The sequence below is a fragment of the Lentzea sp. NPDC058436 genome (assembly GCF_042721515.1).
In the GTDB taxonomy this organism is placed as follows: domain Bacteria; phylum Actinomycetota; class Actinomycetes; order Mycobacteriales; family Pseudonocardiaceae; genus Lentzea.
Window position 1 is genome coordinate 1 of record NZ_JBHXLF010000013.1, and the last position, 55229, is coordinate 55229.

At 70.2% G+C, this 55229-nt stretch carries 60 protein-coding genes (1 of these 60 running past the window's edge); 33 read left to right on the plus strand and 27 right to left on the minus strand.

The annotated features are described in order from the left end of the window. Positions 1-325 precede the first annotated feature (325 nt). Positions 326-763 (minus strand): MaoC family dehydratase, encoded by a 438-nt coding sequence (locus ACFWN2_RS32700; protein ID WP_382434075.1) that lies wholly within the window; start codon positions 761-763, stop codon positions 326-328. A 96-nt stretch (positions 764-859) separates the two neighbouring features. Here ACFWN2_RS32700 and ACFWN2_RS32705 point away from each other — a divergent pair, with 96 nt between their 5' ends. Genes ACFWN2_RS32705 through ACFWN2_RS32720 form a run of 4 tightly spaced genes read left to right on the plus strand, consistent with a single transcriptional unit; the run spans position 860 to position 4419 of the window. Then, positions 860-1348, plus strand: a complete 489-nt coding sequence (locus ACFWN2_RS32705) for a YbaB/EbfC family nucleoid-associated protein (protein WP_382434077.1) — start codon at positions 860-862, stop codon at positions 1346-1348. After that, on the plus strand, positions 1345-1659 hold the full coding sequence (locus ACFWN2_RS32710) for a WXG100 family type VII secretion target (RefSeq protein ID WP_382434079.1): 315 nt from the start codon (positions 1345-1347) through the stop codon (positions 1657-1659). Before ACFWN2_RS32705 ends, ACFWN2_RS32710 begins: the two co-directional genes overlap by 4 nt. Position 1660: 1 nt before the next feature. After that, the gene (locus tag ACFWN2_RS32715; RefSeq protein WP_382434081.1) at positions 1661-4168 is read left to right on the plus strand and encodes a TNT domain-containing protein; all 2508 of its coding nucleotides are present in this window, start codon (positions 1661-1663) and stop codon (positions 4166-4168) included. Continuing rightward, the gene (locus ACFWN2_RS32720) at positions 4165-4419 is read left to right on the plus strand and encodes a hypothetical protein (protein WP_382434083.1); all 255 of its coding nucleotides are present in this window, start codon (positions 4165-4167) and stop codon (positions 4417-4419) included. The genes ACFWN2_RS32715 and ACFWN2_RS32720 overlap by 4 nt, the downstream gene beginning before the upstream one ends. Here ACFWN2_RS32720 and hisN read toward each other — a convergent pair. Further along, the gene (gene hisN / locus ACFWN2_RS32725) at positions 4400-5179 is read right to left on the minus strand and encodes a histidinol-phosphatase (protein WP_382434085.1); all 780 of its coding nucleotides are present in this window, start codon (positions 5177-5179) and stop codon (positions 4400-4402) included. The two genes, ACFWN2_RS32720 and hisN, sit on opposite strands and share 20 nt — an antisense overlap. 32 nt (positions 5180-5211) lie before the next feature. Here hisN and ACFWN2_RS32730 point away from each other — a divergent pair, with 32 nt between their 5' ends. Next, positions 5212-5886: a response regulator transcription factor gene (locus ACFWN2_RS32730; RefSeq protein WP_382434087.1), complete on the plus strand. Its 675-nt coding sequence runs from the start codon at positions 5212-5214 to the stop codon at positions 5884-5886. Next, positions 5886-7160: an ATP-binding protein gene (locus ACFWN2_RS32735; RefSeq protein WP_382434089.1), complete on the plus strand. Its 1275-nt coding sequence runs from the start codon at positions 5886-5888 to the stop codon at positions 7158-7160. Before ACFWN2_RS32730 ends, ACFWN2_RS32735 begins: the two co-directional genes overlap by 1 nt. Here the strand turns inward: ACFWN2_RS32735 and ACFWN2_RS32740 are convergent. From ACFWN2_RS32740 to ACFWN2_RS32750, 3 genes are all read right to left on the minus strand, one after another. Next, positions 7157-7690 (minus strand): GtrA family protein, encoded by a 534-nt coding sequence (locus tag ACFWN2_RS32740; protein ID WP_382434091.1) that lies wholly within the window; start codon positions 7688-7690, stop codon positions 7157-7159. The two genes, ACFWN2_RS32735 and ACFWN2_RS32740, sit on opposite strands and share 4 nt — an antisense overlap. Beyond that, positions 7620-8219: a GtrA family protein gene (locus ACFWN2_RS32745; RefSeq protein ID WP_382434314.1), complete on the minus strand. Its 600-nt coding sequence runs from the start codon at positions 8217-8219 to the stop codon at positions 7620-7622. The genes ACFWN2_RS32740 and ACFWN2_RS32745 overlap by 71 nt, the downstream gene beginning before the upstream one ends. 112 nt (positions 8220-8331) lie before the next feature. Beyond that, entirely contained in the window at positions 8332-10581 is a 2250-nt protein-coding gene (locus ACFWN2_RS32750; protein ID WP_382434093.1) for a sigma-70 family RNA polymerase sigma factor, read from the minus strand. 142 nt (positions 10582-10723) lie between these two features. Here ACFWN2_RS32750 and ACFWN2_RS32755 point away from each other — a divergent pair, with 142 nt between their 5' ends. From ACFWN2_RS32755 to ACFWN2_RS32770, 4 genes are all read left to right on the plus strand, one after another. After that, positions 10724-11491, plus strand: a complete 768-nt coding sequence (locus ACFWN2_RS32755) for a GGDEF domain-containing protein (protein ID WP_382434095.1) — start codon at positions 10724-10726, stop codon at positions 11489-11491. A gap of 110 nt (positions 11492-11601) precedes the next feature. After that, entirely contained in the window at positions 11602-11982 is a 381-nt protein-coding gene (locus ACFWN2_RS32760; protein ID WP_382434097.1) for a GntR family transcriptional regulator, read from the plus strand. Continuing rightward, the gene (locus tag ACFWN2_RS32765) at positions 11979-12773 is read left to right on the plus strand and encodes an ATP-binding cassette domain-containing protein (RefSeq protein WP_382434099.1); all 795 of its coding nucleotides are present in this window, start codon (positions 11979-11981) and stop codon (positions 12771-12773) included. The genes ACFWN2_RS32760 and ACFWN2_RS32765 overlap by 4 nt, the downstream gene beginning before the upstream one ends. After that, entirely contained in the window at positions 12770-13954 is a 1185-nt protein-coding gene (locus ACFWN2_RS32770; RefSeq protein WP_382434101.1) for a hypothetical protein, read from the plus strand. Before ACFWN2_RS32765 ends, ACFWN2_RS32770 begins: the two co-directional genes overlap by 4 nt. Here ACFWN2_RS32770 and ACFWN2_RS32775 read toward each other — a convergent pair. Continuing rightward, positions 13912-14670: an NAD-dependent epimerase/dehydratase family protein gene (locus ACFWN2_RS32775; RefSeq protein ID WP_382434103.1), complete on the minus strand. Its 759-nt coding sequence runs from the start codon at positions 14668-14670 to the stop codon at positions 13912-13914. The two genes, ACFWN2_RS32770 and ACFWN2_RS32775, sit on opposite strands and share 43 nt — an antisense overlap. Positions 14671-14737: 67 nt before the next feature. Here ACFWN2_RS32775 and ACFWN2_RS32780 point away from each other — a divergent pair, with 67 nt between their 5' ends. From ACFWN2_RS32780 to ACFWN2_RS32795, 4 genes are all read left to right on the plus strand, one after another. After that, entirely contained in the window at positions 14738-15562 is an 825-nt protein-coding gene (locus tag ACFWN2_RS32780) for a helix-turn-helix transcriptional regulator (RefSeq protein ID WP_382434105.1), read from the plus strand. Continuing rightward, positions 15526-16722, plus strand: coding sequence for a 5-(carboxyamino)imidazole ribonucleotide synthase (locus tag ACFWN2_RS32785; protein ID WP_382434107.1), 1197 nt, complete (start codon positions 15526-15528; stop codon positions 16720-16722). The genes ACFWN2_RS32780 and ACFWN2_RS32785 overlap by 37 nt, the downstream gene beginning before the upstream one ends. Then, positions 16719-17207: a 5-(carboxyamino)imidazole ribonucleotide mutase gene (gene purE / locus ACFWN2_RS32790; RefSeq protein WP_382434109.1), complete on the plus strand. Its 489-nt coding sequence runs from the start codon at positions 16719-16721 to the stop codon at positions 17205-17207. Before ACFWN2_RS32785 ends, purE begins: the two co-directional genes overlap by 4 nt. Positions 17208-17285: 78 nt before the next feature. Continuing rightward, positions 17286-18449: an acyl-CoA dehydrogenase gene (locus ACFWN2_RS32795; protein ID WP_382434111.1), complete on the plus strand. Its 1164-nt coding sequence runs from the start codon at positions 17286-17288 to the stop codon at positions 18447-18449. A 43-nt stretch (positions 18450-18492) separates the two neighbouring features. On the opposite strand, the gene ACFWN2_RS32800 is transcribed toward ACFWN2_RS32795, so the two are convergent. From ACFWN2_RS32800 to ACFWN2_RS32820, 5 genes are all read right to left on the minus strand, one after another. Continuing rightward, positions 18493-18897: a DUF2625 family protein gene (locus ACFWN2_RS32800; RefSeq protein WP_382434113.1), complete on the minus strand. Its 405-nt coding sequence runs from the start codon at positions 18895-18897 to the stop codon at positions 18493-18495. Continuing rightward, positions 18894-19340 (minus strand): macro domain-containing protein, encoded by a 447-nt coding sequence (locus ACFWN2_RS32805; protein ID WP_382434115.1) that lies wholly within the window; start codon positions 19338-19340, stop codon positions 18894-18896. Before ACFWN2_RS32805 ends, ACFWN2_RS32800 begins: the two co-directional genes overlap by 4 nt. Positions 19341-19364: 24 nt before the next feature. After that, the gene (locus tag ACFWN2_RS32810) at positions 19365-19724 is read right to left on the minus strand and encodes a hypothetical protein (protein ID WP_382434117.1); all 360 of its coding nucleotides are present in this window, start codon (positions 19722-19724) and stop codon (positions 19365-19367) included. A 112-nt stretch (positions 19725-19836) separates the two neighbouring features. Beyond that, on the minus strand, positions 19837-20316 hold the full coding sequence (locus ACFWN2_RS32815) for an SRPBCC family protein (protein WP_382434119.1): 480 nt from the start codon (positions 20314-20316) through the stop codon (positions 19837-19839). Then, positions 20316-20639 carry an ArsR/SmtB family transcription factor gene (locus ACFWN2_RS32820; RefSeq protein ID WP_382434316.1) on the minus strand — a complete coding sequence of 108 codons (324 nt, stop codon included), beginning with the start codon at positions 20637-20639 and terminating at the stop codon, positions 20316-20318. The genes ACFWN2_RS32815 and ACFWN2_RS32820 overlap by 1 nt, the downstream gene beginning before the upstream one ends. Positions 20640-20940: 301 nt before the next feature. Here ACFWN2_RS32820 and ACFWN2_RS32825 point away from each other — a divergent pair, with 301 nt between their 5' ends. The 3 genes from ACFWN2_RS32825 (at position 20941) to ACFWN2_RS32835 (ending at position 23279) form a co-directional block, all read left to right on the plus strand. Continuing rightward, complete coding sequence (locus tag ACFWN2_RS32825) at positions 20941-21885, plus strand: hypothetical protein (protein WP_382434121.1); 945 nt, start codon at positions 20941-20943, stop codon at positions 21883-21885. Positions 21886-21971: 86 nt separating this feature from the next. Then, positions 21972-22733 carry an META domain-containing protein gene (locus ACFWN2_RS32830; protein WP_382434122.1) on the plus strand — a complete coding sequence of 254 codons (762 nt, stop codon included), beginning with the start codon at positions 21972-21974 and terminating at the stop codon, positions 22731-22733. A gap of 129 nt (positions 22734-22862) precedes the next feature. Next, a complete protein-coding gene (locus tag ACFWN2_RS32835) occupies positions 22863-23279 on the plus strand; it encodes a DoxX family protein (RefSeq protein ID WP_382434123.1) in 417 nt (138 codons plus the stop codon). On the opposite strand, the gene ACFWN2_RS32840 is transcribed toward ACFWN2_RS32835, so the two are convergent. The 3 genes from ACFWN2_RS32840 to ACFWN2_RS32850 all read right to left on the minus strand — a co-directional run bounded on the left by ACFWN2_RS32840 (position 23260) and on the right by ACFWN2_RS32850 (position 26697). Continuing rightward, positions 23260-23946, minus strand: coding sequence for a TIGR03089 family protein (locus ACFWN2_RS32840; protein WP_382434125.1), 687 nt, complete (start codon positions 23944-23946; stop codon positions 23260-23262). The two genes, ACFWN2_RS32835 and ACFWN2_RS32840, sit on opposite strands and share 20 nt — an antisense overlap. A gap of 10 nt (positions 23947-23956) precedes the next feature. Continuing rightward, positions 23957-25156: an LCP family protein gene (locus ACFWN2_RS32845; RefSeq protein ID WP_382434126.1), complete on the minus strand. Its 1200-nt coding sequence runs from the start codon at positions 25154-25156 to the stop codon at positions 23957-23959. A 68-nt stretch (positions 25157-25224) separates the two neighbouring features. Next, positions 25225-26697 carry an LCP family protein gene (locus tag ACFWN2_RS32850; RefSeq protein WP_382434127.1) on the minus strand — a complete coding sequence of 491 codons (1473 nt, stop codon included), beginning with the start codon at positions 26695-26697 and terminating at the stop codon, positions 25225-25227. 195 nt (positions 26698-26892) lie between these two features. Between ACFWN2_RS32850 and rfbB the strand changes: the two genes are divergently transcribed. Continuing rightward, on the plus strand, positions 26893-27879 hold the full coding sequence (gene rfbB, locus ACFWN2_RS32855) for a dTDP-glucose 4,6-dehydratase (RefSeq protein WP_382434128.1): 987 nt from the start codon (positions 26893-26895) through the stop codon (positions 27877-27879). Then, the gene (gene rfbD / locus ACFWN2_RS32860) at positions 27876-28730 is read left to right on the plus strand and encodes a dTDP-4-dehydrorhamnose reductase (protein WP_382434317.1); all 855 of its coding nucleotides are present in this window, start codon (positions 27876-27878) and stop codon (positions 28728-28730) included. The genes rfbB and rfbD overlap by 4 nt, the downstream gene beginning before the upstream one ends. Before the next feature lie 263 nt (positions 28731-28993). Here the strand turns inward: rfbD and ACFWN2_RS32865 are convergent, their stop codons facing one another. The 7 genes from ACFWN2_RS32865 to ACFWN2_RS32895 all read right to left on the minus strand — a co-directional run bounded on the left by ACFWN2_RS32865 (position 28994) and on the right by ACFWN2_RS32895 (position 35810). Continuing rightward, on the minus strand, positions 28994-29380 hold the full coding sequence (locus ACFWN2_RS32865) for an Imm1 family immunity protein (RefSeq protein ID WP_382434129.1): 387 nt from the start codon (positions 29378-29380) through the stop codon (positions 28994-28996). A gap of 38 nt (positions 29381-29418) precedes the next feature. After that, positions 29419-29997: a DddA-like double-stranded DNA deaminase toxin gene (locus tag ACFWN2_RS32870; protein ID WP_382434130.1), complete on the minus strand. Its 579-nt coding sequence runs from the start codon at positions 29995-29997 to the stop codon at positions 29419-29421. A 253-nt stretch (positions 29998-30250) separates the two neighbouring features. Beyond that, positions 30251-31342, minus strand: a complete 1092-nt coding sequence (locus ACFWN2_RS32875) for a glycosyltransferase family 4 protein (protein ID WP_382434132.1) — start codon at positions 31340-31342, stop codon at positions 30251-30253. Then, positions 31343-33829 carry a glycosyltransferase gene (locus ACFWN2_RS32880; protein ID WP_382434133.1) on the minus strand — a complete coding sequence of 829 codons (2487 nt, stop codon included), beginning with the start codon at positions 33827-33829 and terminating at the stop codon, positions 31343-31345. Between the two features lie 3 nt (positions 33830-33832). Continuing rightward, a complete protein-coding gene (locus ACFWN2_RS32885; protein ID WP_382434134.1) occupies positions 33833-34384 on the minus strand; it encodes a hypothetical protein in 552 nt (183 codons plus the stop codon). Beyond that, positions 34381-34899 carry a hypothetical protein gene (locus ACFWN2_RS32890; protein ID WP_382434135.1) on the minus strand — a complete coding sequence of 173 codons (519 nt, stop codon included), beginning with the start codon at positions 34897-34899 and terminating at the stop codon, positions 34381-34383. Before ACFWN2_RS32890 ends, ACFWN2_RS32885 begins: the two co-directional genes overlap by 4 nt. Then, the gene (locus ACFWN2_RS32895; RefSeq protein ID WP_382434136.1) at positions 34896-35810 is read right to left on the minus strand and encodes a glycosyltransferase family 2 protein; all 915 of its coding nucleotides are present in this window, start codon (positions 35808-35810) and stop codon (positions 34896-34898) included. Before ACFWN2_RS32895 ends, ACFWN2_RS32890 begins: the two co-directional genes overlap by 4 nt. A 20-nt stretch (positions 35811-35830) precedes the next feature. Between ACFWN2_RS32895 and ACFWN2_RS32900 the strand changes: the two genes are divergently transcribed. The 3 genes from ACFWN2_RS32900 (at position 35831) to ACFWN2_RS32910 (ending at position 38888) form a co-directional block, all read left to right on the plus strand. Beyond that, positions 35831-36814: a glycosyltransferase family 4 protein gene (locus tag ACFWN2_RS32900; RefSeq protein ID WP_382434137.1), complete on the plus strand. Its 984-nt coding sequence runs from the start codon at positions 35831-35833 to the stop codon at positions 36812-36814. Positions 36815-36882: 68 nt separating this feature from the next. Then, positions 36883-38010, plus strand: coding sequence for a glycosyltransferase family 4 protein (locus ACFWN2_RS32905; RefSeq protein WP_382434319.1), 1128 nt, complete (start codon positions 36883-36885; stop codon positions 38008-38010). Next, positions 38007-38888 carry a glycosyltransferase family 2 protein gene (locus ACFWN2_RS32910; RefSeq protein WP_382434138.1) on the plus strand — a complete coding sequence of 294 codons (882 nt, stop codon included), beginning with the start codon at positions 38007-38009 and terminating at the stop codon, positions 38886-38888. The genes ACFWN2_RS32905 and ACFWN2_RS32910 overlap by 4 nt, the downstream gene beginning before the upstream one ends. Positions 38889-38921: 33 nt before the next feature. Here the strand turns inward: ACFWN2_RS32910 and ACFWN2_RS32915 are convergent, their stop codons facing one another. Then, entirely contained in the window at positions 38922-39299 is a 378-nt protein-coding gene (locus ACFWN2_RS32915; RefSeq protein WP_382434139.1) for a hypothetical protein, read from the minus strand. 101 nt (positions 39300-39400) lie between these two features. Here ACFWN2_RS32915 and ACFWN2_RS32920 point away from each other — a divergent pair, with 101 nt between their 5' ends. Both ACFWN2_RS32920 and ACFWN2_RS32925 read left to right on the plus strand, forming a co-directional pair. After that, positions 39401-40468: a sugar phosphate nucleotidyltransferase gene (locus ACFWN2_RS32920; RefSeq protein WP_382434140.1), complete on the plus strand. Its 1068-nt coding sequence runs from the start codon at positions 39401-39403 to the stop codon at positions 40466-40468. Beyond that, a complete protein-coding gene (locus tag ACFWN2_RS32925) occupies positions 40461-41342 on the plus strand; it encodes a DNA-3-methyladenine glycosylase family protein (protein ID WP_382434141.1) in 882 nt (293 codons plus the stop codon). The genes ACFWN2_RS32920 and ACFWN2_RS32925 overlap by 8 nt, the downstream gene beginning before the upstream one ends. On the opposite strand, the gene ACFWN2_RS32930 is transcribed toward ACFWN2_RS32925, so the two are convergent. The 4 genes from ACFWN2_RS32930 to ACFWN2_RS32945 are packed head-to-tail and all read right to left on the minus strand — an operon-like array spanning position 41339 to position 44920. Continuing rightward, positions 41339-41866 (minus strand): NUDIX hydrolase, encoded by a 528-nt coding sequence (locus ACFWN2_RS32930; protein ID WP_382434142.1) that lies wholly within the window; start codon positions 41864-41866, stop codon positions 41339-41341. The two genes, ACFWN2_RS32925 and ACFWN2_RS32930, sit on opposite strands and share 4 nt — an antisense overlap. Next, complete coding sequence (locus ACFWN2_RS32935) at positions 41863-43185, minus strand: coenzyme F420-0:L-glutamate ligase (RefSeq protein WP_382434143.1); 1323 nt, start codon at positions 43183-43185, stop codon at positions 41863-41865. Before ACFWN2_RS32935 ends, ACFWN2_RS32930 begins: the two co-directional genes overlap by 4 nt. After that, positions 43178-44131, minus strand: coding sequence for a 2-phospho-L-lactate transferase (cofD, locus tag ACFWN2_RS32940; protein ID WP_382434144.1), 954 nt, complete (start codon positions 44129-44131; stop codon positions 43178-43180). The genes ACFWN2_RS32935 and cofD overlap by 8 nt, the downstream gene beginning before the upstream one ends. A 33-nt stretch (positions 44132-44164) precedes the next feature. Next, positions 44165-44920 carry a site-2 protease family protein gene (locus ACFWN2_RS32945; RefSeq protein WP_382434145.1) on the minus strand — a complete coding sequence of 252 codons (756 nt, stop codon included), beginning with the start codon at positions 44918-44920 and terminating at the stop codon, positions 44165-44167. Between the two features lie 245 nt (positions 44921-45165). Between ACFWN2_RS32945 and ACFWN2_RS32950 the strand changes: the two genes are divergently transcribed. Both ACFWN2_RS32950 and ACFWN2_RS32955 read left to right on the plus strand, forming a co-directional pair. Next, entirely contained in the window at positions 45166-45471 is a 306-nt protein-coding gene (locus ACFWN2_RS32950; protein WP_330854146.1) for a WhiB family transcriptional regulator, read from the plus strand. A gap of 39 nt (positions 45472-45510) precedes the next feature. Next, the gene (locus ACFWN2_RS32955; RefSeq protein WP_382434147.1) at positions 45511-48669 is read left to right on the plus strand and encodes a glycosyltransferase; all 3159 of its coding nucleotides are present in this window, start codon (positions 45511-45513) and stop codon (positions 48667-48669) included. A gap of 48 nt (positions 48670-48717) precedes the next feature. Here ACFWN2_RS32955 and ACFWN2_RS32960 read toward each other — a convergent pair whose 3' ends face one another. Then, positions 48718-49161, minus strand: a complete 444-nt coding sequence (locus tag ACFWN2_RS32960) for a metallopeptidase family protein (protein ID WP_382434148.1) — start codon at positions 49159-49161, stop codon at positions 48718-48720. Between the two features lie 93 nt (positions 49162-49254). On the opposite strand from ACFWN2_RS32960, the gene ACFWN2_RS32965 reads away from it, so the two are divergent. The 7 genes from ACFWN2_RS32965 to ACFWN2_RS32995 all read left to right on the plus strand — a co-directional run. Further along, positions 49255-49614, plus strand: coding sequence for a DUF3499 domain-containing protein (locus ACFWN2_RS32965; RefSeq protein WP_236216914.1), 360 nt, complete (start codon positions 49255-49257; stop codon positions 49612-49614). 85 nt (positions 49615-49699) lie between these two features. Further along, entirely contained in the window at positions 49700-51052 is a 1353-nt protein-coding gene (locus ACFWN2_RS32970; protein WP_382434150.1) for a phosphomannomutase/phosphoglucomutase, read from the plus strand. Positions 51053-51064: 12 nt separating this feature from the next. Then, on the plus strand, positions 51065-51265 hold the full coding sequence (locus ACFWN2_RS32975) for a Trm112 family protein (RefSeq protein WP_382434151.1): 201 nt from the start codon (positions 51065-51067) through the stop codon (positions 51263-51265). A gap of 5 nt (positions 51266-51270) precedes the next feature. Further along, positions 51271-52335: a hypothetical protein gene (locus ACFWN2_RS32980; protein ID WP_382434153.1), complete on the plus strand. Its 1065-nt coding sequence runs from the start codon at positions 51271-51273 to the stop codon at positions 52333-52335. Positions 52336-52354: 19 nt separating this feature from the next. Then, positions 52355-53569, plus strand: coding sequence for a mannose-6-phosphate isomerase, class I (gene manA, locus ACFWN2_RS32985; RefSeq protein ID WP_382434154.1), 1215 nt, complete (start codon positions 52355-52357; stop codon positions 53567-53569). A 41-nt stretch (positions 53570-53610) separates the two neighbouring features. Next, positions 53611-54534, plus strand: a complete 924-nt coding sequence (locus tag ACFWN2_RS32990) for a cation diffusion facilitator family transporter (protein WP_382434155.1) — start codon at positions 53611-53613, stop codon at positions 54532-54534. A 155-nt stretch (positions 54535-54689) separates the two neighbouring features. Then, positions 54690-55229 carry the 5' end (the start) of an amino acid permease gene (locus ACFWN2_RS32995; protein ID WP_382434156.1) on the plus strand. 996 nt of this gene lie beyond the right edge of the window, so 540 of the gene's 1536 nt are visible here — the first part of the coding sequence; its start codon is at positions 54690-54692; its stop codon lies beyond the right edge, outside the window.

The window sequence follows — 55229 nt, forward strand, 5'->3', positions numbered from 1 at the left end:
TCTCTTGTCGTGCCCACAACGCCCCCACCCCTCGCCCCCCCCCCCCCCCCCCTCCTCTGATGCAGCAAGAGCTATGGCGCGACTCGTGATGGGACCCCACCGCCCGGCCAGCTTGCTAAAGACGGCTCGCCTTCGGCATCGCGGCAATCATGCGGCTCGCCTTCGGCATCGCGTTTGATCAGGCGTACCCACATTCGCCCCACCATTCCGCCTGCGCCCGTCCCGGCCACTTCCGACCCGGCTACTCCCGCTCCGCCCCCGCCGCTCCGCCCCCGCCGCTCCGCCCCACCGCGTCTGCGCCCGCCCCGCCCGCCCCCGCCCGCCGTCAGCCTCGCGCCGTGAACATCCCCGTCGCGACGAACCGGAACACCACCACGTCGCCCCGCCGAGCCGTCCCCTCGAACTCCACGAGCCCGAGTTCCGGCCGCTTCTTCGACAGCCGCGCGCTCAGCACCTCCGCCGCGAACGTCAGCGTGTCGCCGGGGTGCACGGGCGCGAGCCACGAGAGTTCGCGGCCTCCCGGCGAGCCCTGCGAGGTTGAGTCGGACAGGACCTCGTCCACCCAACGGCGCATCCAGAGTGAGGCCGTGTACCAACCCGAGGCGGACAAACCGCCGAAAATCGAGTTCTTGCCCGCCTCGTCGTCCAGGTGGAACGGTTGCGGGTCGAACTTCTTCGCGAAGTCCAGCATGTCGTCCCGGTCGACGGTGAGCTCTCCGAGCGGGATGATGCGGCCTGCGGGCAGATCCTCGAAGGCGATCATCTCGTTGATCCTAGTAACTGAATCCGCTGGGAACCGATCTAATGGCAACGGCGTCCTAGAGCCCGAGCCCAGGGCTATGCGTGTGAGGGGGACTCGGTGGACGACCACCGTGCGCAGGTCGCGGAGCTGCTCGCCGACTACCGGCGCAGCCGCGAGCAGTTGGTTTCTGTTCAGCGCGAGCTGGCTGCTGTGTCCGGGCAGGCCTCCAGTCCCGACGGCGTGGTCACCGCGACCGTCGGCTCCGGCGGGAAGCTCACCGGCCTTGAGCTCTCCGAGTTGGCTTATCGGAGGCATCGGCCCGAGCAGTTGGCCGAGTTGATCGTGCGGACTGTTGCCGCTGCCGCCGCTGGTGCGGCCGAAGAGACTTATCAGGCGCTGAGTGCCGTGTTGCCCACTGCCACGGATCCGGAGGCCTTGGTGGCGGGTACCGCCGACCTTCGGCCCGACGAGTACGTGGTGGACGACGACACCGAGACGATCGATCTCGGGCACCAGCCCGTTCGCCGGCGTGCGGACGACGACGAGGACAACGAGCAACGCGAGAGTTGGCTCGACTCCGAGCTCATCAACAGGAGGGTTCGATGACCGGGTACTCGGCCGACCTCGAGCGGCTGGACGCCGGGGCGCGCGAGCTCAAGGGGTTCGCCGGGCAGGCCACCGAGATCGCGGGGGCGCTGGAGCGGGCGCTCTCCGGGTTCGGGGCCTGCTGGGGTGACGACGCCGTCGGGCAGAGTTTCGCCGCCTCGCACGAGAAGCCCGCCGGTGACGCGAGTGGTGCGTTGGCCGGGCTCTCGTCGACGTTGGGGGACGTGGGCGACAGGCTCGCCTCCACGGCGGCGACGTATCGCCACGTCGAGGAGAGCAACGCTTCCGGGATGAGAAGGTTGGACGGCTGACATGGGCATCGAGCTTCCCGCCGAACTCACCGCCATCGCGGCCAAGGCCGGTGTCTCGTGGCCCAAGGCCGACGAGGACGCCATGCGGTCCAGCGCCGTCGCCTGGCGCGAGGCCGGCGACAAGATCAAGAGCCTCGGGACCACGTCCGACGGTGCCGCCGGGCGTGCGCTGGGCGGTGTCACGGGTGCGACCGGTGACGCTGCTCGCGGGCGTTGGGCCAAGGTCGTGGCTCCGGACGGCGACTTCCAGCGCGCCGCACGCGGGTGTCACGCCGCCGCGGACCGGCTCGACCACGCCGCCAAGCAGGTCGGCGCCGCGAAGGTCGAGATCGTCCGCGAGCTCGTGACGCTCGCCAAGAACAACGACGCCGCAACGGCTTCCGCCAACGCCGGCAACCCCAACGCGCTGCTCGGCCTCGACACGCTGACCAAGGGCGCCGCGGCCAACGTCGCGAACCTCCAGAGCACGCTGACGTCCGCGATCAGGCTCGACAGCGGCATCGACATGAGCCACGACTCGCCGCCCGTCAACACCGCGCCCGGTGCCCACGGGCCCGGCGGTGGCAGCGGCGGTGGCCTGCTCGGCCTCGTCGGTGACGTCGTGGCACCGGTGGCGGGCGCTGTCGCTCCCGTCGTCCAGCCCGTCGCCGCCGTGGTCGCCCCGGTGACCGAGGCCGTCGCACCCGTCGTCGGTGCCGTGACCGCTCCGGTCGCTCCCGTCGTCGGCGCCGTGACGGCGCCTCTCGCGCCCGTTGTCGGTGCTGTGACAGAGGTTGCGGCACCCGTCCTCGATGCCGCCGCACCCGTCACCGCGCCCGTCGCGGAAGCCGTGCGGCCGGTCGTCCACGCGGTGCCCGGTGCCCACGAGGTCATCGGCCCGGTGCTCGACGGCCCCGGCCAGAGCGAAGGACAGGGTCGCGGCGAGGGCAAGGGCGGTGCGCTTCCCGGTCTCGTGGCCGACGTCGGCAACGCGGCCGGGCACGTCGTCGCGCCCGTCGCGCAGCCGGTGGCCGACGCGATCCCGAGCGTCCACGGCAGCCTCGGCCCGATCGCCGAGGGCACGACCCAGGCTTCCGCCGCCGTGCTCGACCCGACGCTGGTGCGCGGCGGTGACGTGCACGGCACGACTCCTTCCGCGCCCCAGGCCGCGGCACCCGCCGCCCAGGCCGCTCCCGCCGCCCCGGCGGTGGGTGGTGCTCCGGCCGCCGGTCCGATCGGTGGTGCCGTGGGCGCTGTCGGCGGTGCCGTGGGTAGCGCTATCGGTGGTGTTCCGGCCGCCCAGGTCGGTGCGGTCGCCGGCCAGCAGCCCGCCGCACAGGCCGCGGCCCAGCAGGGACAGCCGGCCCAGGCGCAGCAGGCCCAGCAGGCCGCCAAGACGGACGCGAAGGCCGCGGAGGCGAAGGCCGCGGAACTCAAGGGCGACGCCAAGTCTGGCGAGCTCAAGGGCGACGCCAAGGCTTCCGGCCCGCAGGCCGCGGCCGGCAAGTCCGGCGTTCCCGGCGGTGTGCCGGCCCAGGGGTTGGGTGGCCAGCCCACCCAGTTCGGCGGTCAGGCCACCACCACCCAGCCGGGCCAGGTGCAGAGCCAGACCCACGGCGGCACGCAGGCCGCCTCCCAGGCACAGGGCCCGCAGGTGGCCGCGAAGGACGCCCTGGCCAAGGACCTCGCGAAGGACCTGGCCAAGGACGGCGACGCGCCGCAGGACGGCGACATCGCGACCGTGCAGGACAGCGGTGAGCGCAAGGTCGGCGACACCATCGCGAGCCCGGCCGCTCCGGGTGTCGACCTCGGCACCCCGGTCTCGCACGCCCTGAGCGACCGCCTGGAGAACCGCGAGGCGCAGACCCAGGCCCTGGCGGGCGAGATCCTCGGCCACACCTACACCGCGGCCGCGGCCGGCAGTTGGTTCATGGCGGTCTTCCTGAGCGCGGGACGGGCTCCGCGCCTGGCCCCGAAGCCCGCCCGTCAGCTCCCGCCGCCCCCGCAGGCGGAGGAGCAGGCGGTCCCGAGGTTCGGACCGGACGACCACCCGCAGGCGCTCGACCTGTCGTCCGTCAACGCTTCGCGGCACTCCGAGGGCCTCGGCAAGGACCACCCGGTCGTGCAGGAGCTCCTCGACGGCCACGACCCGCTCGCGGGCATGCACGAACGCGACTGGGAAGGCCTGTTCCAGCACGAGGACGGCACCCCGCGCTGGCCGCTCGAACGCGAGGGCGGCTACGAGGACAGCCAGCCGGAGATGCTGGGCGAGGGCGCCGAGCTCGACAGGTTCGGCACCCCCGAGGGCCGCGTCCTGCACGCGGCGGGCACCCCGTTCGCGCAGCGCTCCCTGCCGCCCCAGTCGGCAGGTGAGGGCTACCGGCGCTACCGGGTCGAGAAGGACCTGCCCGTGCACCGCACGATCAGCGCGCCCTGGTTCGGCCAGCCCGGCGGGGCCAGCCGCTACCGCACCACCTACCCCGTCGCGGACCTCGTCGCGCTCGGCTACCTCACGGAGATCACGGCATGAACGTCGAACAGCTGCCCGAGTGGCTGACCAGGATCGGCGTTCCTGACGACGTCGTCAGTCTCGGCGAGGAGACGGACCAGCGCTGGTGTCTGCTCGCCGACGAGACGGGCTACGAGGTGTTCTGGCAGGAGCAGGGCAACCGCTACGACTGGGCCAGGTTCAACGACGAGAGCGTGGCGTGCCACTACCTCTTCGGCCGTCTCGCCTGGGCCCAGGTCGCGCGCGGAAGTCTCACCGTGCCAACAGCTTGAGGGCTTCCTCGTGCAGGTGGCCGTTCGACGTCAGCACACTGCCGCCGTCGTAGCGCTCCTCGCCGTCCAGTGAGGTGAAACGGCCACCTGCCTCGGTCACCAGGACCTGGAACGGGGCGATGTCCCACGGGTTCGCGACGCACTCGGGAGCCAGGTCGATCGCGCCCTCGGCGACGAGGCAGTGCTGGTAGAAGTCGCCGAACGCGCGGCTCTCCCAGGTCGCGTCGACGAGTCGCAGATATGCCTCGCGAGAGTGGTACGTCACCCACGACTTGATGTCCGTTGTGGACACATAGGCGTCTTCGAGAGAACGCACACCCGACACGGAGATGGCGCGCTCACCGGAGGCGTCCGACGCGAACGCGCCACCGCCGGCAGCAGCCCACCAACGGCGGCCCAGCGCGGGCGACGACACGACGCCCACGACCGGAACGCCGTCCTCGACCAGGGCGATCAACGTCGCCCAGATCGGCACACCGCGCAGGAAGTTCTTCGTGCCGTCGATCGGGTCGAGCACCCAGACGCGTGAGGCGTCCAGCGTGCCGCCGCGCTCCTCGCCCATGATCACGTCGTCGGGGCGTTCGGAGGACAGCACCGAACGGATCGCGTCCTCCACCGCGACGTCGGCATCGGTGACGGGCGTGCGGTCCGGCTTGCGTTCTACGGCGAGGTCGTGGGCGCGGAACCGGGCGGCGGTGATGGCGTCGGCGGCGTCGGCGAGGCGGAGGGCGAGTTCGAGATCAGCATCGTGGCGTGACACGCGGCGATCGTTCCACGAATACCCTGGGGCCCGTGAGCGTGGTGTTGCTGGCCGAGGACGATCCGGCCATCGCCGAACCCCTCTCCCGCGCGTTGACGCGGGAGGGCTATTCGGTGCAGGTCGTCGGGGACGGGCCGAGTGCGTACGAAGCCGCCATCGCCGGGGGCATCGATCTCCTGGTGCTGGACCTCGGCCTGCCGGGCATGGACGGTCTGGAGGTGTGCCGCCGGCTCCGGCAGAGCGGCAGGGGCGTGCCCGTGCTGATGCTCACCGCGCGCGCCGACGAGGTCGACTTCGTCGTCGGGCTCGACGCGGGCGCGGACGACTACGTCGCGAAGCCGTTCCGGCTGGCCGAGCTGATGGCCCGCATCCGGGCACTGCTGCGCCGCCGCGCTCCGGGAACGTTGGAGGTCAACGGCGTGCGCGTCGACCTGGCCGCCCGCCGGGTCACGGTCGACGGCGGCGAGATCCAGCTCGCGAACAAGGAGTTCGAGCTGCTCAAGGTGCTGATCCAGCGCGCGGGGCAGGTCGTGAGCCGTGACGAGATCCTGTCCGAGGTCTGGAACGACCCGGACCTGAAGGGCAGCAAGACGCTCGACATGCACATGTCGTGGCTGCGCAGGAAGCTCAGCGACGGCACCCCGAACTCCGCCGAGAAGCGCATCGCGACCGTGCGCGGCCGCGGCTTCCGCTTCAACGCCGACTGATGCGCCGCCGGATCCTGCGGGCCATCCTGCTCGCCGTCGCGGTCACCGGGTTCGTGCTCGGCCTGCCGCTCGGGTACTCGGCTCTGACGCTGGTCGAGGACACAGCCCGCGGCGACCTGAACGAGAGCGCCCAGCGCATCGCGACGGAGCTCGACGACCAGCTCGCCAAGCAGCAGCCGCTCGACATCGAACAGGTGCGCGTCGCCATACCGACCGACGGCCGCCTCACGATCATCTCGGCGGGCACCAGCAAGGCCACGGGACCGTCACCGGGCGACGACCCGCTGACCGTCGAGCTGCCGATCGCCCAGGAGGGCACGGTCCGGCTGGAGATCCCCTCCGGGCCGATGCACACGCAGCAGTACCAGGTGACCGGTCTCGTGCTGCTCCTGCTCGCGGTCTCCGTCGGCACCGGCACCATCGTCGCCCTCGTGACGGCGCAAACGCTTGCCAAACCGCTGGGCCACGTGGCCGCCCGCGCGTCGCGCCTGGGCGCCGGCGACTTCCGCGCCGACGAGCAGCGCTACAACATCCAGGAGCTCGACGCGGTCTCCGACGCCCTGGACACGTCGGCGACGGCTCTCGCCCGGCTCGTCCAGCGCGAACGCGAACTGGTCGGCGACGTCTCCCACCAGCTCCGCAGCCGCCTCACGGCCCTGCAACTGCGCCTGGAGGCCCTCGCCGAGCACCCCGAACCCGACACGGCCGCCGAGGCCCGCGCGGCACTGGAACAGGCCGAACGCCTCGCCGCCGTCCTCGACGAGCTCCTCGCCGCCGCCCGCGCGGCCAGGGCGGTCGGCGCCGAACCGCTGGAGATGCGGCCCGCGCTGACCGCCATCGCCGACGAGTGGCGCGAACAGGTCAAGAGCCAGGGCAGGGCGTTGCGCGTCCGAGTCCCGGACGGCCTGCTGGCCCGCGCCACCCCCGCACGTCTCCGCGAGGCCATCGGGGTGCTGCTGGACAACGCGCTGCGGCACGGCGAGGGCTCCGTCGTCGTCTCCGCACGCGGTGAGGACGGCACGATCGTCGTCGAGGTCAGCGACGGCGGCGCCGGCGTGCCCGACGACCTCGCGGCGCACATCTTCGAGCGCGGCGTCTCCGGCGGCGGCTCGACGGGTGTGGGGCTGGCGCTCGCGCGGGCGCTGGTCGACGCGGACGGCGGCAGGCTGGAGCTGTCGACGGCCCGGCCGGCGACGTTCGCCGTGTTCCTGCCGGTGCCGAAGGCGCAGGACGTGGTGGGGATCCCCTGGAAGGCGCCGGGCACACCCCGTTAGGAGTGGCCGAGCTCCTTCTCGTCTTCGACCGACCGCTTCGCCCGCGCGTTCTCCTCGGGGAACACCCAGTTCTTGTACCCGTACCAGCGGAACGCCATCGCGATGAGCGTGCCGACGATCTGCGCGCTCAGGAAGTCCGAGATCTCCTCGGTGAGCCTCGACACGTGCGGCTCCTGGAGGTGGAACGCGTACCGCGACACCCACAGCGGCGCCGAGTTCAGCACGATGCCGATGCCGTTGACCAGGAAGAAGAGCAACGCCTCGTGGTGACGCTCACGGCCGCCGCGCGTGCGGAACGACCACTCCCTGTTGAGGATGTACGACACGATCGTGGCGACCAGGGTCGCGATGATCTTCGCCGTCACCGGGTTGTTCGGCAGGACCACGGTCTTGATCCCGAAGAACAGGACCGTGTCGATCACGAAGCAGGTGCCCCCGACCAGGGCGAACTTGACTAGTTCACGATGCTTCAGCGCGATCGACCGGATCGGCTCCGGAAACCGCGAGATCACTGTTTCGCCTAGGGACACGGGGCGAGTCTACGGAGATCGGGTGAACGCGGCGGTCCGGACGCGCGTCGGCGTCCGGGAACACCCAGCGGCGCATCGCCCAGAACTTGAACCCGGTGGCGAGCAGCATGCCGATGATCGAGCCGGACACGAAGTCCGCGACCTCTTCGGTCAGCGCCGAGACGAACGGGGCCTGCAGGCCGAACAGGTGTCGCGACAGCCACAGCGGCAGGATGTTGATGCCCACGCCCAGGCCGCTGACGAGGAAGAACAGAGCCGCCTCGTGGTGGCGTTCACGGCCGCCGCGAGTGTGGAACGACCATTCGCGCGACAGCACGTACGAGGCGATGATCGCCACCAGCACGCCGATGACCTTCGCCGTGACGACCTTGTCGGTCAGCACGGTGAGCTTCAGCGCGTACCAGACACCGTTGTCGATGAGGAACGTCGTGCCTCCGACCAGGGCGAACCTGATCATCTCGCGGTGCTTGTGCAGCAGGAACTGGAGCGGTTCCGGCATCCGGCTCATGGCACGGCGAACGACTGGCAGCACCGCGCCAGCTTACGGATCAAGGTAACGACGCCCGTCTCCGGGTGTTACATTCCGCCACGCAAAGGCACATGACCTGCACGTTCAGTGACGATCAAAGATCAACTTTTGATCAACTCCGCAGCGGTTCGCAGCCGGGCCAGCCGATGATGCCGCCGATCAGGCCCGGAAGCAGGCCGTGCGGAGGTTCGCACGGCTCCGACCGCGTGGGCGGTGTGCTCGACGGCGGCAGCGTCTCGGACGGGGTCGGCAGCGTCGGTACCGAGGGCACCGTCGGCACCGTGTTCGACGGCACGGTCACCGTCGGCTCCGTGGGCCGCGTCGGTTCGGTCGGCACGGTGACGGTCGGCGTGGTCGGCTTCGTCGTCCCGGTCGGTTCCGTCGGTTTCGTGGGCTGCGTCGTCGTGGTCGTCGGCGGGACCGTGGTGGTCGTCGGCGGGTTCGGCGGTTCTTCGCCGGGCGGCTCCGGCCAGGCCTTGATCGGCACGGTCACGGACTTCGTCGCGTTGCCGAGCGTCGCCGTGACGGTGATGTCCCCACCGCGGTGGCCGAACGCGTAGACCGACATCCGGAACCGGCCGGCCTTCTCCAGGTCGGTGACGCAGCGCAGCGTCCTGCCCGTCGGGGTGCACTCGCGGTACGGCGTGTAGAGGACGAGGTTCTCCGACGTCGAGATGTCCAGCTTCAACGTCCCGGCGCGCGGGCCGGTGTTGCGCACCTCGACGTCCGCGCGCGGGTCCCAGAAGACCTGGTCCTGCCACGTCTTCACGAACAGTTCGAGGTCGTCGTACACGGGCGGCACGTTGACCGCGACGCTGACGTTGACCGAGATCGCCGTGCCCGCGCTGATGACACCGGTGATCGTGCCGGGCACGGCGGTGTCGGTCGCTCGCAGCAGGAAGTGGAACGTCGCGCGGCCGCCGGGCGCGATGCCCTGCGGCGTCACGCACGTGATCGTGCCGGTGCCCGCGGGGCAGTTGACGGTCTGCTCGGCCGAGCCGCCGTCGGGCTGCAGCAGGCGCGCGCCGCCGAACGACGCGGGGCCGCCGGTCGACACCACGCCCGGCGGCAGGTTCAGCACCATGCTCGCGGGCGGTGCCGCCGTGCCACCGCTGTTCAGGATGGTGATCGGGAAGTCCTTGGGCTCCTCGCCCGGCGTCAGCGTGTACCCGCTCGGCGTGGTCGGCGTGAGCGACGGCGGTGTGGGCGCGGGCGGTTCCGGAGCAGGGGGTTCCGGGGCGGGCTCGGGAGCGGGCGGAGGCGCGGGAACCGGCGAGGGCGGCGGTTCCTCGGTCGTCGGCGGTTCCGTCGTCGGAGCGGGGGTCGGGGCGGGCGGAACGGGAGCCGGCGGCACCGGGCGTGGCGGCTGGACCTGGGTCTGCGCGGGAGGGGGCTGGACGGCCTGGACCACGGGCGCCTGCTGTTCGCCACCGGCCGCGGCCAGCGCGACCACGACGGCCGCGGCCACCGCGGCGGCGGAACCACCGACCGTGACGAGCTGGCGGGGGATCGCGGCACCGACGGCGCCCGCACCACCCGCGGCCGCTCCCGCGCCGACGACGGCCGTGGTCGTACCGGCCGCCACCAGGTACGTCGTCGCTCCGATGCCCAGCACGAGCGGGGCGACGAAGATCCGCAGCGCGCCGTTGACGTCCGCGAGCTCGGCGGCCAGCGCACGGCACCGGCCGCACTCGTCGAGGTGCGCCTCGACCTGGGTCGCCTCGCGCTTGGACAGGCCCGCGCGGGTCCAGGCGCCGAGCCGGTCGACGGTCGCCTTGCAGCGCTCCGCCTCCGTGTCGGCCAGGTGCATCTGCAGGTACTGCTGCTTGAGGCCCTCGCGGGCGCGGTAGGCGAGCGCGGACACGCCGTTGGCCGTCAGCCCGAGCAGCGGGGCGACCTCGGCGGGCGACTGGCCCTCGATCTCGGTGTGCCAGAGCACCATCTGCCAGCGTTCGGGCAGCGCGGCGAACGCGCGGGCGGCCATGGACTTCTCGAGCCCGGCCACGGCGGTGTCGCTGAACGCGACCGGCGGCGCGACGTCGGTCATGTCCTCGGTGAGGTCGACCTTCTTGTCGCGGCGGGTCTTGTCGTACGCGGTGTGGCGCAGCGCCGTCAGCAGGTAGGCGCGGAACGCCGAGTCGGGGCCGCGGCCCGCACGCAGCGTGTCCAGCACCTTGGCGAACGCCTCGGAGACGAGGTCGTCGGCCTCGGCCTGGGACCGGGCCAGCTGGCGGGCGAGGTTGTAGGCCGCCGAGACGTGGCGTTCGTACAACTTGCCGTAGGCGTCGATGGTCCCGCCGCGTACGGACTCGATGAGTTCCGCGTCGCTGGGTCCCTGGACGTCTGCAGGAACGATAGCCACGATCTTCGTTTCCCTCCCTAGCGGCACTCAGTGTGACTTACGGCCTGTCGGGGAGTCATCTCAATCCCCCGCGCGGGTTGCGTCACGAATCAGCGACGGGTGCGTCTCCCACCTGGAATCGGGTGAACTGGAGGGAGACCGGGTGGGTGTCGCACAAGCGGAACGCCTCCTGAAGTCGAGGTGGCGGACCGCCACCATGGCCGCAGGCTGGGCGTTCCCCGCAGACTGGCCCCTCGTCGAGGTCGACGAGGTGTGCGCGGCGATGCTCGAGAACGCCGACCCCGGCGACGCGCTGGTCCGGCTGGGCCGCGCCCGCGCCGAGGCCGGAGCGGGCCTGAGCGAGACGCTGCTGGACCTCGCCGCGCTGCACGCCGTGCTGACCGACGCGTCGCACATCGTGTCGCCGGACGTCGACGCGCTCCCGTCCCGGATGCTGCGCATGACGGCCCTGGGCTGGGCGGACGTGGTGACGAAGCAGGCGGGCGAGTGCGCGGCCGAGGACCCGCTGACCGGGCTGGCGACCGCCGCCTACCTGAGAACACGATTGGGTGAGGTCTACCGGGAGACCCCGGTCGCGCCTCTTGAGTACGCGCTCGTGATGCTGCGGCTCGACGTGCACCGCGCCTCGGGCTGGTCCCGCGTCGTCGCGATGACCTTGGCGTCCGACGCGCTGCGCGCCGTGTTCGACGGCGGCGAGACGCTGGCGTCGCTCGGGCCGTGCGTGGCCGCGGTGCTGGTGCGCCGGGACGAGCTGCTGGCGCGAAGAGTCTCGAACCTCCGGGTCCTGGCGGCCGACCGGCTCGCCGACGACCCCCACGTCCGGCCGGTCGGACCCGCCGAGGTCTGGGTCGAGCGGCTGCCGGACACGCACGCGCAGGCGCGTGCGCTCCTCACCTCGCTCGGGCGCTGAACCCCCTGTCCCGCGCCCGGCGTTCTCCCCGCGTCCCCACCGGGGTGCTTCCCAACGCCCGCAGAAGTGTTCTATTGTCCTAGATAACTAGAACAATCTGGGGAGCGTGCGTGGTCGAGTTCCACGTTGACCGCGGCAGCGGCTATCCCCCGTACCTGCAGATAGGACAGCAGGTCAGGGAGGCCCTGAGGCTCGGCTGGTTGCAGCCGGGCGATCGGCTGCCGACGGTGCGCGACGTCGTCGCCATGAGCGGCGTGAACGCGAACACCGTGCTGAAGGCCTACCGCGAGCTGGAGCTCGCCGGCCTCGTCGAAGCCCGTCAGGGCTCCGGCACCTTCGTCAAGGCCTCCTTGGGGTCCGCCGCCCCCGAGGACCTGGACCCGTTGCGCGAGGGACTCGCCAAGTGGGTCGCGGAGGCACGCTCCGCCGGGTTGGAGGACGAGGACATCTACGCGCTGCTGCGCGAAGTGCTGAGTGGGGGAGCGCAATGAGCGTCGTTGCGGCCGAAATGTCGAAGTGGGCGGTGCGGAACGTCTCCTTCGAACTGCCGCCGGGCAGCGTCACGGCGATGGTGGGAGCCAACGGCTCCGGCAAGTCGACGCTGCTCAACGTGCTGGCCGGGCACCTGCCGCCGGAGACGGGGCACGCGTCGATCGCGGGCCGCGTGGCGTACGTGCCGCAGCACAAGCCGATGTACAGGTCGTTCAAGGTCGCGGACGTGCTGGAGTTCGGCCGCCGCATGAACGAGGTCTGGGACGGTGAGCGCGCCGACGAGTGGCTCACCAGGTTCAAGATCCCGCGCAGGCTTCAGATCGGCGACCTGTCCGGAGGTCAGCGCACGCACGTGACGCTGGCACTGGCACTGGGTTCGCGGCCGGACGTGCTGCTGCTGGACGAGCCGTTGGCCGAGCTGGATCCGTTGGCACGGCACAGGGTCATGCGGGAGCTGCTCACCGAGGTGAACGACAACGGCATGACGCTGGTGTTCTCCACGCACGTCGTGGCGGAGATCGGCGGAGTCGCTGACCGGTTGCTGCTGCTGTCGAACGGGCGGCTGCTCGTGGACGGCGATACGGACGACCTGCTGGAGCAGCACGTCCTCTACACAGGCCCGCACGCCTCGAAATCACCCGTGGAGGGACCCGTGGTGCTGGCGAAGCACGGCCAGTCGCAGTCGTCGTACCTCGTGCGTTCCGGCGGCGTCCGCGTCGACGAGCCGTGGACCGCCCGGTACGTGACGCTGGAAGAGCTGGTCGTGGCCCACCTGGAGCGTGCGGCGTGAACCTGAACACGACCATCTGGCTGACGTGGCGCCAGCACCGCTGGGCCGTCCTCGGCGTCGCCGCCGTAACGCTGGTCGCGGCGTTCGCCCTCATCACCGCGGAGGTGGACCAGGGGTTCGTCAGGAACTCGATGCCGATCACCGGGTTCTACGGGCTCATCGTGCAACTCGGGTTCGGTGCGCTGATCGGCATGTTCTGGGGAGCCCCGCTGCTCGCCAAGGAACTGGAGGACCGCACCTACTTCGTGGCCTGGGGCCAGGACGTCACGCCCGTGAAGTGGTTGCGCGGCAAGGTGCTCGTCCTCGGCGTCCTGGCCGCCCTGCTGGGGGCGGTGGTCGGCGCGGGCGACGGGTACGTGGGCTCGTCGAGCCAGTGGTCGAGCTTCGAGGCCGACCCGCTCGTGCAGGCCGGCTACGGGGTCCTGGGCCTCGCCGTGGGCGTGCTGGCCGGTCTGCTGACCCGGCACGTCGTCACGGCGATCGCGGCGACCTTGGTGTTCTTCACGCTCCTGCGCGTCCTACTGGCCATGTGGGTGCGCGACTACTACTTCCCGCCACAGCGCGTGATCGCCCGCTGGGCGAGCACCCCGGTCGTGCCGGAACGCAGCCTCGAACTCCCCGGCGGCTTCGTCGGTCAGGACCTCGAACCGGTGCCCTCGCGGGGCGACTGCGTGAGCGCGATCAACGAGAGCAGCTGCATGCGCCGCGCGAACGCCGCGGTCGGCACCTACGTCGACTACCAGCCGATCGAGCGGCTCACGGCGTTCCGGATCATCGAGTTCGTCGTGTGCCTGCTGCTCGCGGCCGCGGTGCTCTGGGTGGCGTTCCGGCTGCTGCGCAACGGTGGTGGGTGGAAGCCTTCGCGGTCCCACCGGCGCATCGGTGTCGCGGTGGCTCCGGCGTCCGGGCTGGCCGTCGGGGGTGCGGCGGCCGCAGACTCCGCTGCCGAGCCTGCTGCCGAGTCCGGGGCTGAGTCCACCGTCGGGGCTGTGGCGGTGCTCGTCGCCGAGGCCGAGTCGGAGCCTGAACCCGAAGCCGAGCCCAAGCCCGAGCCTGAACCCGAAGCTGGGCCCGAGCCCGAGCCCGAGCCCGAGCCCGAGCCCGAATCTGAGCCCGAGCCCGAGGTGCCCGACCCCGATCACAACACCCCGGACACCGCCGCAGACAAGGCGGACGGGTAGCGAGGCCGGAACCCGAGTTCCCGCTGCACCCGCTCGGTGGACACGATCCCGTGCCACGGGTCGAACTCCTGCTGAACGGCCTCACCTGGGGGTAGGCCGTTCAGCAGGTGCAGTTCCACCGCCGTGACCGGGCTGTCGTCGGCGATGTTGAAGACCCCGTCCGCCCCGGCCTCCAGCACCTTCAGCACCCCCTGTGCCACGTCCTCGTGGTGCACCACGTGCAACCGCTGGTGGCCGGGCCAGGTCGAGGCCCACCTCACGGACTCCCCGAGGTGCGGATCACCCTCGCCGTAGACGAACCCCAGCCGCAGGACCGCCGCCGGCCGGGTGTCGAGAACGGCCTGCTCTCCCAGGGCCTTGGTGCGCGGGTAGTCGCCGTACGCCGAGTCGGGCCCTGCGGGATCCGTCTCGACGGCGGGCCTGCCCAACCCCTTGGGGTACACCAGGTTCGTGCTGATGTGGACGAACAACGGCACCTTCACAGCGGCCTCCGCGAGCGACCGGGTGCCGTGGACGTTCACCCCTTCGAAGTCGGTGCTCGTGCGCAACGCGGCCGCGGCGTGGACCACGGCGTCCACGCCGTCGACCAGTTCCTCGACGGCCTGGGCGTCCTCCAGCCGCCCGGCCAGCACGCGCACGTCGTGACCCTGCTCCCGGAGCCTCGGGAGAAGCCTGCTGCCGACCCGTCCGGTCGACCCCGTCATCGCGATCTTCATGCGGTCCAGCGTCTGCTCGCGCTCCCGGGACAGCCAGGGACAGTTGATACGTGGCTACCGTGGTGGCATGCGAGAGATGGCGGACTTCTTGCGCAGCCGTCGTGAACGGATGGCGCCGCTGGGCGACGGCCGGCGCCGAACGCCGGGACGTCGTCGTGAAGAGGTCGCCGCCGCCGCGGGCATGTCCGTCGACTACTACTCGCGCCTCGAACAGGCCCGTGGGCCGCATCCGTCCGTGTCGGTCCTGAACGGCATCGCCGGCGCGTTGGAACTCAACGACGACGAGCGCGCGCACCTGTTCCGGCTGGCAGGCGAGGCCGTGCCGGAGGAGCCCGCCTCCACCGCGGTCCGGCCGGGCGTCCGGCTGCTGCTCGACCGGCTGCGCGACGACCTCGCCGTGGTGATCTCCGACCTCGGCGACGTGCTGGCCGCGACCCCGCGCGCCGAGCTCGTGTTCGGTGACCTCGTCGGCCGCAACCTGCTCAGGCAGTTCTTCCTGGGCGACCGGAGCTGGGTGCCGGCGGAGGACCGCGAGGAGGCCGCCCGTTCGCACGTCGCCGACCTGCGCGCGACCCTGGCCCGCAGGTCCGCCGCGGGCCCGTTGGTCGAGGAGCTGATGGCGAGCCCGTTGTTCGCGCGGCTGTGGGCTGAGCACGACGTGGCGGTGCGCCGTTCGGCCCGCAAACGGCTGCGGCACCCGGTTATCGGGCTGCTGGAGTTCGACTGCGAGGTGCTCGGCGCGCCCGAGCACGACCAGCGGCTGGTGATCCACGTCGCACCCGAGGGCAGCGTCACCGCGCAGAGGCTGGCTCTGCTCGCGACGGCGACAGAAGCCGCAGGTAGGATGCCTGAACCGTGGACTCTCGTACCCGTCTCCCCGTCGTCGGAATGATCGGCGGCGGGCAGCTCGCCCGCATGACGCACCAGGCCGCGATCCCGCTGGGACAGTCGCTGCGCGTGCTCGCAGTCTCCGAGAACGACCCGGCCGCGCTCGTCGCGCGGGACGTGGTGCTCGGCAAGCACACCGACCTCGACGCGCTGAGCGCGTTCGCGAAGGGCTGCGAGGTGGTCACGTTCGACCACGAGCACGTGCCCCAGGAACACCTCCGCGCGCTGGTCGCCGAGGGCGTGAAGGTGCACCCCGGCCCTGACGCGCTGCAGTTCGCGCAGGACAAGCTGAAGATGCGGGTCCGGCTCGCCGAGCTGGGGCTGCCGGTGCCGCCGTTCACCGAGGTGCACGAGGTCCGCGACGTGCTGAAGTTCGGCGCCGACCACGGCTGGCCGTGCGTGCTGAAGTCGATCAGCGGCGGCTACGACGGGCGCGGCGTGTGGATGCTGAACACCCCGCAGAGCGCCGAGCGCGTCGTTCCGGAGTTGCTGGAGTCGGGCACGCCGCTGATGGTCGAGCAGTGCGTGCCGATGCGCCGCGAGCTGGCGGCCGTCGTGGCGCGCTCGCCGTTCGGGCAGGGCGCGGCGTGGCCGGTCGTCGAGACCGTGCAGTCCGACGGCATCTGCGTCGAGGTCCTGGCGCCCGCACCGGGCCTGGACGGCGCGGAGGCCCAGGAGCTGGCCCTGAAGGTCGCCGACGCGCTGGGCGTCGTGGGCGTGCTGGCCGTGGAGCTGTTCGAGACCGCGGACGGCGTGGTCGTCAACGAGCTGGCGATGCGCCCGCACAACTCGGGCCACTGGTCGATCGAGGGCGCGCGCACGTCGCAGTTCGAACAGCACCTGCGCGCCGTCCTCGACTACCCGCTGGGCCGCACCGACCTGATGGCGCCGGCGGTCGTGATGGGCAACGTCCTCGGGGCCGAGGACACGCCCGCGATGGGCCCCGACGAGCGCGTGCACCACCTGTTCGCCCGGTTCCCGGACGCGCACGTGCACCTCTACGGCAAGGAGGAACGACCGGGCCGCAAGATCGGCCACGTGACGTTCCTCGGCAACGACATGACCGAGGTCCGCTCGCGCGCACGGCTCGCGGCGGACTGGCTCTCCACGGGCGTCTGGTCAGACGGATACGACATTCACGGCGAAGAGCGGAGCGCGGAGTGACCCAGGTTGGCGTGATCATGGGCAGTGACTCGGACTGGCCGGTGATGAAGGCGGCCACCGAGGCCCTCGCCGAGTTCGACGTGCCGTTCGAGGTGAGCGTCGTCTCCGCCCACCGCACCCCGCAGCGCATGCTCGACTACGCCGCCTCCGCCGTCTCGCGCGGCCTGCGCGTGATCATCGCGGGAGCCGGCGGCGCCGCCCACCTGCCCGGCATGGTCGCCTCGGCCACCGTGCTGCCGGTGATCGGCGTGCCCGTCCCGTTGAAGTACCTCGACGGCATGGACTCGCTGCTCTCGATCGTGCAGATGCCCGCGGGCGTCCCCGTCGCCACGGTCTCCGTGGGTGGCGCGCGCAACGCGGGCTTGCTGGCCGTGCGGATGCTGGCTTCGGGCGACGCGGCACTGCAGGAGCGCATGGCCCGCTTCCAGGCGGAACTCGAGCAGCTCGTACTAGACAAGGACGCGGCGCTGCAGAAGTCCCTCTGAGTGCTCAACAGCACAGGAGCGCGCGACGTGAACGGGCGCTAACATCGTGCCGAGCACTCGCTACTGGGAGGTAACAAGGTGAACCCGAGCTTCGGCACCTATCAGCTCGCCGAGGAGCACGAGGCGCTGCGAGAGGCCGTCCGCTCGCTCGCCGAGAAGGAGATCAAGCCGTACGCGGCCGAGGTCGACGAGAACGAGCGCTTCCCGGTAGAGGCCCACAACGCCCTGGTCAAGGCGGGCTTCGCGGCCGTCCACGTGCCCGAGTCCTACGACGGCCAGGGCGCGGACTCCGTCGCCACGTGCATCGTCATCGAGGAAGTGGCCCGCGTCTGCGCCTCTTCGTCGCTGATCCCGGCGGTCAACAAGCTCGGCACGATGCCGATTCTCCTGTCGGCCTCCGACGAGCTGAAGCAACTCGTCATGCCGTCCATCGCCTCCGGCGAGGCCATGGCGTCCTACGCGTTGTCGGAGCGCGAGGCAGGCTCCGACACCGCCTCGATGCGGACGCGCGCTCTTTTGGATGGGGACCACTGGGTGCTCAACGGCACCAAGTGCTGGATCACCAACGCCGGCGAGTCCACCTGGTACACCGTCATGGCCGTGACGGACCCGCAGGCGCCGAAGAAGTCGCAGGGCATCTCGGCGTTCGTCGTGCACAAGGACGACCCGGGCTTCTCCGTGGGCCCGAAGGAGCGCAAGCTCGGCATCAAGGGCTCGCCGACCCGCGAGATCTACTTCGAGAACTGCACGATCCCCGAGAACCGGATCATCGGCGAGCCGGGCACCGGTTTGAAGACGGCGTTGCGGACCCTGGACCACACGCGTCCGACCATCGGCGCTCAGGCCGTCGGCATCGCGCAGGGTGCCCTGGAGGCCGCGGTCGCGTACGTCAAGGACCGCAAGCAGTTCGGAAAGTCCATTTCGGACTTCCAGGGCGTCCAGTTCATGCTCGCCGACATGGCAATGAAGATCGAGGCGGCCCGCCACATGGTCTACGTCGCCGCCGCCAAGGCTGAACGTGGGGAGCCGAACATCGGCTTCATCACCGCTGCTGCCAAGTGCTTCGCGTCCGACGTGGCCATGGAGGTCACGACCGACGCCGTGCAGCTCTTCGGCGGCGCCGGCTACACCCGTGACTTCCCGGTCGAGCGCATGATGCGCGACGCCAAGATCACGCAGATCTACGAGGGCACGAACCAGGTTCAGCGCGTCGTGATGTCGCGCGCCGTCCTGAACGGCTAGGAACGATCTTCTGAAGGGCCCGGAGGCACGTACTCCGGGCCCTTCAGCGTTCGTCGAGCGAACCGGCGAGCATCGCACCCAGCCAGTTCGTGTAGCCGAGGCGCAGGTTCTCCCAGCCGAGCCCAGGAGCCAGGTGGTGGATCGCCCGCCGCCCCGCCTCATCAGACACCAAGGCGAAGCAGTCCCCACGAACGGTGTCGGCGACGACGAATCCGCCGTCCTCGACGGGGCCCGCGTGCACCGCAGGCGTTGACCCGAAGCCACTGCCGAACACCCGCAGCCTTCCGTCCACCAGCAGCCCACCCGAATGCGCGACCACCGCGCCGAGCCACGAGTCCGCGGCGATGCCGAGCTCGGCCGCGCGGCGGTGGTCCGGCTCCAGCACGGTCACCGGATACGGCGACTCGGCGACGGACCACATCACCGCCTCCCAAGCGGTTCTCCTCACAAAGGCGAGTAGACCACGACGGTTGCGTCCAGCGTCCCGAGCTTCGCCGCGATCAACGGCTCCACGTCGCCCCAGTCGAGCCCACCCAGCCCGGCCCCGAGCGCCGGCACCGCCACCGACCGCAACCCGAGCTCATCAACCACCCGGGCCAGGTCATCCAGCCCGTCCGCCACGTCGGCCAGCCGCGATCGCGACCGGAAGTGCCCCTTCGTGGGAAAGCTGATGAAGCACCGCTCCAGCGATACGACGTGCACGCGCCCCAACCGGACCTCCCCGGCCGCACAAGCCGCCGCGTAGGCCGCGAAGTACGAGGGGAAGCGCTGCTTGAACTGCAGAGCCAACCCCTTGCCCATCACGCCGACGCAGTTCACCGCGTTCACGAGCGCCTCGACATCGGCGTTCAACAGGTCGCCGGAACCCTGCACGATCACAAGCCGCATCATGCAGGGCACCACCGACAAAAATCGCTAGCCCGAAGCCACGCAGGTGCCGATCGCCTCGCCCACCGCACCCCGAGCACCCAGCACGCAAGAAGAGTCCGGGGTGATCGACTTGTCGGCGAGCTGCTGCGAGTACGCGATCGCGACGTTCAGCAACCGTGTGGGACTGCGGCTGTCCCTGGCCGCCTTCACTGCGGCGGAACGGGCTTCCTCTGTCGTGCAGGACAGGTCGGTGCCGGCACCGACCTCGCGCGGCAGCCACAGGGCCTTGGTGCCGGACGCGCAAGGCACGACCTCCCAACGCGAACCCGGCGAGGCCAGCGCGAGGGGAGCGGACAACACGGCGAAGCCGAGCATCAGAGCCAGAGCCACGAAGAAACGTCCCATGCGTCCGAACGTAACCAACTCCAAAAACTCGCATGGGGGAACCGTCTTCACCAAAGGTGACTACGCAGGGAGAACGGCCACAGTGGACCGTTCTCCCGCGAGGCACCGGCGTTCACAGCGAGTCGAGGACCTCGCCCAGCCGCTCGTACGACCGCCCAGCCCCGTCCGCCATCCCGGTGGCCAGCACGGCATCGCGCACCTCCTGCGACGCCAACGTCATCGTCGAGGTCATGACCGTCCGCCCGTCCTCCTCGACGAACGTCACCGTCGTCAGGGCCGGCGGGTTGTCCTCGAAGATCTCGGTGTTGACGATCCGCGAGTGGGGCGTCACCTCGGTGTACTCGCCGTGCATCTCGAACGCGGACGAGCCGTCCGGCTGCGCCCAGCCGTAGCGCCACTTGCCGCCCACGCGCAGGTCGACCTCGCAGATCGGCATCTCCCAGCCGTCGGGGCCGAGCAGCCAGCGGCGCAGCAGCGCCGGGTCGGTGAAAGCCTTCCACACCAACGAAGCCGGCGCGTCGAACGTGCGCGTCATCGCGATCTCGGTGTCGGACGGGAGGGTTACGGTCGTGCCGAACTTCACCGTGCTCATCAGTCCTGCTCCTTCATCTCGGTCAAGAGTTCGTCCAGGCGTGCGTAGCTCGCATCCCAGAAGCGGCGGTAGTTCTCAGCCCACACGGCGACCTCCTTGAGCGGTGTCGCGTCGAGTTGGCAGGGGCGCCACTGGGCCTCCCTGCCTCGGGTGATCAGGCCTGCCTTCTCCAGCACGCGCAGGTGTTTGGAGATCGCCGGGCCGCTCATGTCGAACGGCTCGGAGAGCTCCTTCACCGTTGCCGGGCCCTCGGTGAGCCGCGCGAGGATCGCCCGGCGGGTCGGGTCCGCCAGTGCGGCGAAGGTGGCGCTCAGCTGGTCCATCTCGTACCTAACCACTTGGTTATCTAACCTTGTGGTTAAGTACAGCGACCGCGACCCGTGCTGTCAACCCCCAAGTTCAAGATCAACAAGCTGGATAGCATCGATAAATTCGGCAATTTCAATCGACTAATGAGTCGAAAGATACGTTTCTGAAACGCGTGGAATTGGGTTAAGGCTGAACAGAGCAACTTCAACATCACCGCTGGACAGCAGGTCAGACGCGTAGCTACGTTCGAAAAGCCGCAAGTGAACCTCGTTTAGTGAGGTATTTCGAATGAGAGCGAAAAGAACGGTTTCATCGTTGTTCGCATTTGTGCTGGCCGCTTCCGTGTTCGTGCCGACCGCGCAGGCGGCACCGAACGGCAGCGCGTCCAGCCTGGCCAGAACCTCCGACGACAAGGTCCAGACGGCCGCCGCGGCCGAGCAGTACTGGACCGCGGAGCGCATGGCGAGCGCGATCCCGGCGCAAGCTCCCGCCACGGTCCAGGCCGCTTCCCCACGCCAGCCCTCGGGTCGTGCGGGCAGCATCGAGGGCGTCGCACCCTCGGTGAAGGCCGGAACCCAACGGGCACAGGGCATCGGGGCGATGCTCAACGAGTCGCAGACGGTCGGGAAGGTGTTCTTCACCAACCCGGTCAACGGCCTGAACTACGTCTGCTCGGGTGCGACCGTGAGCAGCGCCAAGCGGAAGCTGGTCCAGACGGCGGGGCACTGCGTGCACGGCGGTGCCGGTGGCCAGTGGATGTCCAACTGGGTGTTCGTCCCGCGCTACCGCGACGGCGCGCGGCCGTTCGGCACGTGGAGCGCGTACACGCTCACGACTCGCACTGCCTGGATCAACTCCAGCAACAGCGACGAGGACATGGGCATCGTCGTCATGAACACCCTCGGCGGCAGCTCGATCGCGAACGTCGTGGGTGGCAACGGGTTGCGCTGGAACTGGGGCTACTCGGTGTTCGTCACGATCCTCGGCTACCCCGCGGGTCCGCCGTTCACCGGTGAGCTGCAGTACTACTGCCAGGGCACGACGTGGAACGGTCACGGCCAGCAAGTCCGGGCCTGGTGCAACATGACCGGCGGCTCGTCCGGCGGTCCGTGGCTGCAGGAGTACAACGACCAGAACGGCCTCGGCTACATCAACAGCGTGGTCAGCCACCGGCACGCCGACGCGAGCCAGATGGACGGGCCGTACTTCGACAACGACATCAAGAGCCTCTACGACTTCGCGGAGTCGTTGTCGCCGTGACGTCGAATCGAACCGTCGGCCGGGCGCGGCGATCCCGCTCCCGGCCTTCGGGCAACCGCAGACCGCCGGTGTTCCGTCCTACGCACATGAGCATCCGAATCGCCTTCGCCGTCGTGCTGCTGGTCGCCGCAACGGGCTGCGGCGGCTCGTCCGCCGGCCAGAGCGCGAACCTCAGGGGCAAGGTGTACGTCTCCTCGTCCGTCACCGAGCAGGGCAAGCCGCGCGCCATGGTCGAGGGCACGAGGGTGGAGCTCAGGTTCACCGACGACGACAGGCTCATCGCCCACGCCGGCTGCAACCAGATGCAGGGCCCGGTGAGCCTCGACGACGGCAAGGTCACCGTCACCGAGCTCGGCATGACCGCGATGGGCTGCCCGAAACCCGAGCTGCACGAGCAGGACACGTGGCTGTCGAAGGTGCTCGACGCGAAGCCGTCCTGGAAGCTCGACGGCACCGACCTCGTGCTCACCGGGGCGAACTCGGAGATCGTGCTCGCGCCGGAGCAGCCCGCCACGCTGGAGGGCGCCTGGACGGTCAACGGCCTGGTCACGAAGGACGCGGCCTCGTCCGTGCCCGCGGGGGTGAAGGCCACGGTCTCGTTCCAGAACGGCAACCTCAGCATCAACACCGGGTGCAACCTCAACGGCGGCGACCGGCCGTACGAGCTGTCCGGCCAGACGATCAAGGCCGAGCTGGGGCCGATCACCGACATGGCCTGCGATGGGGTGAACGAGGTCGAGACCGCTCTCACGCAGGCGTTCTCCGGTGGCGGGCCGACTTACAAGATCGACCGCAACACGCTGACGCTGACCAACCAGGAGGGTGTCGGCGTGACGCTCATCAAGTAGCGGGACCTGCGAACCTAAGGACTCCCTGTTGGATTCCTGTCGAAATCATGAGGTTGTTCAAACCTGCACTAGTTTTGGTTCGAGGTTGAACGACCTTCAGAGACACGACAGGATCGGGGAGCAAGGAACATGGTCAAGGACATCGCCGCACTCATCGGGCGGATCGCCGTCGGCGTCGTGTTCGTCGCGCACGGCTGGCAGAAGTTCACCGAGTACGGCATGGCGGGCACGGCCGGGTCCTTCGAGAAGATGGGCGTGCCGCTGCCGACGCTGTCCGCGTGGTTCGCCGCGACCATCGAGCTCGCAGGAGGCCTCGCGCTGATCGCCGGCCTCGCGCTGCCGGTCGTCGGCGTCCTGCTCGCCGCCGACATGCTCGGCGCGTGGCTGCTCGTCCACCTGCCGAACGGCCTGATCGGCGAGGGCGGTGCGGAGCTCGTGATCGTGCTCGGTGCTGCCGCGCTCGCGCTCGGCTTCAACGGTGGTGCCTACGCGCTGGACCGCGTGGTGTTCAAGAACAACAAGGTGCTCAACCCAGCTGCTGCGTGACCTTCTCGGTGTCCCGGCGCGCGGCCAACCGGCCCGCGTCGGGATTGCTGACCTGCACGAGCGAGCCACCGGCCGCCAGCACGGCCAGGAATCGTTCCAGCACAGCGGAAGCCGAGTCCCACTCCAGAGTGGACAGCACGCGCGGCTCGTCGCCGAGCTCGGTGCCCAACGAGCGCGCGGCGGCCACCACCTCGTCCACAGTGGACTCGCCGAGCGCGGGCGTCGAGCCGGGAACCGGTTCCCACGGCATGAAGTCGTCGCCGTGCAGACGCACGTCGTCGGCGTAGTCGACCGGGGCGCCGGAGCCCAACCCCAAGGGGTGCAACGAGGCCACGGCCACGACGTCCGCGTCCGCCGTGCCACCGGGCGGCACCACGGCGACCTTCGCGCCGGAGAAGTCCGCGCCGACCACACGGGCGCCGCACCACCAGGCGCCGAGCAGCAGGCCCACGGTCTGCCAGTGCGCGGGCAGCAGCACCGCCACCGGGTCACCCGGTTCGACGTCGTGCTCGTCGCGCAGCCAGTTCGCCGTCTTCGCGGCCCAGTTCTTCACGGTCGCGCGCGACAGTTCGATGCGCGTGCCCGCCGCGTCGTCGTAGTGCGTGATCAGCGGACGACCCGGGTCGGCCTTGAGCAACGGCGTGAAGAGGATCTCGGTGACGCTCACGCGGTGACTCCTAGTCGACGCAGGGCACATCTTGGCGCGCTGCGACGGCATGCGCGCCGTCCAGCGAGAGCAGCTTTTCAGGGCCGAACCGCGACGGCGCGACCGGGGTGCTGGAGGGTGCGGTCGACGAGGGAGCGGGCTGCGCGGTCTCGCCGATCAGCTGCGCCACCCACGCCTTCACCGCCTCGCGGTCGACCGTCACGATGCTCTGCCCGCGCTCGTTGCGCGCGTCGATGCTCGTCACCGGGATCGTGGCGAACTCCACGTTGCCCGACGCGAGACCCTGCGCCTGCGCGGCCAGCGTCGCGATGTCGAGGTTCTGGTCCACCACAACGGACTTCGACACGGCGTCGAGCAGTCCGCTCATCTTCGCCGGATCGGTGAACGTGCCCGCGGACAGCAACTGCTTCATCGCCTGCGACATGAACACCTGCTGCCGTGCGATGCGACCCAGGTCACCACCGGGCATGTTCCGCTGCCGCACGAACGACAGCGCGTCACCGCCCGAGATCGTCTGCGGGCCCGCGCGGAAGTTCGCGCCCGAGTTGGGGTCCGACGTGCCGGCCTTGAGGCACACCTGCACGCCGCCGATCACCTCGGTCAGCAGGTAGAAGCCGTAGAGGTTGATCTCCGCGTAGTGGTCGACGCGCATCCCCGTCAGGTCCTGCACCGCCTGCACCAGCGCCTTGCGCCCCGCCTCGTCCGACTTGCGCTCGCGCTCCTGCTGGTCGCTCACGCCCTCGGCCTGCAGCCGTTCGGCGGTCAGGTACTTCACCGCGCCGTACGCGGCGTTGATCTTGTCCTCGCGGAAGCCCGCGATCGGCAGGTAGGTGTCGCGGGGGATCGAGATGGCGCTGGCCTTGCCTCCGTTGCGGGGCACGCGCATCACGATGATCGTGTCCGTGTTCACCGTGTCGGTGCCCTCGGTGCGCAACTTGCGCAGCACGTCCGCGGGAAGCGGCCTGCCCTGCGCGTCCGTCCTGCTGTCGCTGCCCACCAGCAGGATGTCGATCGCGCCGTCCTCGACGGGCGGCGAGTTCGGGATGTCCTCCAGCACCTGGAGGATCTGCGTGGTGTTGGTGTTCTCCTTCACCAGGCGCAGCGCGGTCCAGAAGTAGCCGGAGAACGCCAACGTTGTCACGGCGACCAGCGCGATCACCACACGGCCTGTGACCCGTGCGGCTTTCTTCGCGCGTGCGGCAGTGCTCAACGTTCACCCTCCGTGTACTGGATCTGCTCTCTCAGAGTAACTATCGCGAGAGCGTTACGCCGGGGGATTCAGTTCACGCAGACCAGCCCGCCCGCCGTGATGGGCGGGGTGCTGCTGGAGCTCACGGGCGCCGACGTGCCGGGAACGCCCTGGGGGTCCAGCGCCTCACCGTCGTCCGGCGAACGGTAGTCGCCACCGACGAAGACCTGGATCTGTCCCTTTCGGACGGACGCGTCCTCCTCGACCGCCACGTTCTGGCCGAGCTCCGCCGCGACCTTGCGCGCCGAGCCCTCCTCGCCGGTCGCGTACCGGACGACCGTGGTGTCGCTGTTCTGCTGCGCCGACCCGACGGAACCGCGCAGGAAGCCCTTGGCCGTCAACGTGTTCATCACGTCGCCGGCGAGCCCCTGCACACCGGCGGCGTTGAACACCTGCACGGTGATCGACGAGTTCGGCGGGGCGGGGAGGGTGGTGGTGACGGTCGGCGACGAGCTCGCCGAGCTCTTGTCCACGGCCAGGTCGGTGAGGAACTTGCGCACCTGCGCGGGGTTCACCGGCAGCACGTTGCCGTCGCTGTAGGTGTCCGTCGGGTCGCCCACCGGGATGGTCTTGAACTCGAAGTTGCCGCCCACGAGGCCCTGCAGCTGCTCGGCGAACGTGGTGATGTCCCAGCCGGAGCTGAGGATCACCGACTTCTGCACGGCCTCGACCAGCCCGTTGAGCTTGCCGGTGTCCGTCAGCGTGCCGGTCGACAGAACCTTCTTCGCGAGGGCACCGATGAACACCTGCTGGCGCACGACCCTGTCCAGGTCGCCGCCCGGCAGGTTCTTGCGCTGCCGCACGAACGACAGCGCGGACGCGCCCTCGATCGTCTGCTGGCCCGCCTGGAAGTTCGCGCCGGAGTCGCGGTCGGAGGTGGCCTCGTTCAGGCAGACTTCGACGCCCCCGATGGCCTTGGTGACCTCGTAGAAGCTCGCCAGGTTGACCTCGGCGTAGCGGTCGATGCGCACTTGGTTGCCGGACAGGCCCTCGATCGTCTTGATAAGCGTCTTGCGGCCGGCGGCCATCGACTCGGTGCGGATGCGCGCCTCGTCCGTCACTCCCTGTGTGCGCAGCTCCTGGTCGACGGTGTTGCGCTGGCGGGCGAACGCCGAGTTGAGCTTGTGCTTGCCGAACCCGTCCGCGATCTCGACGTAGGAGTCGCGGGGGAACGAGATCGCGACCGCGCGGGTGCCGTCGACCGGGATGTGCACGAGGATCATCGTGTCGGTGTTCTGCTCACCGTCGGGGATGCCGCCGTTGAGCATGGCGAGCACCTCCTGCGACAGCGGGTTGCCCTGCGCGTCGGTGCGGCTGTCCATGCCGACCAGCAGGATGTCGACCGCGCCGTCGAGCGGCTTGGGCCCCTGCTTGGTGAGCTCCTCCGAGATGACCTCGGTCTTGACGATGCCCTCGTTCGCCGTGCGCAGCTTGTTCCAGCCGTACGACGTGATGAGGAGCACAGCGGTCGAGACGAGGGCCACGAAGATCTTCCCCGTCACCAGGAAAGCGCGAAGAGCCGCAGACGGCCGGTTTACGACCACTCTGACCGGCAGACTTCTGCCTTCCACGACCGTTTCCTCCCCCACACCCATGAGTTTAGTTCTTTATAAGTCAGACGACGTGACGTTGCTGTGGGTTGCAGCGATTGGTTACGTGACAGACTGCGTTCGGGGTACACCACGGGAGGAATGGGCATGCGCGTACTGGTGACGGGTGGGGCCGGGTTCATCGGCTCGCACTACGTGCGGGAGTTGGTGAGCGGGTCCTACCCTGCGTTCGCCGGTGCCGAAGTGGTGGTGCTCGACAAGCTCACCTACGCGGGCAGCGAGACGAACCTCGCGCCGGTCGCGGGCAAGTTCGAGTTCGTCCGGGGTGACATCTGCGACGCCGCCGTGGTCGCGGAGCAGATGCGCGGCATCGACGTCGTGGTGCACTTCGCGGCCGAATCGCACGTCGACCGTTCCATCACCGGATCCGCGGACTTCGTGCTGACGAACGTCCTCGGCACGCAAACGTTGCTGCAGGGCGCGCTGAACGCGGGCGTGAAGCGGTTCGTGCACGTCTCGACGGACGAGGTCTACGGCTCCATCGAGACCGGTTCCTGGACCGAGACGCACATACTTGAGCCGAACTCACCTTATTCGGCCTCGAAGGCTTCTTCCGACCTCCTGGCGCGCGCGTTCCACCGCACCCACGGACTGCCCGTGAGCATCACACGGTGTTCGAACAATTACGGGCCGTACCAGTTCCCCGAAAAGGTGATTCCGCTCTTCGTCACCAATTTGATCGACGGCGGGAAGGTGCCGCTCTACGGAGACGGCCTGAACGTTCGCGACTGGCTGCACGTCGCCGACCACTGCCGCGGCATCCAGCTCGTCGCCGAGGGCGGCAGGCCGGGGGAGATCTACAACATCGGTGGCGGCACCGAGCTCACCAACCGCGAGCTCACCGAGAAGCTGCTGACGGCCACGGGCCGTGACTGGTCGTCCGTCGAGCCGGTGCAGGACCGCAAGGGTCACGACCGCCGCTACTCCGTCGACATCTCCAAGATCGCCTCCGAGCTCGGCTACGCGCCGCAGGTCGACTTCACCGTGGGCCTGGCCGACACCGTCGACTGGTACCGCGAGAACCGCGCCTGGTGGGAGCCGCTCAAGGAGCGCGCGGCGCTGGAGAAGGGCTGATCGTGATCCTCGTTCCCGGCGGTCGTGGCCAGCTCGGCCGTGACCTCGCAGCCCTGTCCGCCGACGTCCGCGCGCTGTCGTCGTCCGAGCTGGACGTGACGAAGGTGACGGCCGCCGACCTGGCGGGCGCCACCGCGGTGATCAACTGCGCCGCGTACACCGCCGTCGACGCGGCCGAGACCGACGAGGACCGCGCGTTCGCGATCAACGCCGTCGGTCCCGGTCTGCTGGCCGACGCGTGCGCTTCCCTTGGCATTCCGATGATCCACGTCTCCACGGACTACGTGTTCTCCGGCGAGGGCACGGAGCCGTACGAGACCACGGACCCGGTCAGCCCGAAGTCCGCCTACGGCCGCACGAAGCTCGAAGGCGAACGCCGTGTGCTGGAGGCGGGCGGCTACGTCGTGCGCACCGCGTGGGTGTACGGCGCGGGCGGCTCGAACTTCGTGAAGACCATGGCGGCACTGGAGTCCTCGCGCCCGACGCTGTCCGTTGTGGACGATCAGACCGGTTCGCCGACGTGGTCGCGCGACCTCGCCGCCGGACTCCTCGAACTCGCCGAGGTGCTGCCGTCCCAGCGACTGCTGCACGCGACCGGCGGCGGCGAGACGACGTGGTTCCGGTTCGCGCAGGCGGTTTTCGAGGAGATCGGCGCCGATCCCGCCCGCGTTCAGCCGTGCAGCACGGACGAGTTCCCGCGCCCGGCTCCACGACCCGCCTACTCGGTGCTGTCGGGTGCTGCCTGGGCAGCGGCGGGACTACGCCCGTTGCCGCACTGGCGAAGCGCCCTTTCGGAGGCGGTCCGGGCGGGTGTGGTAGCTCCGAGTACCGGTGCTGCGCCATTGGAGTGACCGGTCTGGCACCGCCGTTCCGATTTTGGGAGCCTGGTCGGCATGTTCGATTCCGGGCGCGAACCGCAGCGTCCCGCGACAACGGATTCCGATCGGCAGCGCTTCCTCAGGTGCGTTGCCGTTGTCACGGGCTCGCGGCAGGTGTCGCTGAGCCAGCTCGACAAGCGCTCGCCGAGGCCGCACTCTCGGTGACATCGTTGGGGCGTCAGGGTTTTCCTGACGCCCTTCAGCACACCTGTCAGGCCCACGGCGACAGGTCGTCGCTATTCCGCGGCAGCCTCGGCATTGCTCCAGTCCACGCAGGTCGGCTTGGACCTCGTGCGCAGGACCTCTGTCACAGCGGCGAACACCTGCTCGATCGGCACCTGGAGGCTCTTGGGCAGCGCGGCCAGTTCACCGTGCGGATCGAGGTACGTGACGGTGTCGGCCGTGTGCGCCGAAGTGGGGGCGAAGAATCCGCTGTCGTCGACCCACCGCAGCAGCCCCGTTTCGCCGCCGAACCCGGCGTTGAGCCACACCGAAGGGCCGGCTCCCCACTCCGAGTCCTCGGCTTCCTCCAGGACGAGGGCGAACATGCGAGGGGTGCCCGGCTGATCGTTGAGCGTGCGGAACTCGGCGAGGAGGTCCGCGTCCGCGGGCAATGCGCGCACATCGATGAAGTTGCCTGGCAGCGAGCCGAGTATCGAGGTCACCGGTCCGAACGCCCTTCGTAGTCGTACGTGTAGTGCGATGAGCCGCCGCGGGTGCCGTGGACCCTGAGACGATACCCACGCGGCAAGAAGGCTTGCAGCACCTGATGGCAGCCCTTGCCGAACCGTTCTCCGCAGGGCTCGCGGTTGATCGTCAGCACGACCTCGCGATGTCCCGAGGCGATCATCCACGCCGCGACCTGCAGTTCGATGTGGTAGTCCACGGCCTTCGCCCAGGGCGGTGCGTTCAGGTCCGCCAACCGCTGCTTCGCGGCCAGGGTCCAGCGACCACCCTGGGGGAGGAACTCGAATGGTGGCGCGCCGGGCGCCTGGGCGATCCCCTCGACCGGCACGCCGCTGTTCGGCGCGGAGTACGGCGCGGTGATCAGATGCCCGGACGAACCGGGTGGATAGGTGTCGCGGTGCTGAGTTCGTCGAAGCGAGTCGGAGTTCCCAGGTGCCTCGGGTGTCGTCAAGTTGTCCGCGATGGTGTGGATGTCCTCGCGGAGCGCGATGATCGTGAAAGCCAGGTCGCGGGCGCGGATGGCGGCTTCACTGAAGACGCCGGTGACCTGCACGAGTTCGGTCTGGCCTGTTCCCGCGGCGACCTGAGCCATGATCGTGGCAGCTTGCTCGGTCTGCTCAGCGACATCGCTGAGCAGACCGACCGGGAGAGAGTCCGCGATCTGGCGAAGCTCGGCCGCGACCTCGGCGAGGGAACTCAGAGCTCAGCCAGGAACGCGCGCCCACGTGTGCGGCGCCGGCTCAGTTCCTGAGTTTCCATTCGGGCGCTCCACATCGATGTACCTGCGTACCGAGGTCAGGTCTGACTCAGGCCCTGCTGCGCCGGTAGGCCTCGACCGTCTTCTCCGCGCAACGCCGCCAAGTGAACCCGGACGCGTGCGCCCGCCGTTCGGACTGCGCCTCCGGGGTCGTGGGCGCGGCCACGGCCGAGGCCAGCCCCGCGGCCAGCGCCTCGACGTCCCCGACCGGCACGTGCAGCGCGTGCCCACCGGCGACCTCGCGCAACGCGGGCACGTCCGAGCACACCACGGGCACGTTGCACGCCAGCGCTTCCAGCACCGGCAGCCCGAAACCCTCGTCCCGCGAAGGCAGCACCAGCGCCGTCGCGCCGGCCACCACCGAACGCAGGTGCACGTCCGACAGGTACCCGGTCCGCAGCACCCGACCGTCCACACCGGACCGGCCGGGTCCGACGATCACCAGCGGGGGCAGCGACGGGTCGGACGCATGGGCTTTGATCAGGTACTCCAGGCCCTTGCGCGGCCCGTCCGCGCCCACGAACAGCAGGTACTCCGACGGCAGTCCGAGCCTGCCGCGCAACGTCGTCGACGGCGGCCGGGACGCGAACCAGGCCGGGTCGACGCCCAGCGGTGTCACGACGATCTTGTCCAGCGGCACGGAGAACCGGTCTGCCACCACGGAGGCGACGGCCGCTGTCGGCGTGCAGATCACGTCGGCCCGCGCGGCCGACAGCCGGACGAGCTCGGGCAGCCTGCGGTCGGACGGCGGCAGGTCGCCGGGCGCGTCCAGGAACGCCAGGTCGTGGATCGTGACGACCTTGCCCGCCCGCACCGTCGGAGGCAGCACGAAGTTCGTGGCGTGCATGACGTCGGTGAACCCGGCGAGCATCTCGACCGGGGGGAACGGGGCGCGCAGCCACATCTGGCGCAGCGCCCGTGCCGCCACCGGCAGGCCGCGTGCGGTGACGTCGTGCGGCAGCACCGTCCGCAACGCGCGCCAGCCGCGCAACGTGAAGGCCACCGCCCGCACGTCGACGTCGTCGGACATCGACGCCAGCTCTTCGGCCAGTGCCGCTGTGTAGCGGCCGATTCCGGTGCGATGTCCGAGCAGGGGGGTGCCGTCCAGCAGCACCTTCAGGGGTTTCGGGGATCTCGCCATTTACCTGCCACCACGCGCGATTTTCCGCAGACGCCCCGACGCCCGCTTGGCCAACTCGGTCGGGCCGCCCGCGTCCAGGTACTCGCGCACCAGCAGCAGGTCCCGCTTCACCTTGTCCGACGTGCTCAGCCCCGGTGTGCGCACCAGGGGGGCCGAGCCGGGCAGACGGTCCGCGGCGGGCCTGGGGTTGCGGCAGAACTCGGCCAGCGGCGCGAGTGCCGTCTCCCAGGTGAACCGTTCGCGTACGACGGCGATGCGCTCACGGCACGCGGCCGCGAACTCCTCGTCGTAGAGCACCTTCTCCAACGCGTCGGCGAGCGCCTCCGGGTCCTCCGGCGGCACGACGACGCCCAAACCTTCCCGCAGCACCAGGTCCGCGAACGAGTCGCCGGACGTGGTGACGATCGGCAGCCCCGCCCACAGGTAGTCGAGCACCCGCGTGCGGAACGCGAACGTGGTCTCCACGTGCTCGTAGTGCGTGGTGACACCGCAGTCCGCGTCGAGCAGCCAGTTCTGCCGCTCGTTGTACGGCACCCACCCGTCGTTGAAGAACACGTTCTCGCCGGTCAGCCCCAACTGCGCGGACAACGTCCGCGTCTGGCCGGCGATGTCCATGTCCGGGACCTCGGGGTTCGGGTGCTTCATGCCGAGGAAGTACAGCTTCGCGGACGGCTGCCGCCTGCGCAGGTGGTCCATCGCCTGGATCAGCGACAGCGGGTCGAACCAGCTGTAGACGCCACCGGCCCAGATCACGACCTTGTCGGCGTCCGTGACGCCCGGCACCACGTCCTTGATCGCCGGGCCGGTGCGCTGCGGCGGCTTGCCCGACAGTCCGAAGGGGACGATCCCGAGCAGTGACGCCGTCGTGGGGTCGTTGTCGTACAACGTGGGCGTGAGCCGGCCGAGCGCCGCCAGGTGGCCGAGCCAGAAGTGCCGCTGCCGTTCGGACGCGCACAGGAAGAAGTCGCCGCGTTCGAGCTGCGTGTTGAGCACCTTGGTGACGGCCTCGACGTCCAGGGCGCGCTTGTCGTCCGCGTTGTCCTTGCCCTGCTCCAGCAGTTCCAGGTGCATCGGGTCGTACATGTCGCAGACCACGATCTTGGTCGACGACTGCTTCTTCACGTCACCGGCCATCTCCAGCGCGTGGCCCTGCAGCACGACCACGTCGGCCCACGCGACGTGCGCCGGCAGTTCCTTCTGCCGGGCGCGTTCGACGGCGAACGGGGCGTCGGGCGGTGCGCACAACGGGTTCGTCGTCACCAGCCGCACCTGGTGCTCGCCGGACAGCACGTCGGCCATGTGCCAGGCGCGGATCGCGGGACCAGCCATCCGGTCGGAGATCGCGTCGCCGGTGATCACCAGGATCTTGCGCGGCTTGCCGAACACGTCGTCCAGACCCAGCACGTCCACGAGGATGTCGTGCGCGGCGAGGTAGCGCGGCAGCGGGTACGCGGGCTCCAAAGCCTTGCGCATCAACGGAACCAGGTCGACGTCCGACAACCGGCGGGCGGCCTGCTCCTTCTTGCGCGACTCCGCCAGCGACGGCATGGCCTCGACGAACTGGTCGATCGCGAGGAAGCCGGCGAGCGCCTGGCGGGACATCGCGACGGGCTCGCGGTCGGACGCGGGGTCGGCAGGACGGCGGGTGATCTCCAGCTGCGTGGGATCGATCTCACCGCGCGCCGTCGCCCTGCGCACGCACAGAGCGAGCGCGGCCGGCAGCACCTTCGCCAGCGTCTCGTCGGAGAAGTTCTTGTACAGCGACATGAGCGCGTTGCGCTCCAGCAGGTACAGCTCGCGGCTGTGGTCGATCGAGCTCATCGACGCGTGGTGGCGGTGGAACGTGAGCGACGCGGGCTCGTAGCGGACCCGCCAGCCGCGCAGGTTGAGCCGCCAGCCCAGGTCGACGTCCTCGTAGAACATGAAGAACCGCTCGTCGAACCCGCCGAGCCGCTTGTAGATCTCGGTCCGCACGAACATCGCGCTGCCGGTGCCGAACAGCACGTCCTTCGGGCCGTCGTGGCTGCCGTCGTCGTCCTGACCGGCGTGCCGCTTGTAGCCCATGCCGAACCACGTCAGCCCGCCGTCGACGAAGTCGATCTTCTCGCCGTCCCAGTCGAGCACCTTGCTCGCGACCGCGGCGACCGCCGGTTCGGCGTGGAAGACCCTGATCGCGGCCTTGATCCAGTTCCGGTCGGCGCGCGCGTCGTTGTTGAGGAACGCGAGCACCCCGCCCGTGGAGTGCTCGACGCCGAGGTTGCAGCCGCCCGCGAAGCCGAGGTTCCGCTCCGAGGTGACGATCTTGACGCCGGGCAGCTCGGCCTTCAGCCGTGCGGTGTCGTGCGCCTCGTTGTCGACGACGATCACTTCGAGCAGCTCGGCCGGGTGGTCCACCTCGGCCAGCCCGCGCACGCAGGTGATGGTGTCGTCCGCGCCCTTGTAGTTCACGACGACGACGGACACGACGGGCAGTGAGGCTCGATCCACGCGCTAAGCCTGCCTCATCACTCTGCGCGCCCGCAGTGTGGTTGCACAGATCAGCAGCAACAGGACGGCGAGGGGCACTCCGAACACCCACTCGGCGGACCAGTCGTTGCGCTCGGCGAACAGCGGCCGCATCACCGGGTGCCGCAGCACGGTGGCCGGTCCGGGCTGCACCTTCTTGTCCTGCTCACCTCGCACGACGATGCGCAGCTCGGCCCCGTCGGGGCACGTGACGCGGTGCGCGAACACCGGGTTGTCCGGTCCCGGCACGTCCTCGACGCCGGTGACCACGCAGGTCTGGGGCGTGGCGAGGACGTCCATCAACGCGCGGTGACCGTCGCCGACGAGAACCGCCGTGCCGGGGATCACGACCATGAACGCGGGCAGCACGAGCCACGCGGGCCCGAGCTTGCCGACGCCCCACGCGAACGCGAGCGACAGCAGGCAGCACGGCATCAACACCGCGAGCTCGTACTGCTCGGGCACGACCGCGCCCAGCACGACCGCGGCGGCGATGGCGACGAGGCCGGTCACCACGAGTGGCACCGCGCGGCTCATGGCTGCTTCCTGAGCAGCCAGGCGACCGGAACGAGGAGAGTCATCGCTCCGGGGACGCTTGTGACCAGCAGGAGGTTCCATCGGGTGCCGTCCGCCCAGTCCGGCCGCAACGGCGGACCCACGACGACATCGGCCTCAGCGGCTTCGAGCCGGTCGTTCCAGTCGCGGTCCAGCTCGACCTCACCGCTGGGGCAGGCCAGCGCGTAGTCGACCGACGGGTACTTGGTGAACGGGTGCTCGTCCTTCGCGGTGACCGTGCAGCGCTCGACGTGCCCGGTCCGTTGCAGCAGCACGCTGTGCACACCGAACGTGAGCACGAACGGCGCCACGAGCCCGAGAACGAACGCGGGCAGCGCGACCCACTTGCGCTGGGAGAGGCCGCTGACGCCCAGGGCGTAGGCGAGGCCGCCGAGCAGGCCGACGAACACCAGGCCGTAGGTCAGCGTGATGCTCACGCCGACGCCGAGCGCCAGCGCGGTGAGACCGCCCAGGACGAGGAGCCAGGCCGTCCTCACCGGCCTGCCCAGTCCTGCCACACCCGCTGCCTCGGCACCCGCGTCGTGACTCTGAGTCGCTGCACCAGAGTCGCGGGCAGTCGCAGCAGAACCTCGCCCAGCACCCGTGCCCGCAGCCCGAACCGGAAGTTCGCGGCGTCCGGGACGTTCTTGCGGAACGGCAGCAGCGCCGTGATCGCCAGGAACCGCGCCAGCTGGGTGAGCGCCACTCCGGCAGGGGCGCACCTGAGCAACATCAACAGGCGGTTGCGCTCGTTCCAGCGGTGGAACAGCGCCGAGCCGGGACGTGTGCTCGCGCCGTGCTTGTGCCGCACCCGCGCGGGTCCGACCGAGATCACCCGGTGCCCGGCCAGCCGCAGCCGCCAGGCCGTGTCGGTGTCCTCGTAGTAGCAGAAGAAACTCGCCGGCACGCCACCCGCGGCCTTGAGCTCCGCCGTCCGCAGGAGCGCCGCTCCGCCGCAGAACCCGAACACCTCGCGTCCGGCGAGCACGACGTCCTTGCCGTGGCCGTCCGCCGTCAGCGCCACGCCGACGGACTGCGTCGAGCCGTCCGTGAGCAGGATCGAGGCGGTGGCGGCGGCCGCTCCGGCGTCGGCTTCGAGAGCGCTCTCAAGCTCGGCCAGCCACGACGGGTCCGGTGTCGCGTCGTCGTTGAGCCACGCCACGTACCGGGTGTCGACCAGGTCCAGGACGGCCGCGAGCCCGCCCGCGTAGCCGCGGTTGCGCGGGAGCCTGACGACCTCGTGGTCGTCGGAACGCCGGCTGATCAGCTCGGCCGTGCCGTCGTCGGACGCGTTGTCGACGATGATCGTCCTATGTGGACTTTTCTGGGCCCTGAGGGCGTCCAGGCACGCCGTGATGTGGTCACGGCCCCGCCACGTCACGACCACCACGGTGCTGACTGCCGACACGGCGTGAGACGGTACGCGACGTGCCCGAGCTGGTAGTGCTGACCGAGCAACTCAACGCCCCCGTCCCCGGCGGCACCGGCCGGTACACGGCGGAGCTGCTGCGGGCGTTGGGGGAGAACGCCCCCAGCGGCTGGTCCGTCGTGACGGCGGCGACCGCGAACGCCGACCGCGTGATCAGGCTGCCGCGCCGGGCGCTGGTGGCGCTGTGGGAGCGCGGCCTCCCGCCGAAGCTCGGCCCGCACGTGCACGCCCCGACGCCGCTCGCGCCGTTGCCCGGCGCGGTCGTCACCGTGCACGACGTGGTGCCGTGGACGCACCCGGAGACGCTGACGCCGCGCGGGGTCGCCTGGCACCGCAAGGTGATCACGCGGGCGGCCAGGGAAGCGCGCGCTCTGGTCGTTCCCACCAATGCCGTGGCATCTCAATTGGCAAATTGTGTGCACGTGGAAATTCCCGTCCACGTTGTGCCGAACGGCGTCACGCGACTGGTCGGTTCGCCGCCGGATGACCTGCCTCCGTCGTACGTGCTCGCCATCGGCACCGTGGAGCCGCGCAAGGGTTTCGGCCTGCTGGTGCGGGCGACGGAACGGCTGAAGGTGCCGTTGGTCGTGGTCGGCCCGCAGGGCTGGGGCGGCGTCGACCTGCGCGCGCCGCACGTGACGTTGCTCGGCAGGGTCTCGGACGAGCGGCTCGCCTCGGTGCTGGCGGGCGCATCGGTGCTGGCAGCGCCCAGTCTGGCCGAGGGTTTCGGCCTGCCGGTGCTGGAGGCGATGGCCGCGGGCGTTCCCGTCGTGCACTCCGACGACCCGGCGCTGGTCGAGGTCGCGGGCGGCGCCGGGACCGTGGTGCGGCGCGGTGACCTGGCGTCTTTGACGGAAGGGCTGCGCGCCGTCATAGCCGATCCTCATCACACAGTCGAGGCCGGAGTCACTCGGGCGAGTGAGTTCACCTGGGCAAAGACAGCGCAGGGTGTCTGGAGCGCACACGCTGTACGACCGGATTAGCGCATTCCCGTTAAACGCAAAAGCAAATGACATTACGCTAGCTGATCGTGGCCAATGCCGAACCCAGCGTGCTGATCGACGCCACCGCGATCCCCGCGGACCGCGGTGGCGTCGGCCGTTACGTGGATTCGCTCGTCGCGGCGCTCGACGCCGACGGATCCAGACTCTCCGTCGTCTGCCAGCCGCGGGACGAGGAGCTGTTCACCAAGATCGCGCCGAACGCCCGCGTCGTCAGGGCCGCGGACGCCGTCGCCACCAGGACGGCCCGCCTGGCCTGGGAGCAGACGACGCTGCCCCGCCTGATCCGGACGCTCGGCGTCGACGTCGTGCACTCCCCGCACTACACGCTTCCGCTGGCGGGCAAGGCGGCCTCGGTCGTGACGCTGCACGACGCCACGTTCTTCACCGACCCGGTGCTGCACTCCTCGGTGAAGGCCCGCTTCTTCCGCGCCTGGACCCGGGCGTCGTTGCGGCGCGCGGACCTCTGCGTCGTCCCGTCCCAGGCGACCGCCGACGAACTGGTCCGCGTCGCCGGCGCCGAACGCCGGGTCCTGCACATCGCGCAGCACGGCGTGGACACCGAACGCTTCCACCCGCCGTCACCGGACGAGGTCCTGTCCGTGCGGCGCACGCTGGCGTTGGGGGACACGCCCTACGTCGCGTTCCTCGGCGCGCTGGAACCGCGCAAGAACGTCCCGGCGCTGATCCGCGGCTTCGCGCAGGCGATGGTCGGCCGTGCCGACCCGCCCGCGCTGGTGCTGGCAGGTCAGCCCGGCTGGGACAGCCAGGTCGAACGGGCCCTCGACTCCGTGCCGCACCGCGTCCGCGTGATCCGGGCGGGCTACCTGCCTTTCGAACAGCTGGCCGGATTCCTGGGCGGCTCCGAACTCGTCGCGTACCCGTCACTGGGCGAGGGCTTCGGCCTGCCGGTGCTGGAGGCCATGGCGTGCGGCGCGTGCGTGCTCACCACCCGGCGGCTGTCGTTGCCGGAGGTCGGCGGCGAGGCCGTCGCGTACTGCGGTGTCGGCGCCGGTGACATAGCGGCGGCGATCGCGGACCTCCTGGACGACCCGGCTCGACGGTCGTCTTTGGCCGCCTCGGGCCAGCAACGGGCCAAGGACTTCTCGTGGGCGGTCAGCGCCGACCGGCACCGCTTGGCCTACGAGCGAGCGGCACTGGTGCGCCGCCGTCGATGAACGGTGGCGGCGCTAGGGTGACGCGCGTGAACTACGGCGACGGACTTGGTGTCGTGACGGTCACGTACTCGCCGGGCGAGACGCTGGCTCCCTTTGTCGACACCCTCGAAAAGGCCACCTCACGTCCGGTGCAGGTGATCCTCGCCGACAACGGCTCCACGGACGGGGTGCCCGAGCAGGTCGCGGCGGCGCGGGACAACGTGACCTTCGTGTCCACCGGCGGCAACCTCGGCTACGGCGGCGGTGCCAACCGCGGTGTGGCGGCCCTGGGTTCCGACGTCGGCTGGGTGCTGATCTCCAACCCCGACATCGAGTTCGCGCCCGGCAGCGTGGACGCGCTGATCGCCGCCGCCGAGCGCTGGCCGCGGGGTGGCATGTTCGGGCCGCTGATCCGCGAACCCTCCGGCGAGGTCTACCCGTCCGCCCGGCTGCTGCCGTCCATCGGGCGCGGTGTCGGGCACGCGGCGTTCGGTGCCGTGTGGAAGTCGAACCCCTGGACTCGCGCGTACCGGCAGGAGAAGGCTCCCGTGGAGCGGACCGCCGGGTGGTTGTCCGGGTCCTGCTTCCTGATGCGGCGCGAGGCCTTCGACGCGGTCTCCGGGTTCGACGAGCGCTACTTCATGTACTTCGAGGACGTCGACCTGGGCGAGCGGGTCACCAAGGCCGGCTGGGAGAACGTCTACGTGCCCGACGCCGAGGTCGTGCACATCGGCGGGCACTCGACTGCCCGGTCGTCGGACCGGATGCTCCGCGAGCACCACACGAGTGCGTACCGGTACCTGGCCGACCGGCACGCCGGGGTGCTGTGGGCGCCGTTCCGCCTGGTGCTGAAGGCCGGGCTGGCGTTGCGGCTCTGGGCCGTGACCCGGAAGTCCTGACCGCGCGCCCGTTCCCGGCGCGCGTGCCGGGACTCACATGTCGCCGCTGAGCCGTTGCGTCAGCGTGTTCCGCTTCTGCTGGTGGTTCGACACCGTCGGGATCAGGCCCGGCTGCACGACCTGTGTGATCTCCGCGTCGTCCGCGGGGGCCTGCTGCGCGGGCAACGGCTGGGTCGGCATGGGCGCGCCAGGAGCCTGGTGCGGGCGCTGCTGCTGACCCATCTGGGCGGGCGCGAGGATCATGGTCGAGTCAGGGTCCCTGCGCGGGTCCACGGCGTTGACCAGCGATCTCGGGATCTGCTGCGTGTCGGACGCGTCCATCGGGGACGTCATGTTGTCCGGCGTCACGATGTTCCGCCCACGTGCGCGGGCGCGGGCGAGCAAGGCGTCGGCCCGGTCGCGGGGGTCCATGTCGGATTTAGCTCCTTGCCGGGACCAGATCCCATATGACGATCTGCTTCGTGTCAGAGTATTCCGTCGAACGGCTCGCTGTAACGCGGAGGAGGAAAAAGGTGCACGGCGTCGAAGCTGTGGTGCTGGTCGGGGGCAAGGGCACCCGCCTTCGCCCGCTGACCCTGTCCGCCCCCAAGCCCATGCTCCCGACCGCGGGGGTGCCATTTTTGACGCACCTGCTGTCTCGGATCAAGGAGGCCGGCATCACGCACGTGGTGCTCGGGACCAGTTACAAGGCCGAGGTGTTCGAGGAGTACTTCGGGGACGGATCGAGGCTCGGGCTGGAGCTCGAGTACGTGGTGGAAGAGGTGCCGCTGGACACGGCGGGGGCGATTCGCAACGTGGCGGACAAGCTGCGTGAGCCCGACGTGATGGTGTTCAACGGCGACATCCTGTCGGGCGTCGACCTGACGGGGATCGTGGACACGCACCGCGAGCACGAGGCGGACGTGACGCTGCACCTGGTGAAGGTGGCGGACCCGCGTGCGTTCGGCTGCGTGCCGACGGACGACGAGGGGCGCGTGCAGGCGTTCCTGGAGAAGACGGAGAACCCGCCGACGGACCAGATCAACGCCGGTTGCTACGTGTTCCGGCGCGAGGTGATCGACGCGATTCCCGCCGGGCGGCCGGTGTCGGTGGAGCGCGAGACGTTCCCCGGGCTGCTGGAGGCGGGTAAGAGGTTGCAGGGCCACGTGGACGCCACGTACTGGCTCGACCTCGGCAAGCCGGAGGCGTTCGTGCAGGGGTCCGCGGACCTCGTGCGCGGCGTTGCTCCGTCTGCCGCGGTTGCACAGCCGGGCGACTACCTGGTGCTCGAAGGTTCTGCGGTGCACGAAGGTGCGACGCTGCGAGGCGGCAGCACGGTCGGTGCGAACTGCACGGTCGCGGACGGTGCTGTGCTCGACGGCGCGATCCTGTTCGACGGCGCCGTTGTCGGTGAGGGTGCCGTGGTCGAGCGTTCGATCGTGGGTGCCGGTGCGCTCGTGCAGGCCGGTGCGGTCCTCAGGGACGCCGTGGTCGGCGACTCCGCGGTGATCGGCGCGCGGTGCGAGCTGATCGGGGGAGCGCGGGTGTGGCCGGGCGTTGTGCTGCCCGAAGCCGGCGTGCGCTTCTCAACGGATGCCTAAGAGAGCCTGGACTCCACCGTTCCCACTGGATCTGGGCGCGGTGCTCGGCAGGCTGCGCCGCGGACCGGGCGACCCGTCCTTCAACACGGAGGGCGGCGTCTGGTTCGCGGCGAACACGCCGTGCGGTCCCGGCACGGTGCACATCACCAGGACGAACGGTGAGGTGCTCGCCGAAGCGTGGGGTGAGGGCGGGCCGTGGCTGCTCGACGGCCTGCCCGCGCTGCTCGGCGCGGACGACACGCTGGACGACTTCGTCGCCCACCACCCGGTCATCGCCGAGGCGCGCAGACAACGTCCCGGCCTGCGGCTCGGCGCCACGAACCGGGTCTGGGACCTGCTGTTCGCCTCGATCCTGGAACAGAAGGTCACCGGCACGGAGGCCTTCCGGACGTGGCGTGAACTCGGCCGCCGGTTCGGTGAGAGCGCTCCCGGACCGAAGCCGCTGAAGGTTCCCCCGACACCGCAACGGTTGCTGGGCCTGCAGGACTGGGAGTGGCACCAGTGCGGCCTCGACGGGGCACGCCGCCGAACGCTGATCAACGCGGCACAGGTCGCGCACCGGCTGGAGAAGGCCGCCGAGATGCGCAGCCGCGAGTTGCTGGAGAAGGTGCCCGGCATCGGCGTCTGGACGTCCGCCGAGGTGGCGCAACGGGCCTGGGGCGACCCGGACGCCGTGAGCGTCGGCGACTACCACGTCGCGAAGAACGTCACGTGGGCGTTGACCGGTACGCCGGGGGACGACGACGCGATGATGGCGTTGCTGGAGCCCTATCAGCCGCAACGCCACCGCGCGGTCATGTACCTGGAGGCGGCGGGCCTGAGGAGGCCGCGGCGAGCACCGAGGTTCTCGCCGCGCGACTACCGCAGGTTCTAGCGCAGACGGGCCAGCGCGCTGTCGATCAACGGGTGCAGGTCGTCCACGTTGTCCGGCAACGAGTCCAGCGGCCACCACTGCAGGTCCACCGACTCCGCCGAACGGACCGGTTGCGCGCCAACGGGTGCGCGAACCAGGAACCGCACGTCGAAGTGCCGCGTCGGCTTGCCGAGCGAGCACGTGATCGGGTGCACGTCGAGGTGGATCGGCGTCGGCTCGATGCGCAGCCCGCGCATGCCCGACTCCTCAGTGGCCTCCCGCAGCGCCGCCGCGACCAGCGTCTCGTCCTCCGGCTCGCAGTGGCCGCCGAGTTGCAACCACCGGCCCACGCGGGGGTGCAGCGTCAGCAACGCGTGCTCCCCGGTGGCGTCCAGCACCAGCGCTGAGGCCGTGAGGTGGCCGGGTTCGCAGGAACGCTGACAGGCGTCCTCACGGGCCGCCAGGAAGCCCAGGTAGGCCTCCTTCAACGCGTCCTGGCCCGTGAACCGGCTCAGCGTCGAGACGGCGTCGGCGTGCAGTGTCAAAGTTCGATCAGCCCTTCCAGCGGCTCGCGCGGAACGAGCGGCTCGACCGGGTGGCCGACCGCTACCGCGCCCAACGGTTCCCAGTCGCCGGGAACACCCAGCACGGAACGCACCACGTCCGCGCAGAAGATCGTCGACGACACCCAGCACGAGCCGAGCCCCTCGGCGGCCAGCGCCACCAGCAGGCCCTGCACGGCGGCGCCGCCGGCGACCGTGAACATCGTCTTCTCGGCGTCCGCGCGGCGGTCGTCGGGGTAGGTGTGTGCTCCGTCGCGCACCAGGAACGGCACGACGATCTCCGGCGCCTCGACCAGCAGGTCGCCGCGGCGCACCCGCTTCGCGATCTGTTCGGGGGTGAACCCGTCGGCGAGCAGGTCGGTCTCCCACTGCTCGCGCATCGCTCGCAGGAGTTCCGCGCGCTTCTCCCGCACCAGCACGAACCGCAGCGGCTTCGTGTGGTGCGGCGCGGGCGCTGTCAGTGCCGCGCCGACGGCCCTGCGCACCACGGCGAGGTCGACGGGCTCGTCCGAGTAGAACCGCACGGACTTGCGCAGCAGCACGGCTTCCGCGCGGCCCTGGGCCAGCGCCTCCTCCGTGCCGAGGCTGAACAGGTCGTCCTCGACCGGCCGGTTCAGGTCGCGCGCCGTGGACCCGTCGTCCACCACGTCGAACCCGCGCAGAACGGCCACCGGCACGGAGCCGAGCTTGCCCTTCACCAGGTCCGCGGCCGCGGCGATCTCGTCGGCGATCGCGACCATCGTCACGGCGAGCTGGTTGCCGTGCTCGTCGACCGAACCGGCGTAGTCGTGCAGCACGCGGATGCCGGACGCGCCGATCGCGGCGTCGGTCTGGCCCATCCGCCACGCGCGGCCCATCGTGTCGGTGATCACCACGGCGACCTCGACACCCAGCGACGACTTCAGCGCGGCGCGCAACGACGCCGCCGAACCGTCCGGGTCGACCGGGAGCAGCGCGATCTCGTCGCCCGCCACGTTCGAAGCGTCCACTCCGGACGCCGCCTGCACGATGCCGAGCTTGTTCTCGGTGATCAGCGTGCGCATCTTGCGGGCGAGCACGCGCACCGACTCCGCGTCCACGTGCTCGCGCCGGATCCTGTCCCGTTCCTCGGGATCGGCCGGCACGCGGACCAGTCGTCCCTCTACTTTGGACAGCACCTTCGACGTGACGACCAGCACGTCGCCGTCGCGCAGCCAGGGTGCGGCCTTCGCGATCGCGCCGGCCAGGTCGTCACCGGGGCGGAACTCCGGCAGGCCCGGTACCGGCAGCAGCTCCAGCGCCGCGGCGGCGTGGTCAGTCAACTTCGACTCCGGCCAGTTCCAGGGCGTCACGGGCCATCTGCGCCGTGGCGTCCACATCGGACATCAGCAGCGGAACCGCGCGAACCGCGACACCGGGCACGTCCGCGCGGTCGCCGGTGTGCACCAGCCACGCGTCGAGGATGCCGTCGTCGGAGCACTTGCGGGAGCCGTAGAGCCGCCCGACCGCCTCGGCCGAGGTCTCCACGCCGATCGCGTCCAGGCAGGCGTCGGCCATGCCCCGCAACGGTTTCCCGCCGACGATCGGGGACAGGCCCACGACGCCCGCCTCGGTCTTGCGCAACGCGTCGCGCACGCCGGGCACGGTGAGGATCGTGCCGACGCTCACCACGGGGTTGGACGGGGCGAGGACCACCGCGTCGGCCTGTTCGATCGCGTCCAGCACGCCGGGTCCGGCCGTCGCGGTCTCGGCGCCGACGTACGCGAACGACTTCGCGGGCAGACCGGCCCGGTGCTTGACCCACCACTCCTGGAAGTGGATGGCCTTCGTCTCACCGTCGAGCTCCACGACGACGTGCGTCTCGACCCTGTCGTCCGACATCGGCAGCAGCTTCACGCCCGGCTGCCACCGGTCGCACAGCGCCTCCGTCACCGCGGACAGCGGATAGCCGGCGCGCAACATGCGGGTGCGAACGAGGTGCGTCGCGATGTCCCTGTCACCGAGGCCGAACCACGTCGGCTCGGCGCCGTACGCCGCGAGCTCCTCCTTGACGGTCCACGACTCGTTCTCGCGGCCCCAGCCGCGTTCGGTGTCGATGCCACCGCCCAGCGTGTACATGCAGGTGTCGAGGTCGGGCGTGATGCGCAGCCCGTGCATCCAGACGTCGTCACCGGTGTTGACCACGGCGGTGACATCCGCCCCGAGCGCCTTGAGCCCCTGCAGGAACCTCGCTCCGCCGACCCCGCCGACGAGTGCTACGACCTTCACGCCCGCCCATGCTTCCACAGCGCCGATCCGCCCCTACAGGTAGCGCCAGAACATGAACGCGGACGCACCGGCACCCGCGTAACCCGGCTCACCGCCGATGGTCTGGAACAGCGACGCCGACACCTGGAAGAACAGCGCGCTGACCTCGGAGAAGCCGATCAGGACGGCGAACAGGACCAGCGGGGCCCACGGCCGGGCCTTCGCGCCGAACTGCTGGGCCTTGTAGGGCAGGAACGGCTCCAGCGCGCCCCAGCCGTCCAGACCGGGCACGGGGAGGATGTTCAGCACGAACGCGAGCACCTGCAACAAAGCAAGGTACGAAATCGCGGAGGCCAGTGCGGCCGGCGGCGAGAAGACCGCGACGACGAGGGCGAGCAGGACACCGATCACGAGGTTCGAAACCGGTCCCGCGAGTGAGACCAACGACTCGATCTTCTTCGACCGCAGCGCGTGGTGGTTGATCCACACGGCGCCGCCCGGAAGCGGGATTCCGCCCATGACCAGCAGCACCAGCGGCAGCACGATGCTGAGCACCGGGTCGGTGTAACGACGGATGTCGAGGGTCAGATAACCCTTGTCGCGTACGGAGAAATCGCCGCCCTTGTACGCAACGGCGGCGTGCCCGAACTCGTGCAGGCACAGCGTCACCGCCCACCCGGCGAGTACGAAGAGGATGGTGCCCGAGATGATGGCGACGTCGCCTTCGAGCAGGGTGAGGGCGGCCCCCGCGGCCGTCGCCGCGAGCAGGCCGAGGAAGAGTGGGCTGGGGCGAACCGCTGATCGCTTCACCCCTCCAGTGTGGCGTGTCGGCTGGCGTTGTGGGCCGATCGAGGACCGGTTGCGACACACGAATCACTGTCTGTGCGGTCCGTCAAGGTTTTTGGGGCCATCCGCGCGAATATCCCCCGACGTGTGGACTCCGCTTGACCGCCCGCTGTGACGCAGGTGTAATCACATCGGTGTCATTCGTCGTTGTGGGAACGGCGTCTGGCGTCCGCCAACCGGGGAGAGCGGAAGGCGAGGAGGCGGACGAAATGCAGGAATTCGAAGAGCTCGAAGAAGATCACGTCACGCAGCCGGTCGCGCAGGGCGAGCTGTCGTACCTGTTCGACCCTGCCGACGAGCAGGACTGGCAGGAGCGCGCGCTCTGCGCCCAGACGGATCCCGAGGCGTTCTTCCCCGAAAAGGGTGGTTCGACGCGGGAGGCCAAGCGCATCTGCCTGGGCTGCGAGGTTCGTTCGGAGTGCCTGGAGTACGCGCTCCAGCACGACGAACGCTTCGGCATCTGGGGCGGTCTCTCGGAGAGAGAACGCCGCAAGTTGAAGAAGCGAGCCGTCTAGTCGGTCAGAAGTGTGATCTTTCTGCCTTAACTTGAGGACGTGACAAGTCCTCACCCGAGGCTCCGGACGGCGCCGGTGCTGTGCGTCCTGGTCTGCCACGACGGCGACCAGTGGCTCAGCACGGCGCTGTCCGCCTTGCGGCGCCAGCGAATCCGTCCACGGCACGTGATCGCTGTCGACACCGGGTCGACGGACGCCACGGCGAAAGTCCTGGCAGAGGCCGGAGATCTGCTGGACGGCGTGCTGAGCGCACCGCGGGGCACTGGCTTCGGCACCGCCGTGCGCATCGCCGTCGAGCACGCCGTCGAACGGTGGGGCGATCCCGGCAGGTGGCTGTGGCTGTTGCACGACGACAGCGCGCCCGAACCCGACTGCCTCGCCTCTTTGCTGACCGCCGCCGAGGTGTCGCCGTCGGCCGCCGTGCTGGGTCCGCTGTGCCTCGATTGGGTGGATTCTCGTCTGGTCGTCGAGGCAGGTCTGTCGACGGATTCTTCAGGACATCGACAGACGGGTCTCTCATCAGCGGAACATTCCGCATCGTTTCAGCAGAGCACCGAGGTTCTCGCCGTCTCGTCGGCGGGATCGTTGATCAAACGTGAGGTTTGGCACTCGCTCGGCGGCTACGACGAAGCGATGCCGCTGCTGCGCGACGATCTCGACTTCGGCTGGCGCGCTAATCGCTCAGGTCATTTGGTCCTGTGCGTACCGGTCGCACGCATGCGACATGCCCGCGCCGCAACTAAAGGCGCACGCCGTTTGGACGCGGCGATGGCACGGCCCGGTCCGTCATTTCGTGGCGTCGACCGCGCGCACGGCATGCGCACTTTCTTGGTCAATTGTTCAGGTTTCTCGTTCCTGATCGGACTTCCGCGGCTGCTGTTCCTGTCGCTCCTGCGGGCCCTGGGCTTCCTGTTCCTCCGGCGTTTCGCGGACGCACACGCCGAGGTCGGCGCGGCCCGCTACCTCCTGACAAGAGGCCGTCTGCTCGAAGGCCGCCGCGCCCGCAGGGGCTCCGCCGTCGTCCGCGGGCTCTTCACCAGCAGACTCACCCGGCTGCGCAACGCGATCCGCGCCGGCGCCGCGTTCCTGATCCGCCGCCGCGTCGAGGCCGACGCCGCCCTGGGTCGTTTGCCCGCAACCGATTCCGGTTCCGCGTGGCTCGAACCGTCCGAAGTGGACTCACGCCCGGTCGGCCCGTCCGCGCTGCCCGCCGGTGCCTCGCGCGGCCGCCCGCGCGTCGCCGGCCTGCGCCGCCCACCCGTCGTCGTCTCCGTGGACGCCGCCCTGCCCGGTGCCCTGCGTCCGTCACCACGCCCCCGCCCATCACCGGGCCCGCGCGCCTCTCCCGGTGTGGTCTTCGTCGAGGTCGACCAGTCGCGGGTGCTGCGCTCCCTGCTGCTGGCGCCCCCGGTCCTGCTGCTGCTCAGCCTGTCCGCGGTCGCGCTGATCGCGAACTGGTCCCGCCTCGGCCTCGACCTCGCGGGCGGCCGCCTGCTCCCGGTCGGCTCGGCGGGGTCGGTCTGGTCGACGTACCTGTCGTCGTGGCACCCGGTCTTCGGCGGTACCGCGGCCCCGGCCCCCGCCGCACTGGCCGTGCTGGGCCTGGTCCCCGGCGGCCCGTCGTTCGCCGTGGCGATGTTGCTGCTCGGCGACATCCCCCTCGCCGCGTTGTCGGCGTACATCGCGTCACGAGGCTTGCGCGTACGACGTTCCGTGCGCGCGGTGGTGGCCGCCTTCTACGGCCTGCTCCCCGTGGCAACGACGGCCGTGTCCGAAGGCCGCCTGGACGTCGTAGTGGTGCACATCGTCACGCCCGTGGTCTTCGCCGGCGTGTATGCCGTCTTGCGCGCGTCATCCACCCACGCCTGGTTGCCGATGGCCTCCGGCACCGCCATCGGCGTCGCAGTCCTGGGTGCCTTCTCACCCCTGACGCACGTCGTGGTGATCGTCGGCTCTCTCGTGGGCTTCATCGCGGTGACAGGCGGCGCGCGCCGGATCGCAGCCTTGTTCGCCATCGTGCTTCTGCCGATGGCGCTCCTCCTGCCGTGGCCCGCCGTCCTGCTGCAACACCCCGAGAAGGTGCTCAACGGCCTGGGAGCGGCCTTCGAGTCGTCGCCACCGAACCTGATCGTGTGCTCGGTCTTCGTCGCCGCCGGTTTCGCCGCCGCCGTACTGCGGCCGAGCGTCCTGATGCTGCCGGGCCTGCTCGTGATCGTCCTGGCCATCGGCGCGCTCGCCGCCGTGGCCGCCGTCGGGGCCTGGCCGGGAACGCCGTTGGTGATCCTGGCGTGGGGACTCGTGTGCGTGGTGCTGGCGGGTTGTCAGCGCGGGGTGCCGCCGGGCATCGCCAGGCTGGCCCGCGTGCGCCGCGCCGTGTACGTCGTCGGCGTGGTGACGCTGGTCAGCCTCGGCGTCGCAGGCTTCCTGGACCTGCGCTCCGGGCCGCTGAAGGCCGACGGCGGGGTGGCGTTGAACACGTCGCTGACGGCTGAACTGGAGCGGTCGGGGCGGTCGGTGCTGATCCTCGGGTCGCCTGCGCGTCAGATCGCCGGGCGGATGCCCGCCTTCGGTGACGACGACCTGGTGCCCACCGCCTCGTCGCCTGCACGGTTGCGCCGATGGAACTCCTCGCTGCTGGAGGGGGCCCCTCCTGCGGTGAAGATGGCCTTGGCCCAAGCGGCTGCTTCGGGGGTCTCGTTCGTCGTGCTGCCGTCCGACTCCGCCGCCGCGAAGGTCCGTGAGGCCGCCGGGGAGTTGGTGTCCGAGGCACCTCGTGCCACGGACGGGCGACCCGTGCTGCGGGTGCGGCTGGCCGCAGACACCGGGGTGTTGCTGGCGCCCGACCTGGCTCGCCGCGCCCGGACCGGCGGGGAGCCGCCGGACTCGTTGTCAGCCGATGGGGTGGCGCCCGTGAACGTGACGCTGCCCGACGTGGCGGTGAAGGTGTCGCCCGGCGGGGAGGGGCGCGTGCTGGTGCTGACCGCCGAGGACGAGCCGGGGTGGCGGGTGTTCGTCGACGGGGTGCAGGTGCCCGTGGTGCGGGCCTGGGGTCACCTGATCGGGGTGCCGTTGCCGTCCGGCGGGGCCGAGGTTCGGGTGTCGATGTCGACGACGCTGCGGGACTTCCTGCTGCTGGGGCAGGCGGCGGCGCTGTTGTTCACGCTGCTGACCGCGGTGCCCACCCGGCGACGAGGGTGACGGGTCGCTCAGCTCTCGCACTGAGGGCTGAGCGGTGTGAGAGGGGTCTCAGCCCTCGTCCACCACGTCGGGGTCCAGCCCCAGGTAGTTCGCGACCTGCTCCACCAGCACGTCGTGCACCAGGTCGGCCAGGTCCGCCCCGTCCTTCGCGCGCGCCTCCAGCGGGCGGCGGTAGAGAACGATCCGGGCACGGTTGTCGGAGCCGGCGGGCAACAGGCGGGCCAGGGGGACGTTGCCGTCCTCCACCACGCCGTCCTCGCCCTCGACCTGCACCTCGGGGACGTCGTCGACGGCCACGTCGAGCTGCGTGAGCTCGGTGCGCCAGCGGGTCTCGATGGGCTCCAGCGCCTCGATGACCAGGGCGTCGAAGCGTTCCGCGCGGGAACGGGCGGCGGGGAGGGTGGCCGGGTACAGGGGGCCGCGCAGGCCCCGGCCGTGCCGGTCGCGGTTGCGCCGACGCGGCGAATTCTGCCGTTGTGAACCCCGTGCCATCACCACAACCGAGCAGCCTAGTTGCTCCCCCGGAGGACTAAACACAGCGTGCCTCACACACAGCCTCCCGCGGACGCGCTATCGTCCCGGATCGTGCGGAGCGTGAGACGGTGCTCGCGAACCGGGTGTGCTAACCCGGCTGTCGCCACGCTCACCTACGCCTATGCGGACTCCACCGCGGTCGTCGGGCCGCTTGCCACGTACTCCGAACCGCACAGTTACGACCTGTGCGAGGAGCACGCGTTGCGGCTCACGGCGCCTCGTGGTTGGGAGGTCGTGAGGCACCAGGGTGAGTTCGCGGCGCCCGAGCCGAGTGTGGACGACCTGACGGCGCTGGCCGAGGCCGTGCGGGAGGCTGGACGGGCTGATGTCAGCCCCAAGCTTCCCGACGTGCCTGCGGGCTCTCACAGGCGTGGGCACCTTCGGGTGCTGCCCGATCCGCACGAGGACTGAACCGACCACACGCACCACTAATCTTCTCGCCGGTAGGCTGCCCGGTCAGTGGCCGTCAAGAGCGAGTTCCCTGGGAGTGTGCGGCGTGCGTGACCTGTCCGGCATCGTCAAGGCGTACGACATCCGCGGGGTGGTCGGCGAACAGTTGGACGCCGGTTTGGTCCGCGACTTCGGCGCCGCCTTCGCGCGCCTGGTCGGTGGGCCCGCCATCGTCATCGGTCACGACATGCGCGACTCGTCGCCCGAGCTCTCGCGCGCGTTCGCCGAGGGCGCGCAGGCGCAGGGCGTGAACGTCATCAGCATCGGTCTGGCCAGCACGGACATGCTCTACTTCGCGTCCGGCAAGCTCGACCTGCCGGGTGCCATGTTCACCGCGAGCCACAACCCGGCGCAGTACAACGGCATCAAGATGTGCCGCGCGGGCGCGTCGCCCGTGGGCCAGGACACCGGTCTCGGCCAGATCCGCGAGGACGCCGAGAGCCAGGTCCCCGACGCCGAGGGCGTCGAGAAGGGCACGTTCGAGGAGCGCAACATGCTCGTCGACTACGCGGCCTACCTCAACGAGCTCGTCGACCTGAAGACCATCCGCCCGCTCAAGATCGTCGTGGACGCGGGCAACGGCATGGGCGGCTACACGGTGCCGCAGGTCTTCGAGGGCCTGCCCATCGAGGTGATCCCCATGTACTTCGAGCTCGACGGCAGCTTCCCGAACCACGAGGCGAACCCGCTCGACCCGAAGAACATCGTCGACCTGCAGGCCCGCACCAAGGCCGAGGGCGCCGACGCCGGTGTCGCGTTCGACGGCGACGCGGACCGCTGCTTCGTCGTGGACGAGAACGGCGACCCGGTCAGCCCGTCCGCGATCACCGCGCTGGTGGCCGTGCGCGAGCTCGCCAAGGACCCCGGCGGCACGATCATCCACAACCTGATCACTTCGCACGCCGTGCCGGAGATCGTCGAGGAGCACGGCGGCAACCCCGTGCGCACGCGCGTCGGCCACTCGTTCATCAAGGAGGAGATGGCCAAGACGGGCGCCATCTTCGGTGGCGAGCACTCCGCGCACTACTACTTCCGCGACTTCTGGCGTGCCGACACCGGCATGCTGGCCGCGCTGCACGTGCTGGCCGCGCTCGGTGAGCAGGACGGTCCACTGTCGACGCTGACCGAGGTCTACAACCGCTACGCCGCCTCCGGTGAGATCAACTCGACCGTCGCCGACCAGGCCGGCCGGATCGCCGCCATCAAGGACGCGTACGGCTCCAAGGACGGCGTCACGATCGACGAGCTGGACGGTCTCACCGTGCAGCTGGCGGACGGGTCGTGGTTCAACCTGCGGGCCTCGAACACCGAGCCGCTGCTGCGCCTGAACGTCGAAGCCGCCACCCCCGAGGCCGTCGCCGCGCTGAGCGACGAGGTCCTCGCGATCGTGCGGGCCTGAGGAGAGAACACCGTGGCCGTCAAGCTCGAAGAGCAGTTGCTGGAGATCCTCGCCTGCCCGTGCCCCGAGCACGCGCCGCTGCAGGTCGGGACGCCAACCGATCCGGAGGCTGACTTCCTCACGTGCACCGCGTGCGGTCGTTCGTTCCCGGTGCGCGACGGCATCCCGGTGCTGCTGCTGGACGAGGCGGTCGAGCCGCCGTCGGCTGGGTGACGTAGGTGCTCGACGACACGCTGCTCGACGACTCGAGCCGCCTCGCCGACGCCGACACGGGCGGCTGGCTGCGCGCCGCCGCCCGTGCGGGTGCGCAGGTCCGTTCCACCGCCGAGGCCGCGGCCGAGGCGGGGGTGGAGCGGATCTTCTCCGAACGCCCGCGCGCCGTCGTGCTCATCGCCAGGCCCGGCCACTCGGTCGCGGTCGCCGGCGTCGTCATGGCGTTGCTCGGCTCCGGCTGCGCGGTGCCGGTCGTGGTGTCCGACGAGGTGCCGCCGTGGGTCGGCGCCCTCGACGTGGTGCTCGCCCACACCGAGGACCCGGGAGACCGGGTGCTCGCCGAGTCGATCGACAGGGCGGTCCGCCGGGGCGCCAGGACGTTGCTGACGGCGCCGGACTCCGGTCCGATCGCCGCGGCCGCCGCCGGACGCGCCGTGCTGCTGCCGCCCCGCGTCGACGTGCCGCCGGGCTTCAGCTTCCCGCGCGCGCTCGCCGCGTGGCTGCTGGTGCTGCACTCGCTCGGGCTGCTCAAGACCGACGTCGAGCTGATCGCGGACGAGCTCGACCGCGAGGCCGAGCGCGACCACCCGATGCACGAGTCGTTCGTGAACCCGGCGAAGTCGCTGGCGCTGCGCGTCGCCGACCGCACGCCGCTGCTGTGGGGCCTCGACGAGGTCGCCACGGCGGTCGCCGCGCACGGAGCGGGCGTGCTGGCGACGTTCGCCGGGGTCGCCTCCGACGTCGCCGGGTACCAGCAGGCGATCACGCGTTCGGTGCTGCACCGCCGCGCGGTGCAGGGAACCTCGGGCGCTGACCTCTTCGCCGACCCGGACGACGAGCCGGGCACCGGACTCCTGCGGGTGCTGTTGCTGGCCGTGCGCCAGGGCCCGGCGGCCGACGCCATGAGGCACGCCGCCGAGGACTCCCTGCCGGGAGCAGACGTGCTGGAGCCGGCCGTCGAGGTGGCGGGAGGCGACGCGGTCACGGCCGCGCTGCTCGCGCTCCGCTTCGAACTGGCCGCGCTGTACCTCGGGCTGGCCGCCGGAACTCTCGGCGGCAACCCGTACTGATTTGGGAGCTGACTCAGACGTGGACCTGCTGCACAACGCGGTAAGGCCGTACGCGTGGGGTTCACGCACGGCCATCGCCGAGCTGCTCGGGAAGGAGGTGCCCGCACCCCATCCCGAGGCAGAGCTGTGGATGGGCGCCCATCCCGGCGACCCGTCCCGCGTCGTCGGCGCGGACGGCGTCCAGCGCTCGCTGCTCGACCTGCTGACCGAGAACCCGGACGGACAGCTCGGTCAGCGCGTGGCGCAGAGGTGGGGCAGCAGGCTCCCGTTCCTGATCAAGGTGCTCGCCGCCGAGGAGGCGCTGAGCCTGCAGGCGCACCCGTCCGCGGCGCAGGCGGCAGAGGGCTTCGCCGCCGAGGAGAAGCGCCTCGTGCCGCTGGACTCCCCGGTGCGCAACTACAAGGACCCGGCCGCGAAGCCGGAGCTGGTCTGCGCCCTGACCGAGTTCCACGCGCTGGCAGGCTTCCGCGATCCGGCCAGGACGGTCGCGTTGCTGCGCGCGCTGGACGCCCCGGCCCTGGCGCCGTACACCGAGATGCTGGTCGCCCAGCCGGACCCGTCGGGCCTGCGCGCGTTGTTCACGATGCTGATCACGCTGCCGCAGACGTCGTTGTCGTTGCTGCTCCCGCAGGTCCTCGACGCGTGCGTGCTGCACGTGAAGGAGCACGGCGAGTTCGACCTGGAGTGCCGCACGATCCTGGAACTGGGCGAGTCCTACCCCGGCGACGCGGGCGTGCTGGCGGCCCTGCTCCTCAACCGCATCGTGCTGCAGCCGGGCGAGGCCATCCACCTGCCCGCAGGCAACCTGCACGCGTACCTGCGCGGAACGGGCATCGAGATCCTGGCGAACTCGGACAACGTCCTGCGCTGCGGCCTCACGCCCAAGCACGTCGACGTGCCCGAACTGCTGCGCGTGCTCGACTTCACGTGCGGCGACATGGAAGTGCTGCTGGGCGAGGAGACCCAGCCGGGCGTCCGCGTCTACCGCACGCCCGCGCCGGAGTTCGAACTGTCCAGGTTGGACCTGGCGGGCGAGACGCGGATCAACCACGAGGGCCCGCAGATCATGATTTGCACCGAGGGCGCCGTGGTACTCACGAACGCGCGCGGCGAGGAACTGCGGCTGGCACGCGGTCAGTCCGTGTGGCTGCCGGCATCGGATCCGGCGGTGATCATCCGCCCGGATGGTGTCGATTCCGCCGAACTTTTCCGCGCCACGGCGGGAACCGACTAAGGTTCGCCCGGACAAACCGGACTGGTTGCGAGGAGACAGGCGTGTCAGCAGGGGGCGGGACCAAGGCGATCGTCGCGGCATTGGTGGCGAACGCCGGTATCGCGGTGGCCAAGTTCGTAGGATTCTTGATCACCGGCTCGTCGTCGATGCTCGCCGAGTCGGTGCACTCGGTCGCCGACACGTCGAACCAGGGCCTGCTGCTGCTCGGCCAGAAGACGGCCCAGCGCAAGGCGACCAGGCTGCACCCGTTCGGCTTCGGCCGCGACCGCTACTTCTGGTCGTTCGTGGTCGCGCTGATGCTCTTCACCCTCGGCTCGGTGTTCGCGCTGTACGAGGGCATCCACAAGCTGCAGCACCCCGAGGCGCTCTCCAGCCCGATCGTCGCCGTCGGCATCCTCGTCGTCGCCATCGGCCTGGAGTCCTACAGCTTCTACACGGCGATCGTCGAGTCGAAGAAGATCAAGGGCGACGCCACCTGGTGGCAGTTCATCCGCAACTCCCGCACGCCGGAGCTGCCGGTCGTGCTGCTGGAGGACGCGGGCGCGCTGATCGGCCTGGTGCTGGCGCTCATCGGTGTCGGCCTCGCGACGATCACCGGCAACCCGGTCTTCGACGCGCTCGGCACGGTCGCCATCGGTGTGCTGCTGGGCGTCATCGCGGTGATCCTGATCATCGAGATGAAGTCGCTGCTGATCGGTGAGGGCGCGTCCGACAAGGACCTCGACGTCATCGTCGACGAGCTGGCCGCCGGCAAGGTGCAGCGCGTCATCCACATCAAGACCCAGTACATCGGCCCTGACGAGATGCTCGTGGCCGCGAAGATCGCGCTGGAGCCCCGGCTGCCGCTCGACGAGGTGGCGCAGGCGATCAACGACGCCGAGCAGCGGGTGCGGAACAAGGTGCCGCAGGCCCGGCTGATCTACCTGGAGCCTGACCTGGACCGGTCCACGGTCGCCAGCTCCTGACCTTCCTTCGAAGCCGCCCCGGGTGAAAGCCCGGGGCGGCTTCGTCGTTCACGAGACAGAACACCGGACAAACCCGCGGTGAACGGCTATGGCCGTCTCACGTGGTGGATACCTCTAGGGTGGCCGAATCGGTTTCCATCAAGGAGGTATGCACCGTGCCGGGGAACGGGTTGTGGCGCACGAAGTCGATCGAGCAGTCGATCGCGGACACGGACGAGCCGGGCACCAAGCTCCGCAAGGACCTGACGGCCTGGGACCTCACGGTCTTCGGCGTCGCGGTCGTGATCGGTGCCGGCATCTTCACCCTCACCGCGAGCACCGCGGGCAACATCGCGGGGCCGTCGGTCTCGCTGTCCTTCGTCCTGGCGGCGATCGCCTGCGCGCTGGCCGCGTTGTGCTACGCCGAGTTCGCCTCGACGGTGCCGGTCGCGGGCAGCGCGTACACCTTCTCCTACGCGACGTTCGGCGAGTTCGCCGCGTGGATCATCGGGTGGGACCTGGTGCTGGAGTTCGCGGTCGGTTCGGCCGCGGTCGCCAAGGGCTGGTCGGCGTACCTGCAGACGACGTTGGGGCTCTTCGGGTTCGACGTGAAGACAGAGATCGGTGACGGCATCAAGTTCGACTGGGGCGCCGTGCTCCTGGTCGGGGTGCTCACGGTCCTGTTGGTCGTCGGCACGAAGCTGAGCTCGCGGGTC

Bases quoted from the DNA above. Each gene is read 5' to 3' on its own strand.
- ACFWN2_RS32720 (WP_382434083.1), top strand. From the start codon at position 4,165: ATGAACGTCGAACAGCTGCCCGAGTGGCTGACCAGGATCGGCGTTCCT.
- ACFWN2_RS32815 (WP_382434119.1), bottom strand. From the start codon at position 20,316: ATGAGCACGGTGAAGTTCGGCACGACCGTAACCCTCCCGTCCGACACC.
- ACFWN2_RS32735 (WP_382434089.1), top strand. From the start codon at position 5,886: ATGCGCCGCCGGATCCTGCGGGCCATCCTGCTCGCCGTCGCGGTCACC.
- ACFWN2_RS32960 (WP_382434148.1), bottom strand. From the start codon at position 49,161: ATGGCACGGGGTTCACAACGGCAGAATTCGCCGCGTCGGCGCAACCGC.
- ACFWN2_RS32830 (WP_382434122.1), top strand. From the start codon at position 21,972: ATGAGCATCCGAATCGCCTTCGCCGTCGTGCTGCTGGTCGCCGCAACG.
- ACFWN2_RS32885 (WP_382434134.1), bottom strand. From the start codon at position 34,384: ATGAGCCGCGCGGTGCCACTCGTGGTGACCGGCCTCGTCGCCATCGCC.
- ACFWN2_RS32925 (WP_382434141.1), top strand. From the start codon at position 40,461: ATGCCTAAGAGAGCCTGGACTCCACCGTTCCCACTGGATCTGGGCGCG.
- ACFWN2_RS32700 (WP_382434075.1), bottom strand. From the start codon at position 763: ATGATCGCCTTCGAGGATCTGCCCGCAGGCCGCATCATCCCGCTCGGA.
- ACFWN2_RS32950 (WP_330854146.1), top strand. From the start codon at position 45,166: ATGCAGGAATTCGAAGAGCTCGAAGAAGATCACGTCACGCAGCCGGTC.
- ACFWN2_RS32775 (WP_382434103.1), bottom strand. From the start codon at position 14,670: ATGAAGATCGCGATGACGGGGTCGACCGGACGGGTCGGCAGCAGGCTT.
- ACFWN2_RS32715 (WP_382434081.1), top strand. From the start codon at position 1,661: ATGGGCATCGAGCTTCCCGCCGAACTCACCGCCATCGCGGCCAAGGCC.
- ACFWN2_RS32780 (WP_382434105.1), top strand. From the start codon at position 14,738: ATGCGAGAGATGGCGGACTTCTTGCGCAGCCGTCGTGAACGGATGGCG.
- ACFWN2_RS32910 (WP_382434138.1), top strand. From the start codon at position 38,007: ATGAACGGTGGCGGCGCTAGGGTGACGCGCGTGAACTACGGCGACGGA.
- ACFWN2_RS32710 (WP_382434079.1), top strand. From the start codon at position 1,345: ATGACCGGGTACTCGGCCGACCTCGAGCGGCTGGACGCCGGGGCGCGC.
- ACFWN2_RS32875 (WP_382434132.1), bottom strand. From the start codon at position 31,342: ATGGCGAGATCCCCGAAACCCCTGAAGGTGCTGCTGGACGGCACCCCC.
- rfbB (WP_382434128.1), top strand. From the start codon at position 26,893: ATGCGCGTACTGGTGACGGGTGGGGCCGGGTTCATCGGCTCGCACTAC.
- ACFWN2_RS32810 (WP_382434117.1), bottom strand. From the start codon at position 19,724: ATGGGACGTTTCTTCGTGGCTCTGGCTCTGATGCTCGGCTTCGCCGTG.
- ACFWN2_RS32820 (WP_382434316.1), bottom strand. From the start codon at position 20,639: ATGGACCAGCTGAGCGCCACCTTCGCCGCACTGGCGGACCCGACCCGC.
- ACFWN2_RS32805 (WP_382434115.1), bottom strand. From the start codon at position 19,340: ATGATGCGGCTTGTGATCGTGCAGGGTTCCGGCGACCTGTTGAACGCC.
- ACFWN2_RS32835 (WP_382434123.1), top strand. From the start codon at position 22,863: ATGGTCAAGGACATCGCCGCACTCATCGGGCGGATCGCCGTCGGCGTC.
- ACFWN2_RS32915 (WP_382434139.1), bottom strand. From the start codon at position 39,299: ATGGACCCCCGCGACCGGGCCGACGCCTTGCTCGCCCGCGCCCGCGCA.
- ACFWN2_RS32765 (WP_382434099.1), top strand. From the start codon at position 11,979: ATGAGCGTCGTTGCGGCCGAAATGTCGAAGTGGGCGGTGCGGAACGTC.